34 protein-coding genes and 1 pseudogene are annotated in these 43796 nt (G+C 63.9%); 15 read left to right on the forward strand and 20 right to left on the reverse strand.

What is annotated here, in order from left to right; translation table 11 throughout:
- Window positions 1-117: 117 nt before the first annotated feature.
- The 7 genes from hutG to hutC form a co-directional block, all read right to left on the reverse strand.
- The gene (hutG, locus tag F6X61_RS24635; RefSeq protein WP_153788947.1) at window positions 118-933 is read right to left on the reverse strand and encodes an N-formylglutamate deformylase; all 816 of its coding nucleotides are present in this window, start codon (window positions 931-933) and stop codon (window positions 118-120) included.
- Between the two features lie 10 nt (window positions 934-943).
- Window positions 944-2149 (reverse strand): imidazolonepropionase, encoded by a 1206-nt coding sequence (gene hutI, locus F6X61_RS24640; RefSeq protein ID WP_153788948.1) that lies wholly within the window; start codon window positions 2147-2149, stop codon window positions 944-946.
- 15 nt (window positions 2150-2164) lie between these two features.
- Window positions 2165-3568, reverse strand: a complete 1404-nt coding sequence (locus F6X61_RS24645; protein WP_153788949.1) for an amino acid permease — start codon at window positions 3566-3568, stop codon at window positions 2165-2167.
- Between the two features lie 151 nt (window positions 3569-3719).
- A complete protein-coding gene (hutH, locus tag F6X61_RS24650; RefSeq protein ID WP_153788950.1) occupies window positions 3720-5252 on the reverse strand; it encodes a histidine ammonia-lyase in 1533 nt (510 codons plus the stop codon).
- Window positions 5253-5360: 108 nt separating this feature from the next.
- A complete protein-coding gene (hutU, locus tag F6X61_RS24655; protein ID WP_153788951.1) occupies window positions 5361-7034 on the reverse strand; it encodes a urocanate hydratase in 1674 nt (557 codons plus the stop codon).
- Between the two features lie 201 nt (window positions 7035-7235).
- Window positions 7236-7808 (reverse strand): HutD family protein, encoded by a 573-nt coding sequence (locus F6X61_RS24660; RefSeq protein WP_153788952.1) that lies wholly within the window; start codon window positions 7806-7808, stop codon window positions 7236-7238.
- Window positions 7805-8515, reverse strand: coding sequence for a histidine utilization repressor (gene hutC / locus F6X61_RS24665; protein WP_178125886.1), 711 nt, complete (start codon window positions 8513-8515; stop codon window positions 7805-7807). Before hutC ends, F6X61_RS24660 begins: the two co-directional genes overlap by 4 nt.
- A gap of 145 nt (window positions 8516-8660) precedes the next feature.
- On the opposite strand from hutC, the gene F6X61_RS24670 reads away from it, so the two are divergent.
- Window positions 8661-10025: a formimidoylglutamate deiminase gene (locus tag F6X61_RS24670; RefSeq protein WP_153788953.1), complete on the forward strand. Its 1365-nt coding sequence runs from the start codon at window positions 8661-8663 to the stop codon at window positions 10023-10025.
- A gap of 84 nt (window positions 10026-10109) precedes the next feature.
- Here the strand turns inward: F6X61_RS24670 and F6X61_RS24675 are convergent, their stop codons facing one another.
- Complete coding sequence (locus F6X61_RS24675) at window positions 10110-10682, reverse strand: lipocalin family protein (RefSeq protein ID WP_153788954.1); 573 nt, start codon at window positions 10680-10682, stop codon at window positions 10110-10112.
- A complete protein-coding gene (bamE, locus tag F6X61_RS24680) occupies window positions 10679-10933 on the reverse strand; it encodes an outer membrane protein assembly factor BamE (protein ID WP_125465865.1) in 255 nt (84 codons plus the stop codon). The genes F6X61_RS24675 and bamE overlap by 4 nt, the downstream gene beginning before the upstream one ends.
- A 229-nt stretch (window positions 10934-11162) precedes the next feature.
- On the opposite strand from bamE, the pseudogene F6X61_RS27715 reads away from it, so the two are divergent.
- Both F6X61_RS27715 and F6X61_RS27720 read left to right on the forward strand, forming a co-directional pair.
- Window positions 11163-12200: pseudogene (locus tag F6X61_RS27715) on the forward strand (cache domain-containing protein); the annotation flags it as partial.
- Between the two features lie 129 nt (window positions 12201-12329).
- A complete protein-coding gene (locus tag F6X61_RS27720) occupies window positions 12330-13055 on the forward strand; it encodes a methyl-accepting chemotaxis protein (protein WP_371923757.1) in 726 nt (241 codons plus the stop codon).
- 95 nt (window positions 13056-13150) lie between these two features.
- Here F6X61_RS27720 and F6X61_RS24690 read toward each other — a convergent pair whose 3' ends face one another.
- From F6X61_RS24690 to F6X61_RS24700, 3 genes are all read right to left on the reverse strand, one after another.
- On the reverse strand, window positions 13151-13747 hold the full coding sequence (locus tag F6X61_RS24690) for a DUF924 family protein (RefSeq protein WP_153788956.1): 597 nt from the start codon (window positions 13745-13747) through the stop codon (window positions 13151-13153).
- A gap of 3 nt (window positions 13748-13750) precedes the next feature.
- Complete coding sequence (locus tag F6X61_RS24695) at window positions 13751-14761, reverse strand: class 1 fructose-bisphosphatase (protein WP_110996508.1); 1011 nt, start codon at window positions 14759-14761, stop codon at window positions 13751-13753.
- A gap of 201 nt (window positions 14762-14962) precedes the next feature.
- Complete coding sequence (locus F6X61_RS24700; RefSeq protein WP_153788957.1) at window positions 14963-17428, reverse strand: glycogen/starch/alpha-glucan phosphorylase; 2466 nt, start codon at window positions 17426-17428, stop codon at window positions 14963-14965.
- Window positions 17429-17613: 185 nt separating this feature from the next.
- Here F6X61_RS24700 and F6X61_RS24705 point away from each other — a divergent pair, with 185 nt between their 5' ends.
- Window positions 17614-18018 carry a YkgJ family cysteine cluster protein gene (locus tag F6X61_RS24705; protein ID WP_153788958.1) on the forward strand — a complete coding sequence of 135 codons (405 nt, stop codon included), beginning with the start codon at window positions 17614-17616 and terminating at the stop codon, window positions 18016-18018.
- A gap of 192 nt (window positions 18019-18210) precedes the next feature.
- Here F6X61_RS24705 and typA read toward each other — a convergent pair whose 3' ends face one another.
- Both typA and thiI read right to left on the reverse strand, forming a co-directional pair.
- Window positions 18211-20031 carry a translational GTPase TypA gene (typA, locus tag F6X61_RS24710; protein ID WP_110995311.1) on the reverse strand — a complete coding sequence of 607 codons (1821 nt, stop codon included), beginning with the start codon at window positions 20029-20031 and terminating at the stop codon, window positions 18211-18213.
- A 127-nt stretch (window positions 20032-20158) separates the two neighbouring features.
- Complete coding sequence (gene thiI / locus F6X61_RS24715; RefSeq protein WP_153788959.1) at window positions 20159-21613, reverse strand: tRNA uracil 4-sulfurtransferase ThiI; 1455 nt, start codon at window positions 21611-21613, stop codon at window positions 20159-20161.
- A gap of 593 nt (window positions 21614-22206) precedes the next feature.
- Between thiI and glnA the strand changes: the two genes are divergently transcribed.
- The 4 genes from glnA (at window position 22207) to F6X61_RS24735 (ending at window position 27202) form a co-directional block, all read left to right on the forward strand.
- Window positions 22207-23613 carry a type I glutamate--ammonia ligase gene (gene glnA / locus F6X61_RS24720; RefSeq protein WP_110995313.1) on the forward strand — a complete coding sequence of 469 codons (1407 nt, stop codon included), beginning with the start codon at window positions 22207-22209 and terminating at the stop codon, window positions 23611-23613.
- 433 nt (window positions 23614-24046) lie between these two features.
- Entirely contained in the window at window positions 24047-25132 is a 1086-nt protein-coding gene (glnL, locus tag F6X61_RS24725) for a nitrogen regulation protein NR(II) (protein ID WP_153788960.1), read from the forward strand.
- A complete protein-coding gene (ntrC, locus tag F6X61_RS24730) occupies window positions 25129-26565 on the forward strand; it encodes a nitrogen regulation protein NR(I) (protein ID WP_153788961.1) in 1437 nt (478 codons plus the stop codon). Before glnL ends, ntrC begins: the two co-directional genes overlap by 4 nt.
- 181 nt (window positions 26566-26746) lie before the next feature.
- The gene (locus F6X61_RS24735; RefSeq protein WP_153788962.1) at window positions 26747-27202 is read left to right on the forward strand and encodes a transposase; all 456 of its coding nucleotides are present in this window, start codon (window positions 26747-26749) and stop codon (window positions 27200-27202) included.
- Between the two features lie 381 nt (window positions 27203-27583).
- Here the strand turns inward: F6X61_RS24735 and F6X61_RS24740 are convergent, their stop codons facing one another.
- Window positions 27584-28021, reverse strand: coding sequence for a hypothetical protein (locus F6X61_RS24740; protein ID WP_153788963.1), 438 nt, complete (start codon window positions 28019-28021; stop codon window positions 27584-27586).
- Here F6X61_RS24740 and trmL point away from each other — a divergent pair.
- Entirely contained in the window at window positions 28020-28481 is a 462-nt protein-coding gene (trmL, locus tag F6X61_RS24745) for a tRNA (uridine(34)/cytosine(34)/5-carboxymethylaminomethyluridine(34)-2'-O)-methyltransferase TrmL (protein WP_054884254.1), read from the forward strand. The two genes, F6X61_RS24740 and trmL, sit on opposite strands and share 2 nt — an antisense overlap.
- A gap of 145 nt (window positions 28482-28626) precedes the next feature.
- Here the strand turns inward: trmL and secB are convergent, their stop codons facing one another.
- From secB to F6X61_RS24760, 3 genes are read right to left on the reverse strand one after another with little or no spacing between them, the layout of a single operon-like run.
- Window positions 28627-29109, reverse strand: a complete 483-nt coding sequence (gene secB, locus F6X61_RS24750; protein ID WP_153788964.1) for a protein-export chaperone SecB — start codon at window positions 29107-29109, stop codon at window positions 28627-28629.
- A 40-nt stretch (window positions 29110-29149) separates the two neighbouring features.
- Entirely contained in the window at window positions 29150-29404 is a 255-nt protein-coding gene (grxC, locus tag F6X61_RS24755; protein ID WP_110995319.1) for a glutaredoxin 3, read from the reverse strand.
- 1 nt (window position 29405) lies between these two features.
- Window positions 29406-29819, reverse strand: coding sequence for a rhodanese-like domain-containing protein (locus tag F6X61_RS24760; protein ID WP_153788965.1), 414 nt, complete (start codon window positions 29817-29819; stop codon window positions 29406-29408).
- A 206-nt stretch (window positions 29820-30025) separates the two neighbouring features.
- Between F6X61_RS24760 and gpmI the strand changes: the two genes are divergently transcribed.
- The 4 genes from gpmI (at window position 30026) to F6X61_RS24780 (ending at window position 35233) form a co-directional block, all read left to right on the forward strand.
- Complete coding sequence (gene gpmI / locus F6X61_RS24765) at window positions 30026-31561, forward strand: 2,3-bisphosphoglycerate-independent phosphoglycerate mutase (RefSeq protein ID WP_153788966.1); 1536 nt, start codon at window positions 30026-30028, stop codon at window positions 31559-31561.
- Between the two features lie 185 nt (window positions 31562-31746).
- A complete protein-coding gene (locus F6X61_RS24770; RefSeq protein WP_153788967.1) occupies window positions 31747-33042 on the forward strand; it encodes a murein hydrolase activator EnvC in 1296 nt (431 codons plus the stop codon).
- Between the two features lie 82 nt (window positions 33043-33124).
- Window positions 33125-34459 (forward strand): S41 family peptidase, encoded by a 1335-nt coding sequence (locus F6X61_RS24775; protein WP_110995323.1) that lies wholly within the window; start codon window positions 33125-33127, stop codon window positions 34457-34459.
- Between the two features lie 9 nt (window positions 34460-34468).
- Window positions 34469-35233: a divergent polysaccharide deacetylase family protein gene (locus tag F6X61_RS24780; protein ID WP_153788968.1), complete on the forward strand. Its 765-nt coding sequence runs from the start codon at window positions 34469-34471 to the stop codon at window positions 35231-35233.
- Between the two features lie 4 nt (window positions 35234-35237).
- Here F6X61_RS24780 and F6X61_RS24785 read toward each other — a convergent pair whose 3' ends face one another.
- Window positions 35238-39905: a DUF6543 domain-containing protein gene (locus F6X61_RS24785; RefSeq protein WP_153788969.1), complete on the reverse strand. Its 4668-nt coding sequence runs from the start codon at window positions 39903-39905 to the stop codon at window positions 35238-35240.
- A gap of 160 nt (window positions 39906-40065) precedes the next feature.
- Window positions 40066-42069: a BCCT family transporter gene (locus tag F6X61_RS24790; protein WP_125465881.1), complete on the reverse strand. Its 2004-nt coding sequence runs from the start codon at window positions 42067-42069 to the stop codon at window positions 40066-40068.
- A gap of 476 nt (window positions 42070-42545) precedes the next feature.
- Here F6X61_RS24790 and betI point away from each other — a divergent pair, with 476 nt between their 5' ends.
- Together betI and F6X61_RS24800 are read left to right on the forward strand one after the other, a co-directional pair.
- Entirely contained in the window at window positions 42546-43202 is a 657-nt protein-coding gene (betI, locus tag F6X61_RS24795) for a transcriptional regulator BetI (RefSeq protein ID WP_153788970.1), read from the forward strand.
- A gap of 38 nt (window positions 43203-43240) precedes the next feature.
- On the forward strand, window positions 43241-43796 hold a 556-nt coding region (locus F6X61_RS24800), incomplete at its 3' end, for an aldehyde dehydrogenase family protein (RefSeq protein WP_153788971.1).

The following is a 43796-nucleotide window of genomic DNA, read 5'->3' on the forward strand; positions in this document are numbered from 1 at the left end:
CCGAAACAAACTGTGGGAGCGGGTTTACCCGCGAAGCGCCGCGCGGGCGGCGCTCGATCTCATAGGCGCTGCAAGGGTCATGGCGAACACCTGTTAGCCCTGACGCGGTCGAACGCCCTACCCTCGCGAACCACCCCGGTACCGCTCCTCACCCCACGCCAGCACAGTCTCCAGCAGGCGCTTGAGCACTACCTGCGTCGGCTGCGCCAAATCTTCGCGATAGCCGAACGGCTCCACCTCATTCATGTAGGTGCACTGCCCCAGCTCCAGTTGCACCGCATGGATGTGATTGGCCGGATCTCCATAGTGGCGAGTGATGTGCCCGCCCTTGAATCGGCCATTGAGCACATGGCTGTAGGCCGGGAACTCGGCGCAAACACCCTGCAGCCGCTCAGCCAATACCGGATCGCAACTGGCACCATTGAAGGTCCCCAGGTTGAAGTCCGGCAACTTGCCGTCAAACAGGTGCGGAATCACCGACCGAATCGAGTGCGCATCCCACAGCAACGCATAACCGAATTCCTCACGCATCCGCGCCAGCTCGCGACGAATCGTGTCGTGGTACGGCCGCCAGATCTGCTCCAGGTACACCGCCCGCTGCTCAGCACTGGGCGCCTTGCCCTCCTCGAACAACGGTTCCCCCTCGAACAGCGTCGCCGGATACAACCCGGTGGTAGCCCCGGCGTACAGCGGCTTGTCGTCATCCGGCCGGTTCAGGTCGATGACGAACCGCGAATACTCCGCCGCCACCACGCTCGCCCCCAACTCGCGGGCAAAGTCGTACAACTGCGGAATATGCCAATCGGTGTCGGGCAGGCTGCGCGCCGCGTCGACCAGGCCATCCCGCACGGCGTCGGTCAGACCAAGCCCGGCATGGGGCATGCTGATCAACAGCGGCAGGCGGCCCTGGTGGAAACTCAATACCTTGTCCATGTCGCCTCGCTCAGTGGGTTATCTCGTGGCCCAGGCGCACCACGCGCTTGGGCAGGTCGCCGCCGAGCCAGTAGCTGAGGTCGGCGGGGCGTTCGATCTGCCAGGCGACGAAGTCGGCCACCTTGCCGGCTTCCAGCGTGCCATGGCTGTCGCCCAGGCCCAGTGCCGTGGCGGCATGCACGGTGACACCAGCCAGCGCCTCTTCCGGGGTCATGCGGAAACAGGTGCAGCCCATGTTCAGCATCAGGCGCAGTGACAGCCCCGGCGATGTGCCGGGGTTGAGGTCGCTGGCCAGGGCGATCTTCACCCCATGGCGGCGCAGGGCATCCATGGGTGGCAGCTGGGTTTCACGCAGGAAGTAGAAAGCCCCCGGCAGCAGCACGGCGACGGTGCCGGCCTCGGCCATGGCGATGGCGTCTTCCTCGGTCATGAACTCCAGGTGGTCGGCCGACAGCGCCTGGTAACGCGCCGCCAGGCTCGAGCCATGCAGCGACGACAACTGCTCGGCATGCAGCTTGACCGGCAGCCCCAGCGCTCGCGCCTTGATGAACAGGCGTTCGACCTGGGCCGGGGAGAACGCCAGGTGTTCGCAGAACGCATCCACCGCATCCACCAGGCCCTCGGCCGCCAGCGCCGGGAGCATTTCGTCGCAGATGTGGGCGATGTAGTCGTCCGCCCTGCCCGCGTACTCCGGCGGTAGCGCATGGGCCGCCAGGCAAGTGCTGCGCACGGTCAGTGGCAGCGCCTCGCCCAGGCGCCGGGCCACGCGCAGCATCTTGCGCTCGTTGGCCAGGTCCAGGCCGTAGCCAGACTTGATCTCGAGCGTGGTGACGCCATCGCGCATCAGCGCCAGCACCCGCTGCCGGGCACTGGCGAACAGTTCGTCCTCGCTGGCCGCGCGGGTAGCCCGCACGGTGCTGGCGATGCCGCCGCCCTGGGCAGCGATCTCGGCGTAGCTCACGCCTTGCAGGCGCTGCTCGAACTCACCGCTGCGGTTGCCACCGAATACCGCGTGGCTGTGGCAGTCGATCAAGCCGGGGGTGACCCAGGCATTGCCCAGGTCCACCGTACGCTCGGCCGCAACCGGCGGCAGTTCACCCCGTGGGCCGATCCATTCGATCAAGCCGTCGTGGGTGACGATGGCCGCGTCCTCGATGATCGAGTAACGGCCCTCGGCCATGGTTGCTGCATGGCAGTGCTGCCAGAGGGTTCTCATTTGCAATCTCCTGAACTAGCGGTGCAGCTCGGCCGCTGCCTGGGCCGACCCGCCCTGCCCTGCGCGCGGCTTGCACCACAGCAGGTAGGACGCGACCAGGAACACCACCCAGATCACGCCGACGATCAATGCCGCCTGGGTATCCGGGAAGTAACCGAGCACACCGAAGATGAACACCATGAAGGCGATGGCCAGGGCCGGGCCATAGGGCCAGAACGGTACCGGGAACTTCAGTTGCGCCACCTGCTCACGGCTCATGCTGCGACGCATCGCCACCTGGGTGACCAGGATCATCAGCCAGACCCACACAGTGGCGAAGGTGGCGATGGAAGCGATCAACAGGAACACGTTTTCCGGGATCAGGTAGTTGAGCAGCACGCCGATCAGCAGCGCCGCGCCCATCACCACCACGGTCATCCACGGCACGCCGTGCTTGGACAGCTTGCCGAAGCCACGCGGCGCCTGGCCGTGCTGGGACAGGCCGTACATCATGCGGCCAGCGCCGAAGATATCGCTGTTGATCGCCGAAATGGCTGCCGAAATCACCACGACGTTGAGCACCGCCGCCGCCGAGCCAATCCCCAGGTTGCTGAAGATCTGCACGAACGGGCTGCCTTGGCTGCCGATCTGCGGCCAGGGGTACAGGCACATCAGCACGAACAGGGTCAGCACATAGAACAGCAGGATACGCAGCGGCACGGCGTTGATCGCCTTCGGGATCACCCGTTGCGGGTCTTTCGCCTCACCGGCGGTAACGCCGATGATCTCGATGCCGCCGAAGGCGAACATCACCACGGCGAACGAGGCGATCAGGCCGCTGACGCCATTGGGCATGAAGCCGCCATGCTCGAACAGGTTGCTCACGCCGACAGCGTGGCCGCTGCCCACCTGGCTGAAACCGAAGGCCATGATCCCCAGGCCTGCGAGGATCATCGCGACGATGGCACCGACCTTGAGCAGCGACAGCCAGAACTCCATCTCGCCGAACACCTTGACGTTGCACAGGTTCAGGCCGCCGATCAGGAACACGATGCCCAGCACCCAGATCCAGCGGGCGACTTCGGGGAACCAGAAGCCCATGTAGATACCGAAGGCGGTCACGTCGGCGATGGCGACGATGACCATCTCGAAGGCGTAGGTCCAACCGAGGATGAAGCCGGCCATGGGGCCGAGGTAGGTACTGGCGTAGTGGCCGAAGGAACCGGCCACCGGGTTGTGCACGGCCATTTCGCCGAGGGCGCGCATGACCAAGAAGACCGCGGCGCCACCGATCAGGTAGGCCAGCAGCACGGCTGGGCCGGCCATCTGGATGGCCGAGGCGGAACCGTAGAAAAGCCCGGTACCGATTGCCGAACCGAGCGCCATGAAACGGATATGCCGGGCAGATAGCCCGCGGGTGAGGCCTTGAGCTTGTTGCATGTCACGTCCCTATATTGTTCTTGTGGTCGTGATGTCTGGATGGGGTCTGCTGCGCAGCCCTTCGCGGGTAAACCCGCTCCCACAGAGGTTGTGCTGGACCTGTGGGAGCGGGTTTACCCGCGAAAGGGCCGCAAAGCGGCCCCCGAGGGCATTACAGGCTTGGCAGGACGCCAGCCGGCAGCAGGCCGGTCAAGGTGCCTTGGGCCAGCAGTGCGGCGGCGGCCTCGATATCCGGCGAGAAGAAGCGGTCGCGGTCATAGTGCGGCACTTCACGGCGCAGGGCATGACGCGCCTGTTCCAGCTTGGCGGAGGTCTTCAGCCCTTTGCGCAGGTCCAGGCCCTGGCAGGCGCCCAGCCACTCGATGGCCAGCACGCCACGGGTGTTCTCGGCCATTTCCCACAGGCGCTTGCCGGCAGCCGGCGCCATCGACACGTGGTCTTCCTGGTTGGCCGAGGTTGGCAGGCTGTCGACGCTGTGCGGGTGCGACAGCGCCTTGTTCTCGCTGGCCAGCGCGGCAGCGGTGACCTGGGCGATCATGAAGCCGGAGTTGACCCCACCGTTCTCCACCAGGAACGGCGGCAGCTGGGACATGTGCTTGTCCATCATCAGCGAGATGCGGCGCTCGCTCAGCGAGCCGATCTCGGCGATGGCCAGGGCAATGTTGTCGGCGGCCATGGCCACGGGCTCGGCGTGGAAGTTGCCACCGGAAATCACATCGCCTTCGGCGGCGAACACCAGCGGGTTGTCCGACACGGCGTTGGCTTCGATGCCCAGCACTTCGGCGGCCTGGCGGATCTGGGTCAGGCAGGCGCCCATGACCTGTGGCTGGCAGCGCAGGGAGTACGGGTCCTGGACCTTGTCGCAGTTCTTGTGCGACAGCGACACTTCACTGGAATCGCCCAGCAGGTCGCGGAAGCAGGCGGCGGTGTCGATCTGACCACGCTGGCCACGTACTTCATGGATACGGGCGTCGAACGGCGAACGCGAGCCCAGTGCGGCTTCAACGCTCAGGCCACCGCAGGCGATGGCGGCGGCGTACAGGTCTTCGGCCTGGAACAGGCCGCGCAGGGCATAGGCGGTGGAGGCCTGGGTGCCGTTAAGCAGGGCCAGGCCCTCTTTCGCGGCCAGGGTCAGTGGCTCCAGGCCGGCAACGGCCAGGGCTTCGGTAGCGGGCAGCCACTGGCCCTTGTAGCGGGCCTTGCCTTCGCCCAGCAGCACCAGCGACATGTGCGCCAGCGGGGCCAGGTCGCCGGAGGCGCCAACCGAACCTTTGAGCGGGATGTGTGGATAGACTTCGGCGTTGACCAGGCCGATCAGGGCGTCGATGACTTTGCGGCGGATGCCGGAGAAACCACGGCTGAGGCTGTTGATCTTCAGCACCATGATCAGGCGCACCAGGTCGTCGTCCAGCGGCGCGCCGATACCGGCGGCGTGGGACAGCACCAGCGAGCGCTGCAGGTTTTCCAGGTCATGGCTGGCAATGCGGGTCGAGGCCAGCAGGCCGAAACCGGTGTTGATGCCGTAGGCGGTGCGGTCTTCGGCAATGATCTGCTCGACGCAGGCGACGCTGGCGTCGATGGCCGGGGCGGCGCTGGCATCCAGTTGCAGGCGCACGGGCGCGGCGTGGATGGCGCGCAGCTGGGCCAGGGTCAGGGTGCCTGGCTTGAGGGTCAGTTCGGTCACTTCGCTACTCCAATCGCTTGTGGCCGCAGGCCCTGTGTTCAGGGTGCCCGCAGGCCACTTCTTGTTGTTCAGTATCACCCTTGTGGGGTGCGATCCAAAGCGCGGCAATCAGCCGGTGATCATTGGCAGGTCGAGGCCCTGCTCCTTGGCGCAGTCGATGGCGATCTGGTAACCGGCATCGGCGTGGCGCATCACGCCGGTGCCCGGGTCGTTGGTCAGGACGCGGGCGATGCGCTCGGCAGCCTCGTCGGTACCGTCACAGACGATGACCATGCCCGAGTGCTGGGAGAAGCCCATGCCCACGCCGCCGCCGTGGTGCAGCGAAACCCAGGTGGCGCCGCCCGCGGTGTTGAGCAGAGCATTGAGCAGCGGCCAGTCGGAGACCGCGTCGGAGCCGTCGCGCATGGCTTCGGTTTCACGGTTAGGGCTGGATACCGAGCCCGAGTCCAGGTGGTCGCGGCCGATGACGACCGGCGCCGACAGCTCGCCGCTGCGGACCATTTCGTTGAAGGCCAGGCCCAGCTTGGCACGCAGGCCCAGGCCAACCCAGCAGATACGCGCCGGCAGGCCCTGGAAGCTGATGCGCTCGCGGGCCATGTCCAGCCAGCGGTGCAGGTGGGCGTCGTCCGGGATCAGTTCCTTGACCTTGGCGTCGGTCTTGTAGATGTCCTCGGCGTCACCGGACAGCGCAGCCCAGCGGAACGGGCCGACACCGCGGCAGAACAGCGGGCGGATATAGGCCGGAACGAAGCCTGGGAAGTCGAAGGCGTTGGCCACGCCTTCTTCCTTGGCCATCTGGCGGATGTTGTTGCCGTAGTCGAAGGTCGGGATGCCCTGCTTCTGGAAGTCGAGCATGGCCTGCACGTGCACGGCCATGGACTGCTTGGCGGCCTTGACCACGCCAGCCGGGTCGGTCACCGCGCGGTCGCGGTACTCTTCCCAGGTCCAGCCAGCCGGCAGGTAGCCGTTGAGCGGGTCGTGGGCGCTGGTCTGGTCGGTGACCATGTCCGGGCGCACGCCACGCTTGACCAGCTCCGGCAGGATTTCGGCTGCGTTGCCGTGCAGGGCGATGGAGATGGCTTTGCCTTCGGCGGTGTACTTGGCGATGCGGGCCAGGGCGTCGTCGAGGTCGGCGGCCTGCTCATCGACGTAGCGGGTTTCCAGGCGGAAATCGATGCGGCTCTGCTGGCATTCGATGTTCAGCGAGCAGGCACCGGCCAGGGTGGCGGCCAGTGGCTGGGCACCGCCCATGCCGCCCAGGCCTGCGGTCAGTACCCACTTGCCTTTCAGGCTGCCGTTGTAGTGCTGGCGGCCGGCTTCGACGAAGGTTTCGTAGGTGCCCTGGACGATGCCCTGGCTGCCGATGTAGATCCAGCTGCCGGCGGTCATCTGGCCGTACATGGCCAGGCCCTTGGCATCCAGTTCGTTGAAGTGTTCCCAGTTGGCCCAGTGCGGTACCAGGTTGGAGTTGGCAATCAGCACGCGCGGGGCGTTGCTGTGGGTTTTGAACACGCCGACCGGCTTGCCCGACTGCACCAGCAGGGTTTCGTCGTCTTCCAGGCGGGTCAGGGTCTCGACGATCTTGTCGTAGCACTCCCAGTTGCGCGCGGCACGGCCGATGCCGCCGTACACCACCAGTTCTTTCGGGTTTTCGGCAACCTGCGGGTCGAGGTTGTTCATCAGCATGCGCAGCGGCGCTTCGGTCAGCCAGCTCTTGGCGGTCAGCTTGTTGCCACGCGGGGCACGGATTTCAACGTCACGGTATTTGTTGTTGTCAGTCACGGGGATGTCCTCTGCGGTCATGCGACGGCATGTGTGTGTGTCGTGGTGCTATACAAACACATCTTTACTTGTATGTACAAGCATGGACAACCAAAAAATCCGGACCGTTCCTCCGAAATGCATCGCGGGGCAAGCCCGCTCCCACGCCAGCTCAAGCCGGGCGTGGGAGCGGGCTTGCCCCGCGATAGTGCAACAGCTGGTTTAGCGCGGCATCAGCTCGATCAGGCAGAACCGCCCCTGCACATCCAGCGCCAGCAACCCTTGGTTGCCCTCCAGGTGCAAACAGTCATACCGGCCCAGCTGCTGGGTCTCGTGCCCCGTCAGCCCGACTTCCACATGATTGCTCGCAGCAAACAGCAACACCGTCGAGGCCGAGCTGAACAGCCGGCTGGTGCCGTCGAACCACTGCAAGCGTGCGTGATAGCGCTGCGGCGAATAGATCAGGTTGAAATCCCGGATCGCCCCGCCCAACAGCTCACAGCTGACCTGGCTCTCGCCGCTGAAGGCGAAGGCATCGAACGGCAGCAGTGGCCGACTGGCCTGGCCATCGACCAGCAGGCGCATGCCATCGCCCTGCAGCACGGTGATGATGCGCTGGTAACCGGTGAAGGTGGAAAATCCGCCGGACGCTTCGATGTCGGCGATCGACAGGCGCCAGCCGAAGCCGTCCAGGCCGTCGCCGGCATCGCGGGTGATCTCTTCGGTGAAACCGCCACCGTTCTTCCAGGGCATGCGCGGGTAATCCTGCGCACGCAACAACTGCAACGCACTCATTTACTGAATCGTCCTTCCAGGCGATGACGGGAACCGGGGTGGATCAGGCGAGCGGCGGTGACCGGCTGGCGACCCGACCAGGTGCGGCGGCGGATCAACAGGCAGGGCTCGCCGCGCTCGATCTGCAGCAACTGGCACTCATCGGGCTCGGCCAGGATGGCCTCGACCACGTGCTCGCCTTCGGTGAGCGGTGCCACCTGCGACAGGTAGGCGTAGGGCGTCTGCCGGGTGAAGTCCTGCTTGAGGTAGTCCGGGGCGATGGCGGCGTTGACGTAGCGGTCCTCGATCTGCACCGGCACGCCGTTCTCGTAGTGCACGATCAGCGAGTGGAATACCCGCTGGCCTTCACGCATGTCCAGGGCCAGGGCACGCTCGGAGCCGGCGGCCTCTTCGGCCAGGGTGATCACCTGGCAGCTGTGCTGGTGGCCGCGACCGGCGATCTCGTCGGCGATGTTGTTGACCTCGAACAACGCCGAGCGGCTCTTCGGCTCGGCGACGAAGGTGCCGACGCCCTGCATGCGCACCAGCAGCCCTTCGGCGGTGAGCTCACGCAGGGCACGGTTGATGGTCATGCGGCTGAAACCCAGCTCGCTGACCAGCTCGCTCTCCGACGGCACCCGGTGATGCGGCGGCCAGCTGCCGTTTTCGATCTGCTGGGCGATCATCTGCTTGACCCGGGCATACAGCGGCGCCGGCCCTTCGCCCATCTGGGCAACCAGCGCGGAGACAGGAGGTGTCGGCACGGCGTGGAATCCTTGTACGGTTGGAGTGAACGGTAGCTTGCCGGAGTTTACCCGGCAGGCAAACGGCTGTATATGTATATACAAGTTAAACAATAACAGGATTTCACCGATGTCCGCCTATTTCGCCGAACGCGCCCTGCTACCCACGGGCTGGGCCCGTAATGTCCGCCTGGAGGTCGCCGCCGATGGCCGGCTGACGGCGGTCGAGGCCAATGCCAGCGCCGAGGGCGCCGAGCGCCTGGCCGGCCCGCTGTTACCGGGCATGCCCAACCTGCACTCGCACGCGTTCCAGCGGGCCATGGCGGGGCTGGCGGAAGTGGCTGGCAACCCCAACGACAGCTTCTGGACCTGGCGCGACCTGATGTACCGCCTGGTCGGGCGCATCACCCCGGAGCAGTTGCAGGTCATCGCCCGCCAGCTGTACATCGAGATGCTCAAGGCCGGCTACACCTCGGTGGCCGAATTCCACTATGTGCACCATGACCAGGACGGCCAGCGCTACACCGACCCGGCCGAGCTGTCCCGGCGCATCAGCGCTGCAGCCGCCGCCAGCGGCATCGGCCTGACCCTGCTGCCGGTGCTGTACAGCCACTCGGGCTTCGGCGGGCAAGCGCCCAACGACGGGCAACGGCGCTTCATCAACTCTACCGAGCAGTACCTGGCGCTGCAGCAGCAGCTCGCCCCGGTGCTGGCCGCGCAACCGGCGCAACAGCTGGGGCTGTGCTTCCACTCCCTGCGCGCGGTGACGCCCGGGCAGATCGCCGAGGTGCTCGGCGCCAGCGACAAACAGTGCCCGATCCACATCCATATTGCCGAGCAACAGAAGGAAGTCGACGACTGCCTGGCCTGGAGCGGCCTGCGCCCCCTGCAGTGGCTCTATGAGCACACCGAGGTCGATTCGCGCTGGTGCCTGGTGCATGCCACCCACGCCGAGCCCGACGAAGTCAGCGCCATGGCCCGCAGCGGCGCGATCGCCGGCCTGTGCCTGACCACCGAGGCGAATTTGGGCGATGGTATTTTCCCGGCAGTGGACTACCTGGCCCAGGGCGGGCGCATGGGGATCGGCTCGGACAGCCACGTGTCGTTGAGCGTGGTCGAGGAGCTGCGCTGGCTGGAATACGGCCAGCGCCTGCGCGACCAGCGCCGCAACCGCCTGTACCGCAACGATCAGCCGATGGTCGGGCGTACCTTGTACGACGCTGCGCTGGTGGGCGGCGCCCAGGCGCTGGGCCAGCCGATCGGTGAACTGGCCGTGGGTAAGCGTGCGGACTGGCTGGTGCTGGACGGGCAGGACCCGTACCTGACCGTGGCGGACGGCGACGCCATCCTCAACCGCTGGCTGTTTGCAGGCGGCGATCGCCAGGTGCGCGATGTGATGGTCAACGGGCAGTGGGTGGTGCGCCAGGGGCGGCATGGGCAGGAGGCAGAAAGTGCGCTGGCGTTTGTCGAAGTGCTGCGCCAACTGCTGGGCTGAGCTGCAAAACCATCGCGGGGCAAGCCCGCTCCCACAGGATCTGTACGAGCCTGTGGGAGCGGGCTTGCCCCGCGATTTGCCTGATCAATGCCGGGCGACGATTTCCTTGTCTGGCGTGCGCCAGATCAACCGGCGGGTGTCGTACCCCTGCTGGCGCGCCTTGGCCAGCAGGTTCTCGCGCTCCCACGCCGGCAACGACGGCGTGCGCGACAAGATCCACAGGTACTTGCGGTCCGGGCTGCCGACGATGGCGGTGCGGTAACGCTCGTCGACGAACAGAATCCAGTAGTCACCCTTGGCCACACCCGGTACCAAGCGCGTGAACCAGTTGTCGAACTCCACCCACAGCTTGTCGGTATGCCCGGGCTGTTGCACGTTGGCATGGCCTTCGGCGCGCAGCCACTCGTCACCCAGGGTGCGGCAGCGGTTGAGCACGCCCACCGTGCCGTCGGGCTTGAGGTTGTAATGGGCCTCGGACTGGGCGCAGCCGTCCTGGTACTTCATCGGCAAGCGCGCCAGTTCGAACCATTTACCCTGATAACGCTTGAGGTCCACCGCACCTGCGGTCTTCGGTGCCAGCGGGTCGGTGGCGGATGTGGCGCAGCCACCCAGCAGCATCACCAGGCACACACTCAACAGCAGGTGCAGACGCCTCATTTGAGACCCTGCCCGGAATACATCAGCACTTTGTCCGCCGCGTACTGCACGCTGATGAAGCTCTTCTCGTCACCCCAGGTGCAGCTGCTCATGCCCAGCGCGCCGGAGCACTCGGTGGGCGTGCCGAGCATCTGCTCGACCTCGGCCTTGTTCATGCCGGCCTTGAGTTTGGAATAGTTTTCCTGGTTGATCTTGCTGCAGGCGGTCAGGACGACGCACAAGGACAACAGGGCGAGGGAACGCAACGACATGAAAGTGACACTCCTGGAGGTGAATACACAGGTTCTGAGAGGCCTGCTGGGAGCTTAGAAGGGAAAAAGGGCCCGCGGTTCCCTGCCATCCGAGGTTTTCCTCCGGCACCGCCAGTCGGTATCTGCGCAAACGATTAATGTTTTTTCCGGCGCTGACGACACAGCTTCCGACGGTGTGGCTTTTCGTCGCACCTGCCCTCCTCCGTGCCCGTGCGCAGACTTTCTAAAAATGACCAAGAACCTCAAGTTCAGCCACAAGATCCTGCTGGCTGCCGCCCTGGTGGTGGCCGTTGCCTTCACCTGTTTCGTGCTGTTCAACGATTACCGACAACGCCAGTCCCTGCGCAGTGACACGGAGGCCACTCTGCAGGACCTGGGCAATCTCACCGCCGGTAACATCCGCAATTGGCTCGACAGCCGTATCCAGTTGCTCAACACCCTGGCCCAGCAAGTCGCCGTCGATGGCCCGGGCAAAGCCAGCCTGGACCGCAGCCTGGCGTTGCCGGTGTACGCCAGCAACTTCATGCTCAGCTACTTCGGCGGCCAGGACGGCAGCATGCAGTCGGTGCCGGTAGGCAGCCGCGCCGCCGATTACGACCCGCGCGTGCGCGGCTGGTACAAGGCGGCCACTGCCGCCGGCCAGACCATCGTCACCGAGCCGTATATCTCGGCCTCGGCCGGCAAGCTGGTGATCACCCTGGCCACCCCGGTGCAGCAGGCCGGCCGCCTGATCGGCGTGAGTGGCGTCGACACCGACCTGCAGACCATCAGCAACCTGATCAACACCCTCGACTTCGATGGCCGTGGCCACGCCTTCATCGTCAATGGCGAGGGCAAGATCCTCATCCACCCCAAGGGCGAACTGGCACTCAAGACGCTCGGCGACGTCTACCCGGCCAATACTCCGCGCATCGGCAGTGGCCTGAAAGAAGTCGAGGTCGATGGCCGCAAGCAGTTCATCAGCTTCACCCATGTCGACGGCGTGCCGTCGGCGGACTGGTACGTGGCGCTGGTACTCGACCAGGACGCGGCCTTCGCCATGCTCGGCGAACTGCGTACTTCGGCGGTGGTGGCGACCTTGATCGCGGTGATCGTGATCATTGCCCTGCTCGGCCTGCTGATCCGCGTGCTGATGGAGCCGCTGCACGTGATGGGCCGCGCCATGCATGACATCGCCGAAGGCGAAGGCGACCTGACCCGGCGCCTGAAGATCCACGCCCAGGACGAATTCGGCAGCCTGGCGCAGTCGTTCAACCGTTTCGTCGAGCGCATTCACGAATCGATCCGCGAAGTGGCCTCGGCCACCGGCCAGGTCAACAGCGTGGCGGGCCAGGTGGTCAGCGCCTCCAACGCCTCGATCCACAATGCCGACCAGCAATCCAGCCGCACCAGCAGCGTGGCGGCGGCGATCAACCAGCTCGGCGCCGCCGCCCAGGAGATCGCCCAGAACGCCGCCCTGGCCTCGCAGCACTCCAGCGCCGCGCGCGGCCTGGCCGAAGAAGGCCAGCAGGTGGTCGGCGAGACCATCGAGGTGATGAACCAGCTGTCGGCGCGTATCAGCGATGCCAGCGGCAACATCGAGACGCTGAACAACCACACGGTGAACATCGGCCAGATCCTCGATGTGATCAGTGGCATCTCGCAGCAGACCAACCTGCTGGCGCTCAACGCCGCCATCGAAGCCGCCCGCGCGGGCGAGGCCGGCCGTGGCTTTGCCGTGGTGGCCGACGAGGTACGCAACCTGGCCCATCGCACCCAGGATTCGGCGCAGCAGGTGCAGCGCCTGATCGAGGAGCTGCAGGCCGGCGCGCAGATGGCCGTGAGCACCATGAATCAGAGCCAGCAGCACAGCGACCGCAGCGTCGGTATCGCCAACCAGGCCGGCGAACGCCTGGGCAGCGTTACCCAGCGCATCGGTGAGATCGACGGCATGAACCAGTCGGTGGCCACCGCCACCGAAGAGCAGACGGCCGTGGTCGAGTCGATCAATGTCGACATCACCGAAATCAATACGCTGAATCAGGAAGGGGTGCACAACCTGCAGAGCACCTTGCGTGCCTGCACCGACCTGGAGCACCAGGTGGAGCGGTTGAAGCATCTGGTGGGGAGCTTCAGGATCTGATTCGGTAACGTGGGAGCGGGCTTGCCCCGCGATTGTGATGGTGGGTCTGACATCGCAATCGCGGGGCAAGCCCGCTCCCACGCAAAGCACAGGGCTTAGAAGCGGGACCCAGGCTCCAGCAAGAAATCCATCTCCTCGCTGGTACTCGGCCGCTCCAGCACCAGGTTACGGTGCGGGAAGCGCCCGAACCGGGCAATCACCCGCTGATGCTGCTCGGCATAGTCGAGGAAGCCTTCGAACAACCGGCGGTTCGCCTCCGGCTGTTCATCCAGCAAGGTCTGGTAGCGCTCGACGCACAGGTTCTGCCAGTCCAGCACCTCGGCATGCTCCAGCACCAGCAGCACGAACACCCGCTGGATCGGCAGCAGCTGGTAGTCCCAGCCCTTCTGCAAACCCTGCATGGCCACCACCTGCGCCCGCCGGTCGCCCTCGAAGGCGCGCGGCGTGTCGCGGTGGATCATGCGCGGCAGCTGGTCCAGCAGGATCAGCAAGCCGAGCCAGCCCTGCGGGCTCTGCTGCCAATCCTCGAGCCCGCCCGCCAGGGCGTGCTCCATCAGGTCACCGAACAGCGCCTGGGCTTCGGCATCGTGATGCTTGCCGAACCACAGCGTGCTCTTCTCGTCAGCCACGGCCTGGGGGCTGGTGCCCCAACCGAACCACCACTCCAGCAACGGCTGCCAAGGTGCGAGCATGGTTTACTCCTTGTGGTACGCGGTGACGCGCTCGACCTCTTCCTTCGAGCCGAGGATCACCGACACGCGCTGGTGCAGGCCCTCTGGCTTGATGTCGAGGATGCGCTGGTAACCGTCGGTGGACACACCGCCGGCTTGTTCGATGATGAACGACATCGGGTTGGCTTCGTACATCAGGCGCAGCTTGCCCGGCTTGCTTGGGTCGCGGGCGTCGCGTGGGTACATGAACAGGCCGCCACGGGTCAGGATGCGGTGCACGTCGGCCACCATCGAGGCGATCCAGCGCATGTTGTAGTTCTTTTTCAGCGGGCCGGTCTCACCGGCCAGCAGCTCGCCCACGTAGCGCTGAATCGGGGCTTCCCAATGGCGCTGGTTGGACATGTTGATGGCGAATTCGGCGGTGCTTTCCGGTACGCGGATGTTCTCGTGGGTCAGCACGAAGCTGCCCAGCTCGCGGTCCAGGGTGAAGCCCTTGACGCCATTGCCCAGGGTCAGGATCAGCATGGTCTGCGGGCCATAGATGGCATAACCGGCGGCGACCTGCTCGGTGCCTGGCTGCAGGAAGGCGTTTTCGTTGAGGCTTTCGTTCTGGCTCAGGTACTGGTTAGGGCAACGCAGAACCGAGAAGATGGTGCCGACCGAGACGTTGACGTCGATGTTCGACGAACCGTCCAGCGGGTCGAAGACCAGCAGGTAGGCGCCTTTGGGGTACTTGCCCGGGATCTGGTAGGCGTTGTCCATCTCTTCGGAGGCCATGCCGGCCAGGTGGCCGCCCCACTCGTTGGCTTCGAGCAGGATGTCGTTGGAGATGACGTCGAGCTTCTTCTGCACTTCGCCCTGGACGTTTTCGGTGCCCATGCTGCCCAGGACGCCACCCAGCGCGCCTTTGGAGACGTGATGGCTGATTTCCTTGCACGCACGCGCCACCACTTCGATCAGGAAGCGCAGATCGGCAGGAGTGTTGTTGCTGCGGGTCTGCTCAATCAGATAGCGACTCAGGGTAACGCGGGACATGTATGGCTCCGAAAAGGAAAGGGGGAGAAAAACCCCCGCAGTTTACAGGGAGAGTTGCGGGCTAGCGAGCAAAGAGACTCGCCGGGCGACGTTGAGTTCAGCGCGCCGAGGGCCAGCTGTCGGCCAGAAGCACATCGCGGGGCAAGCCCGCTCCCACGTGCTACCAGCGTGGGAGCGGGCTTGCCCCGCGATGGGGGCGGCTCAATCCAGCGCTTTCCAGATCTCGCTGGCATATTCCCGAATGGTCCGGTCCGACGAGAACCACCCCATCCGTGCGGTATTGAGCACCGCCATGCGCCACCATTGCTGGGGCGTATGCCACAGCTCCTCGACCCGCCGCTGGGCATCCCAGTAGGCGTCGAAGTCGGCACACACCAGGAAGCGGTCATAGGCGATCAGGCCATCCACCAGCCCGGTATAACGCGATGGATCATCCGGCGAGAAAACCCCACTGCGGATCGCCTGCAACACGTCACCCAAGCGGTGCGACGCGGTAATCGCCGCGCTGGCGCCAAAGTCGCCACTGCGTTTGCGCGCCTCCACCTGCTGCGCGGTCAGGCCGAAGATGAACATGTTCTCGGCCCCGACCTGCTCGCACATCTCGACGTTGGCGCCGTCCAGGGTGCCGATGGTCAGCGCGCCGTTGAGCCCGAACTTCATGTTGCTGGTGCCGGAGGCTTCGTAACCGGCCGTGGAGATCTGCTCGGACAGGTCGGCCGCCGGGATGATGCTCTCGGCCAGGCTGACGTTGTAGTTGGGCAGGAACACCACCTTGAGCAGGCCGCGCACGGTCGGGTCGTTGTTGACCACCCGGGCGATGTCGTTGGCCAGCTTGATGATCAGTTTGGCCTGGTGATAGCTGGCCGCCGCCTTGCCGGCGAAGATCTTCACCCGCGGCACCCAGTCGGTGCCGGGGTCGTGGCGCATGGCCTGGTACAGGGCCACGGTGTGCAGCAGGTTGAGCAACTGGCGCTTGTACTCGTGGATGCGCTTGACCTGCACGTCGAACAGCGCCTCGGGGTTGACCGTCACCCCCAGGCGGTCCTGGATGATGGCAGCCAGGGCACGCTTGCTGTGCAGACGCTGGGCCGCGAACTGCCTGCAGAAGTCGGCCTTGTCGGCAAAGGGCACCAGGGCCTTGAGCTTGCCTTCCGGGTCGTCCAGCACCTCCGGGCCCAGTGCCTCGGTGAGCATCGCCGTGAGCGGCGGGTTGGCCTGGTAAAGCCAGCGGCGGAAGGTGATGCCGTTGGTCTTGTTGTTGATCCGCTGCGGATAGAGCTTGTGCAGCTCGGCGAATACCGTGCTCTTCATCAGCTTGCTGTGCAGCGCCGACACGCCGTTGACGCTGTGCGACCCGAGGAACGCCAGGTTGCCCATGCGCACACGGCGACCGTTGTCTTCTTCGATCAGCGACACCGCGCGCAGCACGTCGAAGTCATGCAGGCCTTTGGCCCGCAGAGAGTCGATATGGTAGGCGTTGATCAGATAGATGATCTGCATGTGCCGCGGCAGCATGCGCTCCATCAACGCCACCGGCCAGGTTTCCAGGGCCTCGGGAAGCAGCGTGTGGTTGGTGTAGGCCAAGGTACCGACGGTCACCTGCCAGGCGGTGTCCCAGGGGATTTCGTGCTGGTCGACCAACAGCCGCATCAACTCGGCCACGGCGATCGACGGGTGGGTGTCGTTGAGCTGGATCGCAGCAGCATCCGGCAGGTTGAGCAGGTTGTCATGCATGTTCAGGTGGCGGCGCAGCAGGTCCTGCAGCGAGGCGGAGACGAAGAAGTACTCCTGGCGCAGGCGCAGTTCCTGGCCGGCCTCGGTGCTGTCGGCCGGGTACAGCACCCGCGAAATGCTCTCGGCCCGGGCCACCTCGGCCACCGCACCCAGGTGATCGCCGGCGTTGAAGCGCTCCAGGTGCAGCTCTTCCAGCGCCCGGGCGCGCCACAGGCGCAAGGTGTTGACGCTGGAGCCACGCCAGCCGACCACCGGAGTGTCGTAGGCCACGGCCCGTACCGTTTCGCCCGGCCACCAGACCTGGCGCTGCTTGCCAGTGCCTTCCTGCACGGTTTCGACACTGCCGCCAAAGCTGATCGGGTAGATCACCTCGGCACGCTCGAACTCCCAGGGGTTGCCGAAGTCCAGCCAGTTCTCGGTCTGCTCCTGCTGCCAGCCATCGACCAGCGCCTGGCGGAACAGCCCATGCTCGTAGCGGATGCCATAGCCATGGGCGGCAATGCCCAGGGTCGACATGCTCTCCATGAAGCACGCCGCCAGGCGCCCGAGGCCGCCGTTACCCAGCGCCGCATCCGGCTCGAGCAGGCGAATGCGCTCAAGGTCCACGTCCAGGCCCTGCAGCGCCTCGCGGGCGATTTCCAGGTAGCCCAGGTTGCTCAGACTGTCGTACAGCAGCCGGCCGATGAGGAATTCGAGGGAAAGGTAATACACCCGCTTCTGGCTACGCCGGTAGGCCCGTCGGGTGTGGTCCATCCAGTGGTCGACCATGTGGTCGCGGGCCGCCAGGGCGATGGCCTCGAACCAGTCGTGGTCGAACGCGTGTTCCGGGTCCTTGCCGACCGCGTAGGTCAGCTTGGCCAGCACGGCGGCGCGAAAATCCGCCACCTCCTCGTGATGAGCTTTGGCCTCACGGGCCTTGTTTTCCTGGGACATGCGGCATCCTCGGGCAAGTAGGCTAAAGCGCAGGGAAAGTGTTCAGCCTAGACGGTCTGACACAGAGCGACAGCAAGGGTTCGTGGATTTCATGCGCCAGGCGGGAATCGGGCAAAAGGTTGTTCACAAATTGAACAACTCCGGTATGATCGCGCGCCCCAAGACCGTGATTCGCCCCCATAACGATGAAAACGACCCTGATCGCCGCCGCCGAAGTCGACCGCCTGGAGACCTGGCAGCGCTATGCCAGCCACATGTGCGGTGGCTGCCACTCGACCTGTTGCACTTTGCCGGTGGAGGTGAAGATCAAGGATCTGATCCGTATCGGCGTGGTGGACGAGTTCGAAAAAGACGAACCGCCGAAGAACGTGGCCAAGCGCCTGCAGAAGGAAGGCATCATCGAACGCTTCAACCAGAAGTCGGGGATCTTCACCCTGACCCGGATGAGCAACGATGACTGCATGTACCTGGACCGCAAGAGCCGGCTGTGCACCATCTACGACAAGCGCCCGGACACTTGCCGCAACCACCCCAAGATCGGGCCGCGGCCGGGGTATTGTGCGTACAAGCCGAAGGTGGTTGGGCGCTGATCATCAGCCAGTGCCGGCCTCTTCGCGGCTAAAGCCGCTCCCACAGGTACCGTGCAGACCCTGAGTCCAGTAGAGATCCTGTGGGAGCGGGTTTACCCGCGAAGAGACCAACAAATCCAGCACAAATCCTGGATGCAAAAAAAACGCCCCCGGCCTTTCGACCGGGGGCGTTTTCATTGCGCCTGAGCTAACTCAGTTCTTGGCTTTCTTGGCAGCGCGGGTACGCTCGCCTTCGTCCAGGATCTTCTTGCGCAGACGGATCGACTTCGGCGTGACTTCGCACAGCTCGTCGTCCTGGATGAACTCCAGGGCCTGTTCCAGGGTGTGGCGAACTGGCGGCACCAGGGCGATGACTTCGTCTTTGCCCGAAGCACGCATGTTGTCGAGCTTCTTGCCTTTGGTCGGGTTCACGCCCAGGTCGTTGTCGCGGCTGTTCAGGCCGATGATCTGACCGTTGTAGATCTCCTGGCCGTGCTCGACGAACAGCTTGCCGCGCGCCTGCAGGGTTTCCAGCGAGTAGGTCAGTGCCTTGCCGGTCTCGACCGAAACCAGTACACCGTTCAGGCGGCCGGACATCTGGCCGGACTTCATGGTGTCGTAGCGATCGAAGATCGAGGTCAGGATGCCTGCACCGTTGGTCAGGGTCAGGAACTGGTTACGGAAACCGATCAGACCACGGGCTGGAATGTTGTATTCCAGACGAACACGGCCCTTGCCATCCGGCACCATGTTGGTCAGGTCGCCTTTACGCAGACCCATCTCTTCCATGACCTTGCCCTGGGCTTCTTCAGGGATGTCGATGGTGACGTTCTCGAACGGCTCCTGCTTGACGCCGTCGACTTCGCGGATGATCACTTCAGGACGGCCTACGGCCATCTCGAAGCCTTCACGACGCATGGTTTCGATCAGTACCGACAGGTGCAGCTCACCACGGCCCGAGACCTTGAACTTGTCTGGGGAGTCGGTTTCCTGAACGCGCAGGGCAACGTTGTACAGCAGCTCTTTGTCCAGACGGTCCTTGATGTTACGGCTGGTGACGAACTTGCCTTCTTTACCGCAGAACGGCGAATCGTTGACCTGGAAGGTCATGGAAACGGTCGGCTCGTCGACGGTCAGCGGCTTCATCGCTTCTACCGCGTCCGGGGCGCACAGGGTGTCGGAGATGAACAGCTCGTCGAAACCGCTGATGCAGACGATGTCGCCAGCCTGGGCTTCTTCGACGTCGACGCGGTGCAGGCCGTGGTGGCCCATCAGCTTCAGGATACGGCCGTTACGCTTCTTGCCGTTGGTGTCGATGGCGACAACCGGGGTGTTCGGCTTGACGCGACCACGGGCGATACGGCCAACACCGATAACGCCGAGGAAGCTGTTGTAGTCCAGAGCCGAGATCTGCATCTGGAACGAACCGTCACGGTCAACGTCCGGCGCCGGTACGTTGTCGACGATCGACTGGTACAGGGCGGTCATGTCTTCGCCCATGGCGGTGTGGTCCAGACCGGCGATGCCGTTCAGGGCCGAGGCGTAGACAACTTTGAAGTCCAGCTGCTCGTCGGTGGCACCGAGGTTGTCGAACAGGTCGAAGATCTGGTCCAGAACCCAGTCAGGACGCGCGCCCGGACGGTCGACCTTGTTGATCACGACGATTGGCTTCAGGCCGGCTTCGAAGGCCTTCTTGGTCACGAAGCGGGTTTGCGGCATAGGGCCGTCCTGGGCGTCGACCAGCAGCAGCACGGAGTCGACCATCGACATTACACGCTCAACCTCGCCACCGAAGTCGGCGTGGCCGGGGGTGTCGACGATGTTGATGTGGTAGCCGTTCCAGTTGATGGCGGTGTTCTTCGCCAGAATGGTAATGCCGCGCTCTTTTTCCTGGTCGTTGGAGTCCATGACGCGCTCGTCGTTGAGCTCGTTACGCTCCAGGGTGCCGGACTGACGCAGGAGTTTGTCGACCAGGGTGGTTTTACCATGGTCAACGTGGGCGATGATGGCGATGTTACGCAGATTTTCGATCACAACTGTATCTCGATCAGAGGATTCGGTTGCCGCCAGTGTAGGCGGCGAATATGTACGGTTTGAGGCTCAGCGGGCCCGGTGGTCGGGAGGGCGATGGCGGATACTGCCGCCATACAGCCCTGGGGTCTTATGTCGGACGATAAACACGCACATTGGCATGTCCCTCACTGAGCAGGTGGTGTGCGTGCAAACGGCTCATCACACCTTTGTCGCAATACAGCAGGTACTGGCGCGTGGGGTCCAGGTGCTTGAACTTGCTGTTGATCGCGTAGAACGGCATGGCCTGGACTTCGATACCGTCCAGTGCCAGAGGTTCGTCTTCCTGGGCGTCGGGGTGACGGATGTCGATGATGATCTGGCCCGGCAGCGCCTCGGCCACTTCCTCGATCTCGATGTCCTTGCCCAACTCGTCGATGACGTGGTCGATGGAGATGAACTTGGCGCGCTCCAGGGCACGCTCCAGCACCGCCATGTCGAACTGCTTCTCTTCGTGCTCCATGCGGTGACGCTTGGCATGGGTGGTCGGGTTCACCGAAATCACGCCGCAGTACTCGGGCATGTGCTTGGCGAAGTCGGCGGTGCCGATTTCGGTGGCCTGGTCGATGATGTCCTGCTTGTGGCTGGCCAGCAGCGGGCGCAGCACCAGCTTGTCGGTGGCCGAGTCGATGATCGACAGGTTCGGCAGGGTCTGGCTGGACACCTGTGAAATAGCCTCGCCAGTGACCAGCGCGTCGATCTGCAGCCGGTCGGCCATGTGCGCGGCGCCGCGCAGCATCATGCGCTTGAGGGTCACGCCCATGTAGCTGTTGTCGACCTTGTTGAGGATCTCGCCGACCACTTCCTCGAACGGCACGCTGATGAACAGCACGCGCTGGCTGCTGCCGTACTTCTTCCACAGGAAGTGCGCCACTTCCATCACGCCCAGCTCGTGGGCGCGCCCGCCGAGGTTGAAGAAGCAGAAGTGCGTCATCAGGCCACGGCGCATCATCTGGTAGGCGGCCACGGTGGAGTCGAAACCACCGGACATCAGCACCAGGGTCTGCTCCAGGGCGCCAAGCGGGTAGCCGCCGATGCCGTTGTGCTGGTTGTGGATCACGTACAGGCGCTGGTCGCGGATCTCGATGCGCACCAGCACTTCGGGTTTCTTCAGCTCGATGCCGGCCGCGCCGCATTGCTGGCGCAGCTGGCTGCCGACGTAGCGGTCGACGTCCATCGAGGTGAAGTTGTGGTGGCCGCCGCGCTTGCAGCGCACGGCGAAATACTTGCCGGCCAGCAGGTGACCGAAGTGCTGCTTGCACTTCTCGACGATGTCGTCGAAGTCGCCCAGCGGGTACTCCTGCACCTGCAGGAAATGGGTGATGCCCGGGGTGCAGCGCAGGCGCTCGATCATTTCGCGCTGGATCTTTTCGTCGTCGATGCGGGTGACCACCTCGAGATTGTCCCAGACGCCATCGACCGCGAGCTCAGGATCGAGGTCCTTGAGCACGTTGCGGATGTTCTTGCTGAGCTGACGGATGAAGCGCTTGCGCACCGGCCGGCTCTTGATGGTGATCTCTGGGAAGACTTTGACGATAAGTTTCATTGGTTTAACAGCGCGCGCAGGGCCTGCCGAAAATGAGGGGCGCGAATTATATCGGAAATTGCTCAGGTTTTGACCAACTTTTGATCAGAAGCTTTGAGATAAATGAATGCGCGAGGTTTTGCGCTGCCTGTTACGGCCCTTTCGCGGGTAAACCCGCTCCCACAGGGACCGCACAGATTCCCTAGGCTGTGCAAATCCTTGTGGGAGCGGGTTTACCCGCGAAGATGACACCTCGGTGCCTGGCACGGGCTACGTCCGTGTTCACCGGTAAACCCACAGTTAGCGAGACACTATCTACCCTCTACGGGAGCACACCCGGCTGCGATGGGCCTATATAAGGCATCACCCAGCCCTTCATGCACCACTATGGTGCGCTAGACCCTCAAGCCGCCCTCAATGCGTGCACGATTCTCTCCCGCGGCTACCCTACATGCCCGCCAACGCCGCTTTTTGTCCGCGGCTCGCCATTTTCGGGCACTGGCATGCAATTTGCTCTCTTGTGAGGCAGGTACGCTTGGCCGACTATCCGCGCCTGGCAACACCCTTTTTCCAGAGCAGCGGCCCACCGCGCTCTAGACCATCCGGAGGACAACATGTCGAAGTCGGTTCAACTCATCAAAGATCATGACGTCAAGTGGATTGATCTGCGTTTCACGGACACCAAAGGTACTCAGCACCACGTGACCATGCCGGCGCGTGATGGCCTGGACGAAGACTTCTTCGAAACCGGCAAGATGTTCGACGGTTCCTCCATCGCTGGCTGGAAAGGCATCGAAGCCTCCGACATGATCCTGCTGCCGGACGACTCCACCGCCGTGCTGGATCCGTTCACCGAAGAGCCGACCCTGATCCTCACCTGCGACATCATCGACCCTGCCAGCATGCAGGGCTATGACCGCGACCCACGTGCCATCGCCCGTCGCGCCGAGGAGCACCTCAAGGCCACGCTGATCGGTGACACCGTGTTCGCCGGCCCGGAGCCTGAGTTCTTCATCTTCGACGAAGTGAAGTTCAAATCCGACATCTCCGGCTCGATGTTCAAGATCTACTCCGAGCAAGGCTCGTGGATGTCCGACCAGGACGTGGAAGGCGGCAACAAAGGCCACCGTCCAGGCGTCAAAGGCGGCTACTTCCCGGTTCCGCCGTTCGACCACGACCACGAAATCCGTACCGCCATGTGCAACGCACTGGAAGAGATGGGTCAGACCGTCGAAGTTCACCACCACGAAGTGGCGACTGCCGGCCAGAACGAAATCGGCGTCAAGTTCAACACTCTGGTGAAGAAGGCCGACGAAGTTCAAGCGCTGAAGTACGTCGTGCACAACGTTGCCGACGCCTACGGCCGCACCGCTACCTTCATGCCTAAGCCACTGTACGGCGACAACGGCTCGGGCATGCACGTGCACATGTCGATCTGGAAAGACGGCAAGAACACCTTCGCTGGTGAAGGCTATGCCGGCCTGTCCGACACCGCCCTGTACTTCATCGGCGGCATCATCAAGCACGGTAAGGCCCTGAACGGCTTCACCAACCCGGCCACCAACTCCTACAAGCGTCTGGTACCTGGCTTCGAAGCCCCGGTAATGCTGGCCTACTCGGCTCGCAACCGCTCGGCCTCGATCCGTATCCCTTACGTTTCCAGCCCGAAAGCCCGCCGTATCGAAGCGCGCTTCCCGGACCCGGCGGCCAACCCGTACCTGTGCTTCGCCGCCCTGCTGATGGCCGGCCTGGACGGTATCCAGAACAAGATCCACCCAGGCGACGCCGCCGACAAGAACCTGTACGACCTGCCGCCTGAAGAGGCGAAAGAGATCCCACAGGTTTGCGGCAGCCTGAAAGAAGCCCTGGAAGAGCTGGACAAGGGCCGTGCGTTCCTGACCAAGGGCGGCGTGTTCTCCGACGACTTCATCGATGCCTACATCGAGCTGAAATCGGAAGAAGAGATCAAGGTCCGTACCTTCGTGCACCCGCTGGAATACGAGCTGTACTACAGCTGCTGATCTGATCGACGCCCCGCGTCGGTGACATCAGGACGGCCTCCCTAGGGAGGCCGTTTGCATTTCTGCATCGCCTTCATCTGGCAAACCCTGCAGCCACACCTGGCGACACTCGATTCAGGTTGTGCGCCCCACCCTTGCCCAGGTCCGCGCCAGCAGCCCGCTGTGCAAAACCTGACGAGCGCCCTATGCTCCATATTGGTGCATCTCCAGGCCTTACGCCCCAGCATGCACCCCACTTTGGGTCAAGTGAATCGATTAACCAAAGCTTTATGTCCTGAATTAGCGCGAATACAGGCTTTTATCCGCCATTTCCGCTTCTTTTCAGAGCCTTGGTTTGGTTCTTGCATTTTCATCGCATCCAGCACGTCATCCGTGCGCGCCCCAGCCCTGGCCGGGGCGCCAAAAGAGTGCCAACAGAGGTCAACGACGCCTTATGACCATCAGCGATGCACAGCACCGTCTGCTTCTGGACAACCTGACCACGGCCACGCTCCTGCTCAACGCCGAGCTGCGCCTTGAGTACATGAACCCGGCGGCGGAAATGCTCCTGGCCGTCAGTGGCCAGCGCAGCCATGGGCAGTTCATCAGCGAGCTGTTCACCGAATCGGCCGAGGCACTCAACTCGCTGCGCCAGGCGGTGGAGCAGGCGCATCCGTTCACCAAGCGCGAAGCCCAGCTGACCTCGCTGACCGGCCAGAGCATCACCGTCGACTACGCCGTCACGCCGATCCTGCACCAGGGCAATACCCTGCTGCTGCTCGAAGTGCACCCGCGTGACCGCCTGCTGCGCATCACCAAGGAAGAGGCGCAGCTGAGCAAGCAGGAAACCACCAAGATGCTGGTACGCGGCCTGGCCCACGAAATCAAGAACCCGTTGGGCGGCATTCGCGGCGCAGCGCAGCTGCTGGCCCGCGAGTTGCCCAACGACGGCCTGCGCGACTACACCAACGTGATCATCGAAGAAGCCGACCGGCTGCGTAACCTGGTCGACCGCATGCTCGGTTCGAACAAACTGCCGTCGCTGTCGATGACCAACATCCACGAAGTACTGGAGCGCGTGTGCAGCCTGGTGGAGGCGGAAAGCCAGGGCGGCATCACCCTGGTGCGCGACTACGACCCGAGCCTGCCGGACGTGCTGATCGACCGCGAGCAGATGATCCAGGCCGTGCTCAACATCGTGCGCAATGCCATGCAGGCCATCGGCGGGCAGAACGAACTGCGCCTGGGCCGCATCACCCTGCGCAGCCGCGCCGTACGCCAGTTCACCATCGCCCACGTGCGCCATCGCCTGGTGGCCCGGGTCGAGATCGTCGACAACGGCCCGGGCATCCCCGCAGAGCTGCAGGACACCCTCTTCTACCCCATGGTCAGCGGCCGCCCGGACGGTACCGGGCTGGGCCTGGCCATTACCCAGAACATCATCAGCCAGCACCAGGGCCTGATCGAGTGTGAAAGCCACCCCGGCCACACCGCCTTCTCGATCTACCTGCCCCTGGAACAAGGAGCCACCGCCTCATGAGCCGAAGTGAAACCGTCTGGATCGTCGATGATGATCGCTCCATCCGCTGGGTCCTGGAGAAGGCCCTGCAGCAGGAGGGCATGACCACCCAGAGCTTCGACAGCGCCGATGGCGTGATGGGCCGCCTGGCACGCCAGCAGCCTGACGTGATCATTTCCGATATCCGCATGCCCGGTGCCAGCGGCCTCGACCTGCTGGCCCAGATTCGCGACCAGCACCCGGGCCTTCCGGTCATCATCATGACCGCGCACTCCGACCTGGACAGTGCCGTGGCCTCCTACCAGGGCGGCGCCTTCGAATACCTGCCCAAGCCGTTCGACGTCGACGAAGCGGTGTCGCTGGTCAAGCGTGCCAACCAGCACGCGCAGGAGCAGCAAGCGCTGGAGGTGCCCCAGGCACTGGCCCGCACCCCCGAGATCATCGGTGAAGCACCAGCGATGCAGGAGGTGTTCCGCGCCATCGGCCGCCTGAGCCACTCCAACATCACCGTGCTGATCAATGGCGAATCGGGTACCGGCAAAGAGCTGGTGGCCCATGCCCTGCACCGCCACAGCCCGCGCGCGGCTGCGCCGTTCATCGCCCTGAACATGGCGGCGATCCCCAAGGACCTCATGGAGTCCGAGCTGTTCGGCCATGAAAAAGGCGCGTTCACCGGCGCCGCCAACCTGCGCCGTGGCCGCTTCGAGCAGGCCGACGGCGGCACGCTGTTCCTCGACGAAATCGGCGACATGCCCGCCGACACCCAGACCCGCCTGCTGCGCGTGCTGGCCGACGGCGAGTTCTACCGGGTTGGCGGCCACGTGCCGGTGAAAGTCGATGTGCGCATCATCGCCGCGACCCACCAGAACCTGGAAACCCTGGTACAGGCTGGCAAGTTCCGCGAAGACCTGTTCCACCGCCTCAACGTGATCCGCATCCATATCCCGCGCCTGTCTGACCGGCGCGAAGACATCCCGACCCTGGCCCGCCACTTCCTCGGCCGCGCCGCCCAGGAGTTGGCAGTCGAGCCCAAGCTGCTCAAGCCGGAAACCGAAGAGTTCATCCGCAACCTGCCGTGGCCGGGCAACGTGCGTCAGCTGGAAAACACCTGCCGCTGGATCACCGTGATGGCCTCCAGCCGCGAGGTGCTGATCGGCGACCTGCCGCCGGAGCTGCTCAACCTGCCGCAGGACGCAGCGCCAGTGACCAACTGGGAGCAGGCCCTGCGCCAGTGGGCCGACCAGGCCCTTGCCCGCGGCCAGTCGAGCCTGCTGGACAGCGCCGTGCCCAGTTTCGAGCGGATCATGATCGAGACCGCGCTCAAGCACACCGCCGGGCGGCGTCGTGATGCAGCGGTATTGCTGGGCTGGGGGCGCAATACCCTGACGCGCAAGATCAAGGAATTGGGGATGAAGGTCGATGGCGGGGATGATGATGAGGGTGACGAGCACTGATACTCGACGCTGAATCGCATCGCGGGGCAAGCCCGCTCCCACGCCTCCTCCTGGCAGGGATGGGCGTGGGAGCGGGCTTGCCCCGCGATGGCATTCAGCCTGACACATGCTGTGCTCATTGGTTTGGGCATACGTGGGTCTCTCGACCTACCGTGTTGTTTTCCTTATCGAGGATAACGACATGGACAGCCCCTCCTCCCACCGACTGCGTCGCGGTCGTTTTTCCGAGCCAGGCCGGGCCTATCTGCTGACCAGCACCACCAAGGACCGGCTGCCCCTGTTCCTCGACTTCCAGGCGGCGCGCTGTATCCCACCTCATTTCGCTCAGGCAGAGGCCGAAGGCTCGGTCCTGAGCCTTGCATGGGTAATCATGCCCGATCACGTGCATTGGCTGATTCAACTCAAAGACGACACCCTTTGCACTGTCATGCGTCGCTTCAAATCACGCAGCCGTTGCTCGTTGTACAAGATGGGCAAGCTCAACGGGCAGCTATGGCAAGCCGGCTATCACGACCGCGCACTCAGACGCGAAGAGGACCTGCGAGGCTTTGCAAGGTATGTGGTCGCTAATCCCGTAAGAGCAGGACTGGTCAGCCGCGTTGGAGACTATGCGCACTGGGATGCGATCTGGGTTTAAGGGGAGATTGCAATCGCGGGGCAAGCCCGCTCCCACGACAAATCGCGTTCTTGTACGTGGTAGCGGGCTTGCCCCGCGATATGCACCGAACCTGTGCCCCTTGCACCTTGCGAAGGCACAAATCCCCTCGAAACCCGGCCAATTCGCCCTGAAGGCCAGTATTTCCGGGTATTTCAAAACTGGCACGCCCCCTGCAATAACCAATGCAACTCCAGTTTCGGGGGCCTCGGTACAGGCAGGCCGGGAAAGCCCCTCTTTTATTCGCAGCAGCAACACCGTTTCGGGGACCCTGGTACAGGCAGGCCGGGAAATCCCCCTTTTATTCGCCACGGCAACCCGCTTTGGGGACCTCGGTACAGGCAGGCCGGGACATCCCCTCTTTTATTCGTGCAGCCTCACCTGCACCTTCCAGCGCCCGTCGTCCTCTGCACCTGACCATTCCCCTTGCAGGGGGCGCGCGGCAATCAGCGTCAGCAGCAAGCCTTCCTTGCCCTTCTGCACCCGCCAGCCCACCGGCTTGCCCTGCAAGAACAACTGGCCGCGCTGGGCCTTGCCCTCGGCCTGGAACACCAGCGCCACGGTGCCTTCGACGTTCTCGCCATGCAGCTGGGGTTCTTCGTTGAACCACAGGTCCAGGCCATCCTGCACCACCTCGACCTGCTGCAGCACCCGCTCGTCCGGGGCGGTCAGGCGGCCGATCATCAGGCCCACCATCAACCCGACGATGGCCAGCGACAGGATCATCTTCGGCAACGCCTTCGAACGCATATCGGGTTCGGGGGTAGAATGCCCGTCATCTTCACGCTTGGAGCCGTGCATGTTTCACGTCATCCTTTTTCAACCTGAAATTCCGCCGAATACCGGCAACATCATCCGCCTGTGCGCCAACAGTGGCTGCGCCCTGCACCTTATCGAACCGATCAGCTTCGAACTCGACGACAAGCGCCTGCGCCGCGCCGGGCTGGATTACCACGAGTATGCCACGCTCAAGCGCCACGAAAGCCTGGCCGGATGCCTGGAAAGCCTGGGCAACCCGCGGCTGTTCGCCTTCACTACCAAAGGCTCGCACCCGTTCCACGAAGTGGCCTACCAACCGGGCGATGCCTTCCTGTTCGGGCCCGAGAGCCGTGGTTTGCCGGCCGAGGTGTTGGATAGCCTGCCGGCGGAGCAGCGCCTGCGCCTGCCGATGCGTCCAGGGTGCCGTAGCTTGAACCTGTCCAATACCGTGGCGGTGACGGTGTATGAGGCTTGGCGGCAGAACGGGTTTGCCGGGAGTTGATGGATTGCCTGTTCCGGCCTCTTCGCGGGTAAACCCGCTCCCACAGGTACAGCACCATCTGTGGGAGCGGGTTTACCCGCGAAGAGGCCAGTGCAGGCAAACAAAAAAAGGCGACCGAAGTCGCCCTTTTTCATGACCGCTGCAATTACTGCATGGTCGGCACTTCACCAGCGTCCTGCATGCGCTGCATTTCTTGCGCGTACAGGGCGTCGAAGTTGACCGGCGACAGCATCAGCGCCGGGAACGAACCACGGGTCACCAGGCTGTCCAGGGTCTCACGGGCGTACGGGAACAGGATGTTCGGGCAGAACGCGCCGAGGGTGTGGCTCATCGAGGCCGCGTCGAGGCCTGCGATCAGGAAGATACCGGCCTGCTGCACTTCGGCGATGAACGCCACTTCTTCACCATTCTTCACGGTGACCGACAGGGTCAGCACCACTTCGTGGAAGTCACCTTGCAGGGCTTTCTGGCGGGTGTTCAGGTCCAGCGAGACATTCGGCTCCCACTGCTGGCGGAAGATCTGCGGGCTCTTCGGAGCCTCGAACGACAGATCGCGCACGTAGATGCGCTGCAGGGAGAACTGTGGGCTGTTTTCTGCAGCCGCGCCGTTGGTCTGTTGGTCAGTCATGGCAGATCCTTATCCTAATGTTTTCGAATGCAGTGCAAAGTCAGGCCGCCAGCAGCGCGTCGAGCTTGCCCGCGCGCTCCAGGGCATAGAGGTCATCGCATCCACCGACGTGCGTACTGCCGATCCAGATCTGCGGTACCGAAGTACGGCCGGCCTTCTGGCTCATTTCGGCGCGCAGCTGCGGCTTGCCGTCGACCTTGATCTCTTCGAACGCCACGCCCTTGCTCTCGAGCAGGTACTTGGCGCGCATGCAGTAGGGGCAGTAGTCGCTGGAGTAGACGATGACGGGCTTCATATCACTTCACCAGGGGCAGGTTATCGGCTTTCCAGCTGGACACGCCACCGCTGAGCTTGGCCGCGGTGTAACCAGCCTTGAGCAGCTCGCGGCAGATGGTGCCGGACTGCTGGCCCATCGCGTCGACGACGATCAGGGTCTTCTCTTTATGTTTTTCCAGCTCGGTCATGCGGTTGACCAGCTTGTCCTGCGGAATGCTCACCGCACCGACGATGTGCCCGGCGGAATACTCCTTGGCAGGACGAATATCGATGACCAGCGCCTTGTCGGCGTTGACCAGCGCGGTCAGCTGGCCGTTGCTCAGGCTCTGGCCACCACGACGCACTTCGTTGATCAGCAGCAGGACCAGCAGAACGACGAAGATCGCCACCAGGATGAAGTGATCTGTCGCGAATTGAATCAGGTGAGCAACCATCGGGGGTGTTCCAGGCGATTGAAAATGGCGGCCAGTATACACAGCCCCCCATGACCACCAAAGCCCGCCGGGCCACCCGCAAAACAGCCTTCATGTTGCATATCCGACAGCGCTGGTCGGACAAGGGGAGGAATATTCGCCGTCGGTGGCGGATTTGCCCTAAAATGCGTGTCTTTATCATCTTTGAACAACCGTGAGTTTGATTGATGACGAGTACGCCTAAACCCCTGGTCCTGATTATCCTGGATGGCTTCGGACACAGCGAAAGCCCCGAATACAACGCCATCTTCGCCGCCAACACACCGGTCTACGACCGCCTGCGCGCCACCCAGCCGCACGGTCTTATCTCCGGGTCCGGCATGGACGTGGGCCTGCCCGACGGGCAGATGGGCAACTCTGAAGTCGGTCACATGAACCTCGGCGCCGGCCGCGTGGTGTACCAGGATTTCACCCGGGTCACCAAAGCCATCCGCGACGGTGAGTTCTTCGAAAACCCGGTGCTCACCGGCGCGGTAGACAAGGCTGTCAGTGCCGGCAAGGCCGTGCATATCCTCGGCCTGCTCTCCGACGGTGGCGTGCACAGCCACCAGGACCACCTGGTGGCCATGGCCGAACTGGCCGCCCAGCGTGGCGCCGAGAAGATCTACCTGCACGCCTTCCTCGACGGCCGTGACACCCCGCCGCGCAGCGCCCAGTCATCCATCGAACTGCTCGACGCCACCTTTGCCAAGCTGGGCAAGGGCCGCATCGCCAGCCTGATCGGCCGCTACTACGCGATGGACCGCGACAACCGCTGGGACCGCGTACAAGCCGCCTACGACCTGATCGTCGACAGCACCGCGCAATACACCGCCGACAGCGCCGTAGCCGGCCTCGAGGCCGCCTACGCCCGTGACGAGAGCGACGAATTCGTCAAGGCCACGCGCATTGGCGATGCGGTCAAGGTCGAGGATGGCGACGCCGTCATCTTCATGAACTTCCGCGCCGACCGTGCCCGCGAGCTGTCGCGGGTGTTCGTCGAGCCTGACTTCAACGAATTCCCACGCGCCCGCCTGCCGAAACTGGCTGCCTACATCGGCCTGACCCAGTACTCGGCGAAAATCCCGGCGCCGGCGGCCTTTGCGCCGTCCAGCCTGAACAATGTGCTCGGCGAGTACCTGGCGAAGAACGGCAAGACCCAGCTGCGCATCGCCGAAACCGAGAAATACGCCCACGTCACCTTCTTCTTCTCCGGTGGCCGTGAAGAGCCGTTCGAAGGCGAAGAGCGCATCCTGATCCCGTCGCCGAAGGTCGCCACCTACGACCTGCAGCCGGAAATGAACGCCCCCGAGGTGACCGACCGCATCGTCGAGGCCATCGAGCAGCAGCGTTTCGACGTGATCGTGGTCAACTATGCCAACGGCGACATGGTCGGCCACACCGGCGTGTTCGAGGCCGCGGTCAAGGCGGTCGAGGCCCTGGACACCTGCGTCGGCCGCATCGTCGAGGCACTGGAAAAAGTCGACGGCGAAGCGCTGATCACCGCCGACCACGGCAACGTCGAGCAGATGGAAGACGCCTGCACCGGCCAGGCGCACACCGCCCATACCAGCGAGCCTGTGCCGTTCATCTACGTCGGCAAGCGCAAGGTCAAGGTGCGTGACGGCGGCGTGCTAGCCGACGTGGCGCCGACCATGCTCAAGCTGCTGGGGATGGAAAAGCCTGCGGAGATGACCGGCACCTCGATCCTGGTTGATCAATAAGGTCCCGTGGGAGCGGGCTTGCCCCGCGATTGCGATCGCGGGGCAAGCCCGCTCCCACGAGCACTGCGATCACATTTGCGCATGAAATCCAGACAAACGCCTCGCCGCACATGCCGCGAGGCGTTTTTTTTGCAAGCCCGCGCGGGCATACTAGGCCAGTCTCCATCCTTGGTACGCCCAACCCCATGCTCCGCGCCCTGTTCCTACTCGCCCTGTCATGCCTGCTCGCCCCGGCCTTCGCCGACGAGCGCGCACAGACCCAGCAACAGCTGGACGCCACCCGCCAGGACATTGCCGAGCTGAAGAAGATGCTGGGCAAGCTTCAGGAGGAGAAGTCCGGCGTGCAGAAAGACCTCAAGTCCACCGAGACCGACATCGGCAACCTGGAAAAACAGGTGGAGGCACTGCAGCAAGAACTAAAAAAGACCGAGGGCGAGCTGGAGCGCCTTGATCACGAGAAAAAAAAACTCCAGAGCGCCCGCGTTGAACAGCAACGCCTGATTGCCGTCCAGGCCCGTTCGGCCTACCAGAACAACGGCCGCGAGGAATACCTCAAGCTGCTGCTCAACCAGCAGAACCCCGAGAAATTCGCCCGCACCCTCACCTACTACGACTACCTGAGCAAGGCGCGCACCGAGCAGCTGCGCACCTTCAACGAGACCTTGCGCCAGCTGGCCAACGTCGAGCAGGACATCGGCCGCCAGCAGGAGCAACTGCTCACCCAGCGCGCCGACCTCGACAGCCGCCGCCAGGCGCTGGTCGGCGAACGCGACAAGCGCCAGCAGGTACTGGCCAAGCTCAACAGCGACATGAAAGAGCGCGACCAGAAGCTGCAGTCCCGCGAGCAGGACCAGGCCGACCTGGGCAAAGTGCTCAAGACCATCGAGGAAACCCTCGCACGCCAGGCCCGCGAGGCGGAAGAAGCGCGCCAGCGCGCACTGCTGGCCAAGCAGGAAGAAGAAAAACGCCGCAAGGAACAGGCACTGGCGCGCAACCAGCAAGCGGAACCGGAAGAGCCCCCGAAAAAGGCCCGTACCACGCTTGGCCCGGTGGTTTCCAGCGACGGCGCGAGCTACGGCGGTGCATTTTCTGCAGCCCGGGGAAAACTTCCATGGCCAGTCAATGGTCGACTGCTGGCACGCTTTGGTGACATGCGCGGCAGCGATGCCCGGGCCAAGTGGGACGGCGTGATGATCAGCGCCAGCGCCGGCACCCAGGTACGCGCCGTACACGGCGGACGCGTGGTATTCGCCGACTGGTTGCGCGGCGCCGGGCTTCTGGTCATTCTCGACCACGGCAATGGTTATTTGAGCCTGTACGGCCACAACCAGAGCCTGCTCAAGAGCGCCGGCGACATCGTCAAGGCCGGCGAAGCCATCTCCACCGTCGGCGACAGCGGCGGCCAGGACAGCGCCGGCTTGTACTTCGCGATTCGCCAGCAGGGCCGGCCCACCGACCCTGCGCAATGGTGCCGTGGCTAAACTACTTTTACGGCGCGGCGCGTGAAAACGCCGGGCCGATGCTCCCGCAAGGGGCGCCTACAGGATCAGGAGTTCGTTCGACATGCTGCACTCGCCTCGCCTCACCCAGCTGGCCCTGACCATTGCCCTGGTCATCGGCGCGCCCCTGGCGCTCGCCGCCGAGCCGGCCAAGCCTGCCGCTGCCGCCAAGCCGGCCACGGTACCGGCCACCGAGGTGACCGCCAAGGCGCCGCTGCCGCTGGAGGAGCTGCGCACCTTCGCCGAGGTCATGGACCGCATCAAGGCCGCGTATGTAGAGCCCGTCGACGACAAGACCCTGCTGGAAAACGCCATCAAGGGCATGCTCAGCAACCTCGACCCGCACTCGGCCTATCTCGGCCCTGAAGACTTCCAGGAGCTGCAGGAAAGCACCAGCGGCGAATTCGGCGGCCTGGGGATCGAAGTCGGCCAGGAAGACGGCTTCATCAAGGTCGTTTCGCCGATCGATGACACCCCGGCCTCCCGCGCCGGCGTGCAGGCCGGCGACCTGATCGTCAAGATCAACGGCGCCCCGACCCGCGGCCAGACCATGACCGAGGCAGTCGACAAGATGCGCGGCAAGGTCGGCGAGAAGATCGTCCTCACGCTGGTACGCGACGGCGGCACGCCGTTCGACGTGACCCTCACCCGCGCGGTGATCCAGGTCAAGAGCGTGAAGAGCCAGCTGCTGGAGAACGACTACGGCTATATCCGCATCACCCAGTTCCAGGTCAAGACCGGCGAAGAGGTGGGCAAGGCCCTGGCCAAGCTGCGCAAGGACAACGGCAAGAAGCTGCGCGGCGTGGTCCTCGACCTGCGCAACAACCCCGGCGGCGTGCTGCAAGCCGCAGTGGAAGTGGCCGACCACTTCCTGACCAAGGGCCTGATCGTCTACACCAAAGGCCGCATCGCCAACTCCGAACTGCGCTTCTCGGCCGACCCGGCCGACGCCAGTGAAGGCGTACCGCTGGTGGTACTGATCAACGGCGGCAGCGCCTCGGCGTCGGAGATCGTCGCCGGTGCCCTGCAAGACCAGAAACGCGCCGTACTGATGGGCACCGACAGCTTCGGCAAGGGCTCGGTGCAAACCGTGCTGCCGCTGGCCAACGACCGCGCGCTCAAGCTCACCACCGCGCTGTACTTCACCCCCAACGGCCGCTCGATCCAGGCCCAGGGCATCGTCCCGGACATCGAAGTGCGCCCGGCCAAGCTCACCGCCGAAACCGACACCGAGAACTTCAAGGAAGCCGACCTGCAGGGTCACCTGGGCAACGGCAACGGCGGCGCCGACCGCCCGACCGGCAGCGCCAAGCGCAAGGAGCGCCCGCAGGACAACGACTTCCAGCTCAGCCAGGCCCTCAGCCTGCTCAAGGGCCTGAACATCACCAAGGGCGAATAAGCACACCCCATGCGTTACCTGCTGTCCCTGCTGTTCTGCCTGCTGGCCGGCGCCGCGCACGCGGCCCCGGCCAAGGCCTACCTGAGCATCATCATCGACGACCTCGGCCAAAGCAGCGAGCGTGACCAGCGCACCCTGGCCCTGCCCGGCCCGGTCACGATGGCGATCATGCCCGACACCCCCCACGCCACCACGTTCGCCCGCCAGGCGCACAAGGCCGGCAAGACGGTGATCCTGCACATGCCCATGGACCCGGCCACCGGCCCCTACGCCTGGCATCCCGGCACCCCGCTGCCGGAGCTGGCCCAGCGCCTGGACGCCGCCCTGGTCAAGGTGCCCTACGCCGCCGGCATCAACAACCACATGGGCAGCCGCATGACCTCGCAAGCCGAACCCATGGCCTGGTTGATGGGCGAGTTGCAGCGCCGCCATCTGTTCTTCGTCGACAGCCGTACCAGCGCCGCCACGGTGGCGGCGGCCAAGGCCCAGGAGATCGCTCTGGCCCATGTCTCACGGGATGTGTTCCTCGATGACGTGCGCACGCCCGAGGCAATCAGCGCCCAGTTGCAGCAAGGCATCACCCTGGCGCGCAAGCAGGGCTCGGCCGTGCTGATCGGCCACCCCTACCCGCAGACCCTGCAGGTGCTGGAAAAGGAGATGCCCCGGCTCAAGAGCCAGGGCATCGAGCTGATCCCGCTGCGCCAGATGATCGCCGAGCGCAGCAACCTGGCCATGCCCGCCCATGGCAAGGGCGGGCGCTACCAGAACCGCTGATGCGTCAACGCAAGAACGGGATGATGTCCTTCACCTGCGCATAGGTAATGGGGCCACGGTGTATTCGCTGGCCCTCGGCTGCCAGTTTCTGCGCATCCTCGCGGCCATAGAACCGCTGCTGCCAGGTCTTCAGGTGGCCTCGCGTGAATGCAGTGGGGCCATCGTCAGCGTGCTCGAAGTGAAAATGCGCCACCCAGAGGGCTCGCCCCTTGCCATCACCCGGCCGGGCCAGACGCAAGACGCGGTATTCATCCATGGCACTGCCATCGGCGATCTGTCGGCGCCCAGACTGATACTCGACCCTGATCAGCCCTTGCTCATGCATGAAGGCCAGCGCCAAGGCATCAGGGTGACGGGTCTTGTCGAAGAGCTCGACGAGCAACGCGGTCCTGCGCTGTGACCACAGTTCGATCTGCGCCTGCAATCGCTCGAGCAGCCCAGCACCATCGACTACGCCCGACAGGCCGTCGACGGCCACCCGCAAGGCGTCCAGGTAACCATCGAGCAGCCTCGTCAGTTTGCCGCTGCGCACATCGCCATCGACATACTCCCTGGCCATACGCTCCATTTCCCCGTGCTCGGCCAACAGCGACTCGGCTTGCGCTCGCGCGTCGTCGACCGCCTGCACCGGTGTGGGAGTGCTGTCGACGACTTCGATCCAGCCTCCTGCATCATCGGCAGCGAAGCGATGCAGCAGCTCATCGGTAAACGGCTCACGCACCTCGAGCCCGGTCACGCCCCCGGTCTCTACCGGCGTGGCAATCACCAATACGCCCTTGCTGGTGCGTACCGGCAACTGACGCGCCTGGGTCGTCACGTAGGCCGGGTAGCGGGCTGGCGGCGGCACACCATCCTGTTCCGCAATCGCTTCGACCAGCTGCTCGCTGACCATGCGCTTGAGTGCCTTGAGTTCCTCGGCGTACTGCCCGAGCCGGTCGAGCTCGACCAACCGGCCCCCATTGCCGGCAATATCCAGGCCGTTGATGATCGCCGTGGAGTACTCGTCCCAGGCGGTCTGCAGGATTTCGATACGGTCTGCCGCAGAAAGGTTGCCAGTGCTCAAGCCGGCATGGGCGCTGGCTGCGCTTTTCAGCGTCTCGCCGGCCAGGGCATCGCGGTAGCGAATCAGCTGGCGCGCATGGCCCAGCTGGTCGAGGTGCAGTGCCAGGTCGGCGTAGTTCATGGCCTGGTGGAAGCGCAGTTGCACGCTCGGAATCGTCCGGAAAGACACCAGTCGTTGCGCGGTGATCGGCTCGGAAGTGCTGATCAGAAGTGTTTCAGGCGCAATCTGCGGCAGGAAGGCGTCCAGGTCGAGGCTCGCCTTGAGCATGCTGGCCTGGCTCCCCACCGTATTGGCCAGGTAGCGCCTGTACAGGCGATAGTCGTCCAGCACGTCCGCCACCGGGCGCCCATTGAGGATGCCAGAGAGCCTGTGCAGCTCGGGGTAATCGGCCAGGCGCCGCAGCTCGTCGAAGATGTTCCAACTGTTGATCACCAGCATGTTTCGCGCCGCTTCGAGGTACGCCCTGAAGTTCTCCTCGGTGTACATCGCCCTAACGTCGCGAAAGCGCTGCAACTCCAGCAGTTGCGGGATCTTGTCCATCACCGACCGATCAGTCTCCACCGCCTGCTGGAGATTGGCGATGACCGAGCGGCGCATATCGTCCATTTGCGCGGACTTGAGCGCGATTTGCTGCCGATGGAAAGTAGCCAGTTTGCCAGCCTGATCGGAAGTAAAGGCGCCGTCCCGGTTTTGCACCACATCGGCCAGGCTCTGCTCATGCAGGTCCAGCTTCTCGTCCAGTTCGATGACTTGCAGGGTATCGCTCACGATTCGCTGCCTGAGCCGTTCTCCTTCATCGATGTTGGCGTTCATCTCCCGACCAAGATGATCGTACTGGGATTGGCGGCTGGCTCCGCGCCCTCGCCCCTTGGGCATGCCGCCGAAGAACCCCTCGCGCACCTTCCACTGCTCACCCCGCCACAACCAGGGCCCTAACTGCCCCTCGGGGCCGACCACACGGACCTGCTCACCCCATTGCCGAACCTGGAAGCGCTCGCCGTACAACAGCACGTAGCGCTCACCGGCATGTCGGTAGTAACCCTCGGCGTCTTCACCGATACCACGCAGCTCGACGGTTGCAGCCAGGTGCCGCAAGGCCTTGAGCTGAGCGGCAGGCCCAGGCCCCCAGCCCGTGGCATGGACTACCGGGCCCACTTCGACGTCCTGCAAGGCACCCGGCAGGTGGGTACGCCCCATCTGCACCGGGACCGCAGCCAGCGCCGGCACGCCCTGGGGCCTGGCGATATCGAGCGGCGGCGCAGGCGGCACAGGCTGTCGAGCCTGGGGTAGGCCGACATGTCCCAGCAGCATGGACAGGTTGGCGACCAGATCCAGTACCGCCAGCGATCGTTCGGCATCGCTGCCCTGCTCCAGCGCCTGCGCGTCATCGTTCACGGCCGCGAGCAACAGCGCCAGCCATGTTACCGCCGCAATAGGCCCACGCAGCAACGGCGTGACGATGTTGAACAGCAGCCAACCTCCCTCGAGCAAGCGTTGCCAGCGGCTCTGGGCGTTGGACACAACCTGGCGCCGAGCGAGATCTACCATCGCCTGCAACTTGTGCATGAACAGGTTGATGTCGGTATCGGCGAGCCAAGGCTGGAACGACAACCGCGCCGGGTTGCCCAGCGATTCGAACGCTTCGTAGATGGGCACCAGCACGCCACCCGCCGCTTCTTGCCAACCCGTGATCCTGTGGGGCCGGGTGAACCCACCCGCACCATAGATGGCTCTGGCCTCATCGCCCAGCCACTGCAGCACACTGCCCTGCAACGCAGCGTCCTGATCGATGGCGTGCATCAGGGCATCGGCATCAGCGAACTGGCGCAACGGTGCATCCGCATAGAGAGGGCGATAGAGCAGCAGCACCTGGGATTGCCGAAGGCGAATGACGAACATGCAGGTCACGGTGTCCAACCGCCGATAACCAGGGACCGCGAATGCCAGAGGCGCGATATCGAGGGTCGACTTCAGGTCGAGGTTGCCGCGACAGAACTCTGCCAACACTTGCCACGCCTCGAGATCCAGCCCGCCCCGGACCTTGAGCTTCAAGGCATCGAACAGCAATTGGCTACGCCACTCGCGAGCGAAACACCGAATCCGGGCATCCCGTGTGAGCGGGTCACTCAACGCCGTGCTGAGGTAGGCGGGGTAATGCCCGCCGATATCTACCCGGCCAACCAATGCCTGTACATAGTCCGCAGTCATCCAGTCGGCGATCAGCTGCCCGTGGCGGTGAGCGATCGCAACGATACCGCCGTGCTCCAGTGCCGCCAGATTGCCAATGGCAAACTCGGTCAAACTCAATGTGCGCCGCGTCACCACGCCATCGCCCGGCCCCGTGGCAACGCCACCCGGTACGCCCTGAGCGCTCTGCACCGTGAGAATCAGGTCGTCGGCAAAGTAGTTCGCCTCTTGCGGATAGTCGGCCAACATCTGCTGACGCAGGTGCTCTCGGCTGTAGGCATGAAGATCCAGCACACCATCGAGTGATGACTGACCTTTGGACAGCGCCTGCTCGACAGCCAGGTCCAGCATGGCCGTCTGATACTCGAAACGGTCCTGGCTGGAGGCCTGCACCAGCCAGTCGGGCACGGCGAGCCCTGGGGCCTGCTCGTCGAAATATGCGGCTTCGAAGAACAGCGTGGACGGGTCGCTCAACTGCGCGAACCAAGCCTCCAGCTGCTCGACCGAGTCGATCGACAGCCATGGCAAGTGATCAAGCCGGGACAGCATCCAGCCGAGCAGCAAGCCGGACTGCTGCAGCAAAGGTTCGCCTTCCAGCGCGTAGCGGCTCCAGGACAACCTGTCGAAGCGGTGGCGGTACGCCAGCCGGTCACGCAGGTCGATGGCAAACGCGTCCAGGGACGTGTAAGCATGCACCTGCCCTGAGGGCTGGCAACAAATCATCAGGCGCGTCTCGTCGCGCTCCAGCGACACCAGCAAGTCGGGGAGCAGTTCATGTTGCTCCTCCTGCCCCACGCTCATCGTCACCTCGATGGCGTTGATCTGCATCGAGGCAGTTCGCCCCCCCAGCAGTTCATACAGGCACGTCCTGGCCTCCTCGGTCAGCGACTGTACTTGAGCGCTACCCAGTAGCGCTGTGCGCAACGCCTGCTGCATCCAGCGATGCCGGCTTACGCCACAGTCGTCGGGCGCCAGGCACGGCGCGGCGTTCCAGAAGTCGACCTGGGCCTGGCAGAAAGCCGCTGGCAGATCCCTCACAAGATCATTGAAAGCCTCCGTCACCCCATGCAGCGCTCGAGTATCCAGCGCGCTGTGCGAGGCGGGAAAGCGGTAGGGATCCTCCACCCCCAGGTTGTAGGTTCGCGCCCCGAGCGCTTCCAGGTTCATAGGCGCGCCCCCGAGCAACGCCTGCAGCACGACGTCCACCAGCGGCGCCGTGCCCCAGTAATCCGCATCGGGAACAGGACTGTCGAGCATGATGGGGTCGGCGTCATCCAGCGCAGGCTGGACCTCGGCTATCCAGGCAAATTTCGTGGCCAGCAACTTGAGGATTTGCTGGCTGGCGACCTGACGCAGGGTGGGGCGATCGGCAAACTGCCTGGCGCACGCCTGTTTAAGGCTGATCGAGGTGGTGTTTGACATGGTTCTGGTCCTTTTGCATGACGGACAAAAGGATGCGCTCGCGCCACGACCGCACAGGCACTACATATAGCTGTCGCGCAGTGTTTGTGCGCCTCTGGCGAGCAGAAACGAAAGAGCCCGGTTCTGACGAACCGGGCTCCTGGCATTGCATCAGCCGATATCAGCTGTACACGCGCCCCAGCAACTGGCGGTGGCTTTCGAACTGATCCAGCACGTCACGCACGATCTGCTCGCGGGTGAAGCCCATCAGGTCGTATTCCTGGCTGCCGTCGTGCAGGTACACCTCGGCGCGGTAGAAGCGCTGCTGCACCTCTGGCTCGCCTTCGACCGGCGCCTCGCTCGGCGCGGCCAGGTAACCATCCAGGCTGGCTTCGTAGACGAAGGGGTTGCCCTCTTCCATCATCACCCGCAGGCCCATCATGTTGCGCGACTGGCCAACACGGGTCTCGACCTCGAAGCCCAGGGTGCGCAGTTGTTCGGCGGCTTCCTTGAGCGCCGGGCTCACCTGCTTGTCCATGAAGCGCTGCACCACGGCCTGGGTCGGCTGCAGGTCCAGCTGGCTCAGGCGCTCGCTGAAGCCGCGACGGCCACGGGCGGCCAGTTCGGCGCGCTCGCTCTCGACCGCGACGTCCTGCTTCATCGCCTTCATCAGGCCGAACATGAACAGCACCAGCACCACCGAGAACGGCAGGCCAGCCAGCACCACCATGGTCTGCATGGCTTCGAAGTTACCGGCGAACAACAGGCCAATGGTTACCAGGGTGATCACCACCGACCAGAACACCACCATCCAGTGCGGGGCGTCTTCGTCCACCTTGCCGCCTTTGCACGACAGGTTGGCCATCATCACCGCGCCCGAGTCGGCCGGGGTGAGGAACAGCACGAAGCCGACGAACACTGCCACGCCGATGACGATTTTCGACGCCGGGAAGTATTCGAGTAGCTGGTAGATCGACATCGACGGCTGTTCGAGCGCGGTCTTGCCGAGCTCCACCGCGCCCTGGTTGATCACCAGGTCCAGCGCGGTGTTGCCGAAGATCGACAGCCAGGCCAGGGTGAAGCCCAGCGGGATCAGCAGCACGCCGCTGACCAGTTGGCGCACGGTACGGCCCTTGGAAATACGGGCGATGAACATGCCGACGAACGGGCCCCAGGAGATCCACCAGGCCCAGTAGAACACGGTCCACAGGCCCAGCCAGCGCTCGGACTTGTCGCCCGCGCCTTCATACACATAAAGGTCGAAGGTCTTCAGCACGATGCCGTTGAGGTAGTCGCCGATGTTCTGCACGAAGGCGTTGAACAGGTGCAGGGTGTTGCCGGCCAGCAGCACGAAGATCAGCAGGCCGCTGAACAGCAGGATGTTCAGGTTGGACAAACGACGAATGCCATTTTCCACGCCCGACACCGCAGCGATGGTGGCCACGCCAGCCATGGTCAGGATCACCGCCAGCAGGTTGGTCTTGCTGTGGTCCATGCCGAACAGGTACTCGAGGCCCGAGGCCACCTGCATCGAACCGATGCCGAGGTTGGTCACCAGGCCCAGCAGGGTGACGAACATGCCGAAGATGTCCACGGCATGGCCGGCACCGCCCTTGACCCAACGCTCACCGACCAGCGGGTACAGCGCCGAGCGCAGTGCCAGCGGCTGGTTGTGACGGTAGGCGAAGTAACCCACGGCCAGGCCCACCAGGGCGTAGATCGCCCAGCCGTGCAGGCCCCAGTGCAGGAAGGTCAGTTGCAGGCCCTGGCGCGCGGCCTCGAGGCTGGCAGGGGTGCCTTCCGGTGGGTTGAAGTAGTGGTCCAGCGGCTCGGACGCGCCGAAGTACAGCAGCGAGATACCGATACCGGAGGAGAACAGCATGCCGGCCCAGGCGCCGTAGCTGAAATCGGGGGTGTCGTCCTTGCCGCCCAGCTTGAGCTTGCCGTAGTCGGAGAAGGCCAGGTAAACGACGAACAGCAGGTAACCGCAGATTACCAGCATGTAGTACCAGCCGAAGGTGCGGGTCAGCCATTTCTGGGCGACACCGAGCACCTGGCCGGCGGTTTCGGGTACAGCGATCAGCAAGGCCGTCAGCACGAGAATCAGCAGCGCCGAGGTGTAGAACACCACGCGGTTGACCCGTACCCGCTCGGCAGGTGGGTTGGTTAGGGAGGCAGAACTCATTGCACGAATGCTCCGGGCAGTGCGGCAGTGGAGGCTAAACAGTTATTTCCGACGCAATTGGTGCAATAGCCCTACAGCGTCAGGTGTTATAAAAGGCACCCTGGAAACCGTGATCCCGATTAGAAACGTTGCAAGAAAACAGACGGGTGACCTGTCGCCGATCCGCATCTCCGTTGAGGAGTGTGCGCATTCGCCACAGCCACCAGGCCCGCTCCAAGGGCCGACCGCGCAGCCTGTGACCGCTCGGCAGAATCTGTCTTTGCATCGCTCATGCCCGTCAACGCCTTGTATTCCGGGGGTTACGCGATTTCCTGGGGTGTCAATCCGTGTCCCGTTGACCGCTTGAAAACTGTCAATGGCACAAATTGTCGCAGAGCTTATTCTTTATTGATTGAACGTTCAATCAAAACAAAATAGACTGGCCTTCGCCGAGTCAGCCGCCCGTCGTCTGCTCGCAGGCCTGAGGAGATAGCAAGATGCCCAAGGTCGGTATGCAACCCATCCGCCGCCAGCAGTTGATCGAAGCCACCCTGCAGGCGGTCGATCAGGTCGGACTGGGGGACGCCAGCATTGCGCTGATTGCCCGTTTGGCCGGCGTGTCGAACGGCATCATCAGTCACTACTTTCAGGACAAGAACGGCCTGATCGCAGCGACGATGGGCTACATCATGAGCATGCTCAACGAGGGCGTGGCCGCACGTCGCCAGGCCCTGACGGACGACAGCCCGCGCGCTCACCTGAAGGTGATCATCGAAGGCAACTTCGATGCGAGCCAGGTGAACGGCCCGGCAATGAAAACCTGGCTGGCCTTCTGGGCCTCCAGCATGCACCAGCCGTCTTTGCACAGGTTGCAGCGGATCAACGATCACCGCCTGTATTCCAACCTGTGCTGCCAGTTCCGCCGCGCCCTGCCGCTCTACCATGCGCGCAAGGCTGCCCGCGGGCTGGCGGCCTTGATCGACGGCCTCTGGCTGCGTGGCGCCTTGTCGGGTGACGCATTCGACACCGACCAGGCGATACGGATTGCTTACGAATACATGGATCTACAACTGGCTAAACAGCACACCCTGGACACCAACGACCAGGCCGCTGAACCACCGCGCACAGCCACTGGCCAACCGGCAGGAGCGTGACGCGGCAGCCAACCACACACTGCACTTGCGAGGACACTATGGCCCGTTTCGGAACGCAAAAACTCTACATTGATGGCGCTTACGTCGACGCTGGCAGCGATGCCACCTTCGAAGCCATCAACCCGGCCACCGGCGAAGTCCTCGCCCACGTGCAGCGCGCCACCCAGGCGGACGTCGAGAAGGCCGTCGAAAGCGCCGAACGCGGCCAGAAAGTCTGGGCCGCCATGACTGCCATGCAGCGTTCGCGCATCCTGCGCCGCGCCGTCGACATCCTGCGCGAGCGCAACGACGAGCTGGCCCAGCTGGAAACCCTGGACACCGGCAAGTCGTACTCCGAAACCCGCTACGTCGACATCGTCACCGGCGCCGACGTGCTGGAGTACTACGCAGGCCTGGTACCGGCCATCGAAGGCGAGCAGATCCCGCTGCGCGAATCGTCCTTCGTCTACACCCGCCGCGAGCCACTGGGCGTGACCGCCGGTATCGGCGCGTGGAACTACCCGATCCAGATCGCCCTGTGGAAATCCGCCCCGGCCCTGGCCGCCGGCAACGCGATGATCTTCAAGCCATCGGAAGTCACCTCGCTGACCACCC

Source organism: Pseudomonas sp. EMN2 (genome assembly GCF_009650555.1).
In the GTDB taxonomy this organism is placed as follows: Bacteria; Pseudomonadota; Gammaproteobacteria; order Pseudomonadales; family Pseudomonadaceae; genus Aquipseudomonas; species Aquipseudomonas sichuanensis.

What these genes read in the sequence shown, in the direction of transcription:
- hutG (WP_153788947.1), bottom strand. Translation starts at nt 933, where the DNA reads ATGGACAAGGTATTGAGTTTCCACCAGGGCCGCCTGCCGCTGTTGATC.
- hutI (WP_153788948.1), bottom strand. Translation starts at nt 2,149, where the DNA reads ATGAGAACCCTCTGGCAGCACTGCCATGCAGCAACCATGGCCGAGGGC.
- F6X61_RS24645 (WP_153788949.1), bottom strand. Translation starts at nt 3,568, where the DNA reads ATGCAACAAGCTCAAGGCCTCACCCGCGGGCTATCTGCCCGGCATATC.
- F6X61_RS24660 (WP_153788952.1), bottom strand. Translation starts at nt 7,808, where the DNA reads ATGAGTGCGTTGCAGTTGTTGCGTGCGCAGGATTACCCGCGCATGCCC.
- hutC (WP_178125886.1), bottom strand. Translation starts at nt 8,515, where the DNA reads ATGGGCGAAGGGCCGGCGCCGCTGTATGCCCGGGTCAAGCAGATGATC.
- F6X61_RS24670 (WP_153788953.1), top strand. Translation starts at nt 8,661, where the DNA reads ATGTCCGCCTATTTCGCCGAACGCGCCCTGCTACCCACGGGCTGGGCC.
- F6X61_RS24675 (WP_153788954.1), bottom strand. Translation starts at nt 10,682, where the DNA reads ATGAGGCGTCTGCACCTGCTGTTGAGTGTGTGCCTGGTGATGCTGCTG.
- bamE (WP_125465865.1), bottom strand. Translation starts at nt 10,933, where the DNA reads ATGTCGTTGCGTTCCCTCGCCCTGTTGTCCTTGTGCGTCGTCCTGACC.
- F6X61_RS24690 (WP_153788956.1), bottom strand. Translation starts at nt 13,747, where the DNA reads ATGCTCGCACCTTGGCAGCCGTTGCTGGAGTGGTGGTTCGGTTGGGGC.
- F6X61_RS24695 (WP_110996508.1), bottom strand. Translation starts at nt 14,761, where the DNA reads ATGTCCCGCGTTACCCTGAGTCGCTATCTGATTGAGCAGACCCGCAGC.
- F6X61_RS24700 (WP_153788957.1), bottom strand. Translation starts at nt 17,428, where the DNA reads ATGTCCCAGGAAAACAAGGCCCGTGAGGCCAAAGCTCATCACGAGGAG.
- F6X61_RS24705 (WP_153788958.1), top strand. Translation starts at nt 17,614, where the DNA reads ATGAAAACGACCCTGATCGCCGCCGCCGAAGTCGACCGCCTGGAGACC.
- thiI (WP_153788959.1), bottom strand. Translation starts at nt 21,613, where the DNA reads ATGAAACTTATCGTCAAAGTCTTCCCAGAGATCACCATCAAGAGCCGG.
- glnA (WP_110995313.1), top strand. Translation starts at nt 22,207, where the DNA reads ATGTCGAAGTCGGTTCAACTCATCAAAGATCATGACGTCAAGTGGATT.
- glnL (WP_153788960.1), top strand. Translation starts at nt 24,047, where the DNA reads ATGACCATCAGCGATGCACAGCACCGTCTGCTTCTGGACAACCTGACC.
- ntrC (WP_153788961.1), top strand. Translation starts at nt 25,129, where the DNA reads ATGAGCCGAAGTGAAACCGTCTGGATCGTCGATGATGATCGCTCCATC.
- F6X61_RS24735 (WP_153788962.1), top strand. Translation starts at nt 26,747, where the DNA reads ATGGACAGCCCCTCCTCCCACCGACTGCGTCGCGGTCGTTTTTCCGAG.
- trmL (WP_054884254.1), top strand. Translation starts at nt 28,020, where the DNA reads ATGTTTCACGTCATCCTTTTTCAACCTGAAATTCCGCCGAATACCGGC.
- F6X61_RS24740 (WP_153788963.1), bottom strand. Translation starts at nt 28,021, where the DNA reads ATGCACGGCTCCAAGCGTGAAGATGACGGGCATTCTACCCCCGAACCC.
- secB (WP_153788964.1), bottom strand. Translation starts at nt 29,109, where the DNA reads ATGACTGACCAACAGACCAACGGCGCGGCTGCAGAAAACAGCCCACAG.
- grxC (WP_110995319.1), bottom strand. Translation starts at nt 29,404, where the DNA reads ATGAAGCCCGTCATCGTCTACTCCAGCGACTACTGCCCCTACTGCATG.
- F6X61_RS24760 (WP_153788965.1), bottom strand. Translation starts at nt 29,819, where the DNA reads ATGGTTGCTCACCTGATTCAATTCGCGACAGATCACTTCATCCTGGTG.
- gpmI (WP_153788966.1), top strand. Translation starts at nt 30,026, where the DNA reads ATGACGAGTACGCCTAAACCCCTGGTCCTGATTATCCTGGATGGCTTC.
- F6X61_RS24770 (WP_153788967.1), top strand. Translation starts at nt 31,747, where the DNA reads ATGCTCCGCGCCCTGTTCCTACTCGCCCTGTCATGCCTGCTCGCCCCG.
- F6X61_RS24775 (WP_110995323.1), top strand. Translation starts at nt 33,125, where the DNA reads ATGCTGCACTCGCCTCGCCTCACCCAGCTGGCCCTGACCATTGCCCTG.
- F6X61_RS24780 (WP_153788968.1), top strand. Translation starts at nt 34,469, where the DNA reads ATGCGTTACCTGCTGTCCCTGCTGTTCTGCCTGCTGGCCGGCGCCGCG.
- F6X61_RS24785 (WP_153788969.1), bottom strand. Translation starts at nt 39,905, where the DNA reads ATGTCAAACACCACCTCGATCAGCCTTAAACAGGCGTGCGCCAGGCAG.
- F6X61_RS24790 (WP_125465881.1), bottom strand. Translation starts at nt 42,069, where the DNA reads ATGAGTTCTGCCTCCCTAACCAACCCACCTGCCGAGCGGGTACGGGTC.
- betI (WP_153788970.1), top strand. Translation starts at nt 42,546, where the DNA reads ATGCCCAAGGTCGGTATGCAACCCATCCGCCGCCAGCAGTTGATCGAA.